The sequence below is a fragment of the Maridesulfovibrio sp. genome (genome assembly GCF_963676065.1).
In the GTDB taxonomy this organism is placed as follows: Bacteria; Desulfobacterota; Desulfovibrionia; order Desulfovibrionales; family Desulfovibrionaceae; genus Maridesulfovibrio.
Window position 1 is genome coordinate 1740001 of sequence record NZ_OY780933.1, and the last position, 57671, is coordinate 1797671.

At 47.5% G+C, this 57671-nt stretch carries 43 protein-coding genes, 1 tRNA gene and 2 rRNA genes (2 of these 46 only partly in view); 31 read left to right on the top strand and 15 right to left on the bottom strand.

The annotated features are described in order from the left end of the window. The 7 genes from ACKU35_RS07820 to ACKU35_RS07850 form a co-directional block, all read left to right on the top strand. Positions 1-2227 (top strand): 23S ribosomal RNA (locus ACKU35_RS07820) (it extends 709 nt beyond the left edge of the window). Positions 2228-2311: 84 nt separating this feature from the next. Further along, positions 2312-2426, top strand: a 5S ribosomal RNA gene (gene rrf, locus ACKU35_RS07825). A gap of 400 nt (positions 2427-2826) precedes the next feature. Continuing rightward, a complete protein-coding gene (locus ACKU35_RS07830) occupies positions 2827-4470 on the top strand; it encodes a glycosyltransferase (protein ID WP_319764735.1) in 1644 nt (547 codons plus the stop codon). A gap of 48 nt (positions 4471-4518) precedes the next feature. Then, the gene (locus tag ACKU35_RS07835) at positions 4519-4863 is read left to right on the top strand and encodes an Hpt domain-containing protein (protein ID WP_319764737.1); all 345 of its coding nucleotides are present in this window, start codon (positions 4519-4521) and stop codon (positions 4861-4863) included. 182 nt (positions 4864-5045) lie between these two features. Further along, the gene (locus ACKU35_RS07840) at positions 5046-7049 is read left to right on the top strand and encodes a methyl-accepting chemotaxis protein (protein WP_319764739.1); all 2004 of its coding nucleotides are present in this window, start codon (positions 5046-5048) and stop codon (positions 7047-7049) included. Between the two features lie 94 nt (positions 7050-7143). Continuing rightward, the gene (locus ACKU35_RS07845) at positions 7144-7692 is read left to right on the top strand and encodes a chemotaxis protein CheW (RefSeq protein WP_319764741.1); all 549 of its coding nucleotides are present in this window, start codon (positions 7144-7146) and stop codon (positions 7690-7692) included. A 169-nt stretch (positions 7693-7861) separates the two neighbouring features. Continuing rightward, positions 7862-9823 carry a response regulator gene (locus tag ACKU35_RS07850; RefSeq protein ID WP_319764743.1) on the top strand — a complete coding sequence of 654 codons (1962 nt, stop codon included), beginning with the start codon at positions 7862-7864 and terminating at the stop codon, positions 9821-9823. A gap of 33 nt (positions 9824-9856) precedes the next feature. Here ACKU35_RS07850 and ACKU35_RS07855 read toward each other — a convergent pair whose 3' ends face one another. The 3 genes from ACKU35_RS07855 to ACKU35_RS07865 are packed head-to-tail and all read right to left on the bottom strand — an operon-like array spanning position 9857 to position 12379. Next, the gene (locus ACKU35_RS07855; protein WP_319764745.1) at positions 9857-10468 is read right to left on the bottom strand and encodes a MarC family protein; all 612 of its coding nucleotides are present in this window, start codon (positions 10466-10468) and stop codon (positions 9857-9859) included. A gap of 2 nt (positions 10469-10470) precedes the next feature. Further along, positions 10471-11124: an L-fuculose-phosphate aldolase gene (locus ACKU35_RS07860; RefSeq protein WP_319764747.1), complete on the bottom strand. Its 654-nt coding sequence runs from the start codon at positions 11122-11124 to the stop codon at positions 10471-10473. A 19-nt stretch (positions 11125-11143) separates the two neighbouring features. Further along, complete coding sequence (locus ACKU35_RS07865) at positions 11144-12379, bottom strand: M48 family metallopeptidase (RefSeq protein WP_319764749.1); 1236 nt, start codon at positions 12377-12379, stop codon at positions 11144-11146. Between the two features lie 261 nt (positions 12380-12640). Here ACKU35_RS07865 and ACKU35_RS07870 point away from each other — a divergent pair, with 261 nt between their 5' ends. After that, on the top strand, positions 12641-13636 hold the full coding sequence (locus ACKU35_RS07870; RefSeq protein WP_319764751.1) for a hypothetical protein: 996 nt from the start codon (positions 12641-12643) through the stop codon (positions 13634-13636). Positions 13637-13734: 98 nt separating this feature from the next. On the opposite strand, the gene groL is transcribed toward ACKU35_RS07870, so the two are convergent. From groL to ACKU35_RS07885, 3 genes are all read right to left on the bottom strand, one after another. Then, entirely contained in the window at positions 13735-15408 is a 1674-nt protein-coding gene (groL, locus tag ACKU35_RS07875) for a chaperonin GroEL (protein WP_319764753.1), read from the bottom strand. 77 nt (positions 15409-15485) lie between these two features. After that, entirely contained in the window at positions 15486-15773 is a 288-nt protein-coding gene (gene groES, locus ACKU35_RS07880) for a co-chaperone GroES (protein ID WP_319764755.1), read from the bottom strand. Between the two features lie 181 nt (positions 15774-15954). Continuing rightward, on the bottom strand, positions 15955-16599 hold the full coding sequence (locus ACKU35_RS07885) for a S24 family peptidase (RefSeq protein WP_319764757.1): 645 nt from the start codon (positions 16597-16599) through the stop codon (positions 15955-15957). Between the two features lie 211 nt (positions 16600-16810). On the opposite strand from ACKU35_RS07885, the gene ACKU35_RS07890 reads away from it, so the two are divergent. Together ACKU35_RS07890 and ACKU35_RS07895 are read left to right on the top strand one after the other, a co-directional pair. Further along, the gene (locus tag ACKU35_RS07890; RefSeq protein WP_319764759.1) at positions 16811-17122 is read left to right on the top strand and encodes a helix-turn-helix domain-containing protein; all 312 of its coding nucleotides are present in this window, start codon (positions 16811-16813) and stop codon (positions 17120-17122) included. 87 nt (positions 17123-17209) lie between these two features. Continuing rightward, positions 17210-19546, top strand: a complete 2337-nt coding sequence (locus ACKU35_RS07895) for a diguanylate cyclase (protein WP_319764760.1) — start codon at positions 17210-17212, stop codon at positions 19544-19546. 58 nt (positions 19547-19604) lie between these two features. On the opposite strand, the gene ACKU35_RS07900 is transcribed toward ACKU35_RS07895, so the two are convergent. Beyond that, on the bottom strand, positions 19605-20063 hold the full coding sequence (locus ACKU35_RS07900) for a chemotaxis protein CheX (protein WP_319764762.1): 459 nt from the start codon (positions 20061-20063) through the stop codon (positions 19605-19607). Between the two features lie 387 nt (positions 20064-20450). Between ACKU35_RS07900 and ACKU35_RS07905 the strand changes: the two genes are divergently transcribed. The 5 genes from ACKU35_RS07905 to ACKU35_RS07925 all read left to right on the top strand — a co-directional run bounded on the left by ACKU35_RS07905 (position 20451) and on the right by ACKU35_RS07925 (position 27603). Beyond that, positions 20451-22145, top strand: coding sequence for a glutamine--tRNA ligase/YqeY domain fusion protein (locus tag ACKU35_RS07905; protein WP_319764764.1), 1695 nt, complete (start codon positions 20451-20453; stop codon positions 22143-22145). Positions 22146-22352: 207 nt separating this feature from the next. Beyond that, on the top strand, positions 22353-23861 hold the full coding sequence (hydF, locus tag ACKU35_RS07910; protein ID WP_319764766.1) for a [FeFe] hydrogenase H-cluster maturation GTPase HydF: 1509 nt from the start codon (positions 22353-22355) through the stop codon (positions 23859-23861). Positions 23862-23879: 18 nt separating this feature from the next. Then, a complete protein-coding gene (locus tag ACKU35_RS07915; RefSeq protein ID WP_319764768.1) occupies positions 23880-24875 on the top strand; it encodes a BMP family ABC transporter substrate-binding protein in 996 nt (331 codons plus the stop codon). Between the two features lie 31 nt (positions 24876-24906). Beyond that, positions 24907-27282 (top strand): response regulator, encoded by a 2376-nt coding sequence (locus tag ACKU35_RS07920; RefSeq protein ID WP_319764770.1) that lies wholly within the window; start codon positions 24907-24909, stop codon positions 27280-27282. 3 nt (positions 27283-27285) lie between these two features. Further along, the gene (locus ACKU35_RS07925; protein ID WP_319764772.1) at positions 27286-27603 is read left to right on the top strand and encodes an Hpt domain-containing protein; all 318 of its coding nucleotides are present in this window, start codon (positions 27286-27288) and stop codon (positions 27601-27603) included. 29 nt (positions 27604-27632) lie between these two features. Here the strand turns inward: ACKU35_RS07925 and ACKU35_RS07930 are convergent, their stop codons facing one another. Continuing rightward, positions 27633-28550 (bottom strand): DUF2156 domain-containing protein, encoded by a 918-nt coding sequence (locus tag ACKU35_RS07930; protein WP_319764774.1) that lies wholly within the window; start codon positions 28548-28550, stop codon positions 27633-27635. A gap of 254 nt (positions 28551-28804) precedes the next feature. Between ACKU35_RS07930 and ACKU35_RS07935 the strand changes: the two genes are divergently transcribed. Next, positions 28805-29749, top strand: coding sequence for a bile acid:sodium symporter family protein (locus tag ACKU35_RS07935; protein ID WP_319764775.1), 945 nt, complete (start codon positions 28805-28807; stop codon positions 29747-29749). Continuing rightward, positions 29733-30491: a YkgJ family cysteine cluster protein gene (locus ACKU35_RS07940; protein ID WP_319764777.1), complete on the top strand. Its 759-nt coding sequence runs from the start codon at positions 29733-29735 to the stop codon at positions 30489-30491. Before ACKU35_RS07935 ends, ACKU35_RS07940 begins: the two co-directional genes overlap by 17 nt. A gap of 233 nt (positions 30492-30724) precedes the next feature. Here the strand turns inward: ACKU35_RS07940 and trpB are convergent, their stop codons facing one another. Further along, positions 30725-31936, bottom strand: a complete 1212-nt coding sequence (gene trpB, locus ACKU35_RS07945) for a tryptophan synthase subunit beta (protein ID WP_319764779.1) — start codon at positions 31934-31936, stop codon at positions 30725-30727. A gap of 391 nt (positions 31937-32327) precedes the next feature. Here trpB and fsa point away from each other — a divergent pair, with 391 nt between their 5' ends. The 8 genes from fsa to ACKU35_RS07985 all read left to right on the top strand — a co-directional run bounded on the left by fsa (position 32328) and on the right by ACKU35_RS07985 (position 41141). Continuing rightward, positions 32328-32972 (top strand): fructose-6-phosphate aldolase, encoded by a 645-nt coding sequence (gene fsa, locus ACKU35_RS07950; protein WP_319764782.1) that lies wholly within the window; start codon positions 32328-32330, stop codon positions 32970-32972. A gap of 296 nt (positions 32973-33268) precedes the next feature. Next, entirely contained in the window at positions 33269-33490 is a 222-nt protein-coding gene (locus ACKU35_RS07955; RefSeq protein ID WP_319764784.1) for an addiction module protein, read from the top strand. Continuing rightward, on the top strand, positions 33490-33777 hold the full coding sequence (locus ACKU35_RS07960; RefSeq protein WP_319764785.1) for a type II toxin-antitoxin system RelE/ParE family toxin: 288 nt from the start codon (positions 33490-33492) through the stop codon (positions 33775-33777). The genes ACKU35_RS07955 and ACKU35_RS07960 overlap by 1 nt, the downstream gene beginning before the upstream one ends. Before the next feature lie 207 nt (positions 33778-33984). Then, positions 33985-35403: a glycosyltransferase family 9 protein gene (locus ACKU35_RS07965; RefSeq protein WP_319764787.1), complete on the top strand. Its 1419-nt coding sequence runs from the start codon at positions 33985-33987 to the stop codon at positions 35401-35403. Between the two features lie 130 nt (positions 35404-35533). Next, positions 35534-37264 (top strand): flagellar hook-length control protein FliK, encoded by a 1731-nt coding sequence (locus tag ACKU35_RS07970; protein ID WP_319764789.1) that lies wholly within the window; start codon positions 35534-35536, stop codon positions 37262-37264. A gap of 42 nt (positions 37265-37306) precedes the next feature. Beyond that, on the top strand, positions 37307-38047 hold the full coding sequence (locus ACKU35_RS07975) for a flagellar hook assembly protein FlgD (RefSeq protein WP_319764791.1): 741 nt from the start codon (positions 37307-37309) through the stop codon (positions 38045-38047). Between the two features lie 72 nt (positions 38048-38119). Continuing rightward, on the top strand, positions 38120-39790 hold the full coding sequence (locus tag ACKU35_RS07980; protein ID WP_319764793.1) for a flagellar hook protein FlgE: 1671 nt from the start codon (positions 38120-38122) through the stop codon (positions 39788-39790). Positions 39791-40268: 478 nt separating this feature from the next. Continuing rightward, entirely contained in the window at positions 40269-41141 is an 873-nt protein-coding gene (locus tag ACKU35_RS07985; protein WP_319764795.1) for a flagellin, read from the top strand. A gap of 96 nt (positions 41142-41237) precedes the next feature. On the opposite strand, the gene rnc is transcribed toward ACKU35_RS07985, so the two are convergent. After that, positions 41238-41936 carry a ribonuclease III gene (rnc, locus tag ACKU35_RS07990; protein ID WP_319764797.1) on the bottom strand — a complete coding sequence of 233 codons (699 nt, stop codon included), beginning with the start codon at positions 41934-41936 and terminating at the stop codon, positions 41238-41240. A 55-nt stretch (positions 41937-41991) separates the two neighbouring features. On the opposite strand from rnc, the gene ACKU35_RS07995 reads away from it, so the two are divergent. Both ACKU35_RS07995 and ACKU35_RS08000 read left to right on the top strand, forming a co-directional pair. Further along, entirely contained in the window at positions 41992-44073 is a 2082-nt protein-coding gene (locus ACKU35_RS07995) for an acetate--CoA ligase family protein (protein WP_319764799.1), read from the top strand. Between the two features lie 129 nt (positions 44074-44202). Then, positions 44203-45270, top strand: a complete 1068-nt coding sequence (locus ACKU35_RS08000) for a phosphotransacetylase family protein (protein WP_319764800.1) — start codon at positions 44203-44205, stop codon at positions 45268-45270. Positions 45271-45328: 58 nt separating this feature from the next. On the opposite strand, the gene ACKU35_RS08005 is transcribed toward ACKU35_RS08000, so the two are convergent. After that, positions 45329-45958, bottom strand: coding sequence for an MBL fold metallo-hydrolase (locus ACKU35_RS08005; RefSeq protein ID WP_319764802.1), 630 nt, complete (start codon positions 45956-45958; stop codon positions 45329-45331). 101 nt (positions 45959-46059) lie between these two features. On the opposite strand from ACKU35_RS08005, the gene ACKU35_RS08010 reads away from it, so the two are divergent. Together ACKU35_RS08010 and ACKU35_RS08015 are read left to right on the top strand one after the other, a co-directional pair. Then, positions 46060-47220, top strand: a complete 1161-nt coding sequence (locus ACKU35_RS08010) for an SGNH/GDSL hydrolase family protein (protein ID WP_319764804.1) — start codon at positions 46060-46062, stop codon at positions 47218-47220. 39 nt (positions 47221-47259) lie between these two features. Next, complete coding sequence (locus ACKU35_RS08015) at positions 47260-48564, top strand: amino acid permease (protein WP_319764806.1); 1305 nt, start codon at positions 47260-47262, stop codon at positions 48562-48564. 288 nt (positions 48565-48852) lie between these two features. Here ACKU35_RS08015 and ACKU35_RS08020 read toward each other — a convergent pair. Next, positions 48853-48939, bottom strand: a tRNA-Leu gene (locus tag ACKU35_RS08020). A 220-nt stretch (positions 48940-49159) separates the two neighbouring features. Here ACKU35_RS08020 and ACKU35_RS08025 point away from each other — a divergent pair. Both ACKU35_RS08025 and ACKU35_RS08030 read left to right on the top strand, forming a co-directional pair. Further along, a complete protein-coding gene (locus ACKU35_RS08025; RefSeq protein WP_319764808.1) occupies positions 49160-50200 on the top strand; it encodes a hypothetical protein in 1041 nt (346 codons plus the stop codon). Positions 50201-50202: 2 nt separating this feature from the next. Further along, a complete protein-coding gene (locus ACKU35_RS08030) occupies positions 50203-52665 on the top strand; it encodes a cytochrome ubiquinol oxidase subunit I (protein WP_319764810.1) in 2463 nt (820 codons plus the stop codon). A gap of 61 nt (positions 52666-52726) precedes the next feature. Here the strand turns inward: ACKU35_RS08030 and ACKU35_RS08035 are convergent, their stop codons facing one another. From ACKU35_RS08035 to gcvPB, 3 genes are all read right to left on the bottom strand, one after another. Beyond that, positions 52727-54292 carry a DEAD/DEAH box helicase gene (locus ACKU35_RS08035; RefSeq protein ID WP_319764812.1) on the bottom strand — a complete coding sequence of 522 codons (1566 nt, stop codon included), beginning with the start codon at positions 54290-54292 and terminating at the stop codon, positions 52727-52729. A 795-nt stretch (positions 54293-55087) separates the two neighbouring features. Next, on the bottom strand, positions 55088-56470 hold the full coding sequence (locus tag ACKU35_RS08040; protein WP_319764814.1) for an FAD-dependent oxidoreductase: 1383 nt from the start codon (positions 56468-56470) through the stop codon (positions 55088-55090). Continuing rightward, a protein-coding gene (gene gcvPB, locus ACKU35_RS08045; protein ID WP_319764816.1) for an aminomethyl-transferring glycine dehydrogenase subunit GcvPB crosses the window boundary here: on the bottom strand, positions 56457-57671 show its 3' portion. 231 nt of this gene lie beyond the right edge of the window; 1215 of the gene's 1446 nt are visible here — the last part of the coding sequence; the start codon falls outside the window, past its right edge; its stop codon occupies positions 56457-56459. The genes ACKU35_RS08040 and gcvPB overlap by 14 nt, the downstream gene beginning before the upstream one ends.

The following is a 57671-nucleotide window of genomic DNA, read 5'->3' on the forward strand; positions in this document are numbered from 1 at the left end:
ACCCGAAACCAGGTGATCTATCCATGGGCAGGCTGAAGCTTGAGTAAAATCAAGTGGAGGGCCGAACCGTTGTAAGTTGAAAATTACTCGGATGACCTGTGGATAGGGGTGAAAGGCCAATCAAACTTGGTGATAGCTGGTTCTCTCCGAAATATATTGAGGTATAGCCTCAGGAGTTTTCTTGCGGAGGTAGAGCACTGACAAGGCTAGGGGTCCCACCAGATTACCAAACCTTATCAAACTCCGAATGCCGTAAGATATATCCTGGGAGTCAGACTGCGGGTGCGAAGGTCCGTAGTCGAAAGGGAAACAGCCCAGACCGTCAGCTAAGGTCCCCAAATCCATACTCAGTGGAAAAGGTGGTGGAGTTGTATAGACAGCCAGGAGGTTGGCTTAGAAGCAGCCATCCTTTAAAGAAAGCGTAATAGCTCACTGGTCTAACGATTCTGCGCCGAAAATGTAACGGGGCTAAGTATGGTACCGAAGCTACGGGATGCGACTAGTTCGCATCGGTAGGAGAGCGTTCTCAGATGGGATGAAGGTGAATCGGAAGGTTTGCTGGACTAATGAGAAGTGATTATGCTGGCATGAGTAACGATAAAACAAGTGAGAAACTTGTTCGCCGTAAGACTAAGGTTTCCTGGGTAAAGCTAATCTTCCCAGGGTTAGTCGGTCCCTAAGGCGAGGCCGAAAGGCGTAGTCGATGGAAAACGGGTTAATATTCCCGTACCAGCAAATGTGTGCGATGGAGGGACGCAGTAGGATAGCTCAGCCGGCTGTTGGATATGCCGGTGTAAGCACGTAGGCTTGAGTCATAGGCAAATCCGTGACTCTTTAAGGCCGAGATGCGATGCCGTAACTTTACGTTTGAAGTGAGTGATTCCAGACTGCCTAGAAAATCTTCTAAGTTTAGCATTTGTTGACCGTACCGCAAACCAACACAGGTAGTCGGGTCGAGTAGACCAAGGCGCTTGAGAGAACTCTGGTTAAGGAACTCGGCAAAATGATCCCGTAAGTTAGCGAGAAGGGATGCTCCAGACGGTGAAGTTATTTACTTTCCGAGCTGTTTGGAGCCGCAGAGAATCGGGGGGGGCGACTGTTTACTAAAAACATAGGTCTCTGCTAAGTCGTAAGACGATGTATAGGGACTGACGCCTGCCCGGTGCTGGAAGGTTAAAAGGAGGTGTTAGACTTCGGTCGAAGCTCCGAATTGAAGCCCCAGTAAACGGCGGCCGTAACTATAACGGTCCTAAGGTAGCGAAATTCCTTGTCGGGTAAGTTCCGACCTGCACGAATGGCGTAACGATCTCCCCACTGTCTCAACCAGAGACTCAGTGAAATTGAATTACCGGTGAAAATGCCGGTTACCCGCGGTAAGACGGAAAGACCCTGTGCACCTTTACTATAGCTTGACATTGGGTTTAGGACTATCATGTGTAGGATAGGTGGGAGGCTTTGAAGCCGGCACGCTAGTGTCGGTGGAGCCAACCTTGAAATACCACCCTTGATAGTTTTGAATTCTAATCCAACGCCGTTATCCGGCTTGGAGACAGTGTCTGGTGGGTAGTTTGACTGGGGCGGTCGCCTCCCAAAAAGTAACGGAGGCTTGCAAAGGTTCCCTCAGGCTGATTGGAAACCAGCCGTTGAGTGCAAAGGCATAAGGGAGCTTGACTGTAAGAGAGACATCTCGAGCAGGAACGAAAGTTGGTCTTAGTGATCCGGTGGTCCCGCATGGAAGGGCCATCGCTCATAGGATAAAAGGTACGCCGGGGATAACAGGCTGATCGCGCCCAAGAGTTCACATCGACGGCGCGGTTTGGCACCTCGATGTCGGCTCATCACATCCTGGGGCTGAAGCAGGTCCCAAGGGTTCGGCTGTTCGCCGATTAAAGTGGTACGCGAGCTGGGTTTAAAACGTCGTGAGACAGTTTGGTCCCTATCTACCGTGGGCGTAGGATAATTGAAGAGGGTCTGTCCCTAGTACGAGAGGACCGGGGTGGACGAACCTATGGTGTTCCTGTTGTCACGCCAGTGGCATTGCAGGGTAGCTAAGTTCGGAAGGGATAACCGCTGAAAGCATCTAAGCGGGAAGCCTGCCTCAAGATAAGTTATCCCTATGCTTTAGCATCTAAAGATTCCAGGTAGACCACCTGGTTGATAGGCCGGAGGTGTAAGTGTGGCAACACATTCAGCTGACCGGTACTAATAAATCGTGCGACTTATTTTTCTTCTCTTCCCTTAACTTTAACTAAGTTAAGGTAATTCTTCTCTATTAAAACCATATATTTTGCTCATCGAAGCAAGCAAATTTGCTTGCGACCACTGAGGAGAGGTCACACCCGACCCCATTCCGAACTCGGAAGTTAAGCTCTCCATCGCCGATGATACTGCTAGGTAGCTAGTGGGAAAGTAGGTCGTCGCAAGCTTTTATTTCAAAGCCCCCTTGTTAACTCAAGGGGGCTTTTTTGCGTCTAATGATTAAAGGGAAAAGATACAAATCCTACCGCCGCATAGTTGAGCTGTCGCTTGTGGGACCTATTCTTTGAAATAGGCTCCGTTGACTACATCTTCTGTGCTGGGGATGACGATTTTTTTAATCATGAAAATATTGATTAATGTGTAAGATAAACACTTTTTAGCCTCAGCTCACATATGTTGTTTTGGCTATTGTTTGATGTTTAATTCAGTGTTTATGTTAATAATATAAGAATTAATATTTCATTGCGCACACTTTTAGTTATTATATTTATTTTCATTCTGGTGCTTTGCTCTGTCAGTGCATAATTTTGATTTTCATTTTGATTACGATTAGCGTATGTAAATTAAATGAATGAGCTGTTACTGATAAATTGTAGTTCAAATCTTGTACAAGCATTTCTGGATTTGGGATGTATTGTTGAGAGTCTCCATGTTCGGGACAGGGAAATTAATGTACCAGCGAAACTTGCAGAGTTGGAATTTGATCCAGATGTAATTATTCAGCAGGAATCTTTGGGCAGAAGAGTTCTCCTGCGCGGACTACATGAGTTGGATTGCATTAAAGTTTTCTGGTCAATAGATACCCATATGAATCTTTATTGGCATGGACACTATGGGGACTTATTTGATTGTGTCCTTACTACCCAGAAAAAATATGTTCCTAAATTAAAAAATATTTGTGGAGCGGTAGTGAAATGGGTGCCGTGGATGGCAAATACTCCTGCTGTGACAGGACGTTTCGAAGTTTTACCGCATACCCGCCGTGAATTTGATATGACCTTCGTGGGGAGAGTTACCGACCAGAGGCGTTCACGGGGCTGGTTTATCAATTTTTTGAAATTAAACTATAAGGTAAACTTAGTCGAAGGACTTACTTACCCCGAGATGATGGATATTTACGGTAAAACTTGCATTGTACCGAATGAAGCTCTTTTTGGAGAAGTCAATTTTCGTCTTTTTGAAGCTGCCGCTTGTGGATGTGCAGTTGTCACGCCTAATGTAAGTGATGAACTTGAAGAATTATTCGAGGTTGGCAGGGAAATAGAAGTTTACAACGATGCTCTGGAGTTGAAGGAAAATCTTGACCGCCTGTGGCAAAAACCGGCACTTTCAGGTGCAATGGGACTTGCAGCTTATGAGCGTGTTTTAAAAGATCATTTACCGCGATCTAGAGCCGAATCCATCTTGAGAATTGTAAAAGATATCAATAAACACCGTGTCGGTGCGGGGAGAGCAGAGCTTAAGCTTTGTCTGAGTGAATTTTTACTTGGTGAGGGTGGTGATCCTCATGTTAACTGGGATGTTCTTCTGAAAAGACTTTTGTCTCTCGTCAAAAGTGAGGAACGGGATGCTGCTCTGCTTAGAATTTTTGCCCGTTCAGAAGAAAAATATTTATTCATGGAAATGGTTCGGCCGTATCTTGAAAACAGATTATGTAGTACTGATTGTTATTTTAATATGACTGCATCTCTCTGTGCTCTCAAGCTAGACATGTGGGAAGTTGCAAAGCATTTTTGGTATGCATATAGGATCGATGACAGCCACGAATCTATTGCAAAACCGGAAGATAATGTTCATTTACTTTTGCTTTGGGGTGATTCGGCACTTAAATGCGGTATAGATATCCGACCCGGTGTCGCTTTTGATGAAATTAAAGGAATTCCTTCGTGTGCTTCGGATTGTTACTTTGCAGCTTTGCATCTTAATCCTTCCGATAATGATATTTATAGACGTCTTGACTCATTATTTCGCGGAGTAACAGGGGCAGAGCCAAATCGGCTGGGATTTTTGTCACATCTTTCATTGCATTTTCCTGATGACTGGCGTGTCAGTGCTGAAGTGGGGATAACCAGCCTTAAGGTTTTTCGGCTGCAGGAGGGCTTAACCGAATTGGCCAATGCCCGTGAGTCTGCAGTCCGGGCAGGGAAGGAACGTTTTTTTAAACGTAAAATGGAGATGGAAGTCCCTTCTTATCTTAATTATTTAAATTAGGTTACATCTTTGTGATAGGTCAATGCTTTAATCATGCGGAGGACGAATATGTCTGATGTCGTTTTCAATGAGCAGGCGTTTTATAGTCATCTCGGGGGAGATTCGGAACTCGGCAACGAGATTCTTAGCGTGTACATAGTTGATGCCCCTGCACGACTGAAAGGCTTGAAGAGCGCTCTTGCAGATGAAAAAGGGGACATGATCATTAAATATGCCCACGCCTTAAAAGGTATTTCTGCGACCATCAGGGCCGAATCGACAGCTTCTGTGTCCGAGCAGATTGAATTATCTGCCCGCAGTGGAGACCTTGAAACAGTAAGAAAACTTATGCCGCAGTTGGATTCTGAGTTGGAAAAGGTTCTCAAAGTTATCGGAGAACTTTTTAATAGCTGAGAAAAATTTATTTAAATTTTACGTAATTATTGCAGGATTGTTACTAAGAGCAACTTGTTTTGTTTCAACAATTCTTTGGTTTAGATTAAATATTCTACTTTCAGTTTTTTTGAAGGCTGAAAGACCGGTTAATTGTAAATGAGTAATGTGCAAATTAGTCCAGACTAACAGGAGAACATAAGATGTTCAAAAATTTGAAAATAGGGTGGAAGATCGGCGGAGGTTTTTTGGTGGTGCTGATGCTGACTGCTGTTGTAGGTGCAGTGGGTTGGTTAGGTCTTTCAAAGGTAGCGAATGAATCCACTAAGACCGAAGTCGTGAGTAATGCTCTTACTGATATGTATAATTCCAGACTGATGGTACTTTACTATACTTTACGCGGTGCTGATGAGTACAAGTCTAAATTTCTAAGCCACATTAATGAAATTAACAATAATCTATCCTCAAATAAAGCGGTCTTTTCAGGCAAAGGCCTTGAAGATGTGAATTCTATCGCTGATGGAGCCGCAGAATATAATAAAAGATTCACTACATATATAAAATGTGAAGAGGATAAAAATAAGGCCATCAGCAACTGCGTAGTTGCTGCCGGGGAATTGAATGCAGCAGTAACCGCCATTGCCGGCCATGTGCGTGATGCCATGGGAACGGCTATCAGCAGCTCTGCTATCGGTCAGGATAAGGAAAGTGTTTTTGCTGCATATACGCTTATTTCAGATTTGGAAAAAGAATTCCTAACTACACGTTTTACATTCTCAAACTATCTTCGCACTGGAAATAAGAAATACATAAACGAGATCCGTTCAATTTTGAATTCGGTGATTGATCAGTGCGAGGATCTTCGTCGCAATAGCTGGATAGAAAATAAATCCGGACTCGATGTGGCTGGGCTTGAAAGATCCGCTCGGAAATATCTTAAAGGATTTGAGCTTATAGTTGAAAAAACAGTTGCTCAAGATAAGGAACTTGCGGTGATGGCCAAGGTGGGAGTGGAGGCTCTGGATATTAGCCAGAATCTGCTGAAGGAACAGCAGCTGTCGGCTGAGAGTGTGATAAGTTCTTCTTTTACCGTTATTCTGATAGGTCTGGCTTTGGCGCTTTTGTTCGGGGCGGTGATTTCAGTCACGGTAACCAAAATTATTACTACTCCTATCCGCAAGGGAGTTTCGTTTGCAGAGAATATGGCACAGGGAGACTTCACCCAGACTCTCGAAATCAACCAGCGTGATGAAATCGGCATACTGGCAGCGGCGCTAAATGATATGGTCGGCAGACTTTCTTCTGTTGTCGCCGAGGTAGGTGCCTCATCGGAAAATGTAGCTTCCGGCAGTGAGGAACTTTCAGCTACGGCAGAAAGCCTTTCACAGGCCTCTACTGAACAGGCTGCAAATGTGGAAGAGGTTTCTTCTTCCATGGAAGAAATGACAGCAAATATCAGGCAGAATGCTGAGAACGCACATCAGACTGAACAGATTGCCCTTCAATCTTCGCAGCAGGCTGATGAAGGCGGGCAGGCGGTAATCAAGGCTGTCGATGCCATGAAAAATATTGCGGAAAAGATCTCCATTATTGAAGAAATTGCCCGCCAGACCAATCTTCTTGCTCTCAATGCCGCGATTGAGGCAGCCCGGGCCGGAGAACATGGTAAAGGATTTGCCGTTGTAGCTGCCGAAGTCCGTAAACTTGCCGAACGAAGCGGTGCTGCGGCAGGGGAGATAGGGGACCTTTCTTCCAGTACGGTTAATGTAGCGGAACGTGCAGGGGAAATGCTTAACCAGCTTGTCCCGGACATTAAAAGAACTGCCGAGCTGGTGCAGGAAATTGCCGCCGGCAGCAGCGAACAGCTTTCAGGTGCTGAACAGATTAATAAGGCTGTGCAGCAGCTGGATCATGTCACCCAGCAGAATGCCTCCGCTTCTGAGGAAATGGCATCAACTTCTGAAGAGCTTTCAAGCCAGGCAGAGCAGTTACAGCACGTTATGAGTTTTTTCAGGGTTAGCAATAATTCTGCTCCCAGAGTTAAGGCTCTGCCTACACCAAGACGAACAGTAAAATCTGAACCTGCATCTAAGGTTTCCGCGTCGGTTGCACCGGTCAGGGAAGTCCGCACCGGTGCAACCGGATCCGGAGGCGTGTCACTCGATATGGGAAACGAGTTTTCTGACAGCGATTTTGAAAAATTCTGATAAGCACTGGTTGTTTTAGCCCGCTTGATATATAGTTCAAAATATCAGGCTGTTTTATGTTTAAAAGGGATGATTAAATTGAGGCAGGTGTAAAATGAGTGCTGAGATAAATAGTACGACCAATCAATATCTGACTTTTACTTTGAATAAGGATATTTACGCGCTGGATATTGCCAGTGTGCGGGAAGTGCTGGAACTTACTCCTATAACCAGAATCCCCAGAACACCTAAGTTCATGCGTGGGGTTATCAACCTTAGAGGGCATGCGGTTCCTGTCGTTGATATGCGGCTTAAGTTCGGTATGAGCAGGACGGAAGATACAATTAATACCTGCATCATCATCGTCGAAGTCTCGTTTGACGGAGAGAGTACGGTTATGGGCGCTTTGGCCGATTCGGTCAGGGAAGTAATCGAGCTCACCGAAAATATGATTGAAGAGCCCCCCAGAATGGGCACTACGATTAAGACCGAGTTTATCCGTGGTATGGGAAAACAGGATGAAGACTTTGTTATTATTCTTGATATTAACAAAATTCTGTCCGTAGAAGAATTAGCCATGCTTAGAGGTGTGCATAACGACTCTTCGGCTTCAGAAGCTGTCCCCGAGGTTTCTCCTGATCAGGGAATGACCTTAAGTTTATAGATATTAAGCAGATTTGTAATGTCATTGCCCGTTTTCCTCCATGGAAAACGGGCTTTTTTTGATGCTCGGTTGTGGTGTCTAAAAAATATTAGTAACGTGCTGTCTGACTATTTCATGATGATGTTTTAAGGTATATATTTTGCCATATTTTGGAGGCTTGGAAAGACTGATGTCCATGAAGATCAAGTTTATGATCATGCTGTTTTTTATCGGGGTGGTCGTTGCGCTTAGTGCCGCAGCATTTGCCGGTGATAAATGGCTGCCTGTACTCTCCGTATCCAGCGGCGGACTTTTGCTGCTTGGGTATGCCGCATGGGAATTGCGGAAAGATATTTCGAATGAACGAGCTTACCGTGAAAGACAGCTTTATTCCGTTGTGGGCAATAGCGGCGCTGCATTTTATTTAACTGACGTGCAGGGTAAACTCATTTTCGCTGATGAGACCTGTCGCAGTCTGGACGAGAAAATTTCCGGAATTTCGTCTGAGGCTATTCTGCCGAATTTGCTTCCATTTTTGGCTGTTGAGGGGGAATTCAATGCCCTGCGGGATAAGCTCCGTTCCAGCGGCGGAGTTCTTCATTTTGAAACGAAACATAAAAGCTCTCATGGTAAAATTTTAGCTCTCAAATATACTTTGCAGGAAATTTATACTTCTGAGGAAAAACTCTGCGCTTTTGCCGGAACTGTGTGTGATATATCACCAATGCGGGAGACACAACGTACTCTGGCTAGGGAAAAACGCTATCTTGAAACAGTTCTCAACGGAGCCGATGAGGCTTTGTTTGTCATTGATTTTGATGGAAATTTTATAAGAACAAATCAGATATTGGCTGATTTTGCGGGCACCGGGTCTCCTGAACTGTGTGAGGGAGGTAATTTACGTAATTATCTTGCCCCGCATGTTTCTGAAAGGGTGATGAGAGAAATCCATATGATGATTGCGAACGGTATGGACCGTTTTATAGAGATTCCTGCAATTAATTCCGTGGGTGAGCAATTGCAGCTTGGTGTGCGGGGGCATCTTTGCTGTGATGAAGAAGGCAGGCCCGAGGCTATAGTAGGGTTTGCGAGCAGAGTGGATGAAAAGGAAATGTGTTCTGGAGCGGATTGTGATGATCCGGATTTGGTACGGACTCTTTGCCATGAAATGCGAACTCCGCTGGCGGGAATTATCGGAAGTCTGCATGTAGTGGATAGTATGACTCTCGCTCCCGAGGTAAAGGAGTATGTAGGTAAATGCATCGTCTCCGCTGAGCGTTTCAAGGATGTTGTTAATATTTTTTTGAACGGACTTTCCGGTAAGTTTAATCATGAAGCAAAGGAAGTGCTGTCCCCTGCAACTACTTTTGAAAAGGCAGTTGAACTATTTTTACCGGTAGCTTCCATGCAGAACCGCCGGATTTTCTTTTCTGCCGGTCCGGCATTGCCTGATGTTTTTCTGTGCAGTCGTAAGGGGCTTTCGCAGGCACTTTTTTGCCTTATCAACAACGGTCTGGAAGCCTTTCCTGATTCGGATATTTTCGCCGGAGTCAAGGTTCATGCAAGCGAAGGTTCTGATCAGAGCATTTCATTTTATGTCAGCGGTGAAGGTTTCAGGGGCGATGACGGTAAGGATTTTTACCTGGAATGCCTTGAGAAGACTTCCGGGCTAATTGGTGCGGAACTTTATGTTGAAACAGGGACAATTACTGAGTTTGGATTTACATTGCAATCTGTCCAGAGCATGGAAAATTCCGCTGATGTGGGAGCTGATGTTTTGCGTATTTTACTGGCTGAAGACGATGTCAGCAGTCAGGTTTTTATGCGTAAAAAGCTCGAACGGTGGGGGCATCTGGTACGCACAGCCAGTACGGGATTAGATGTACTGAGTTATATGAAAGAAGATGAGTATGACCTAGTGCTGATGGATCTGCAAATGCCGAAAATGAACGGTTTTGACGCCATAGCGGCTATCCGCGAAAAAGAATCTCCGGAAGGCAGAATCCCTATCATTGTGATGAGTGCATACAGCCGGGAGACGGATTTTGAAAGGATGTCCGAGCTGTTCGTGGACGACTACATTGCAAAGCCGGTAAGCACTGACAAGCTGGAAAAAGCTATTGAACGTCTTACCTCGTTGAACAGGTTGTAGTTTTTATTGAAATATTCTTTTTTTAGATGTTTTTTAATGGTTTATAACGTTGCTGATATAGTATGCTATCCCGTCTTCGAGCATCTGCACGGACAGCAATATGAGAATTAATCCCATAAGCCTTTCACAGGCGCGCAGTCCTCTTTTTCCCAGTACTCGGGACATTGTCGGCCCGGTCATCATAATGACAAAGCTCATACCCCAGGCAATAAGCACCCCGGAAAGAACATTCAATCCGGCATCTCCCTTGGAGCCGTAAACCATGACCGCCGCCAGCAGGGAAGGCCCGGCAAAAAGCGGGACGGCAATAGGCACAATGAACGGATCTTTTTCCGTTTCATCGGTAGCGCTCTCCGGTTTTGGGAAAATCATTTTCATGGAGATGATGAACAGGATTACACCACCCGCGATTCTTAAAGTGGACTGGTGAATGTTGAGGGCTTTCAATAATCCCGTCCCCAGATACATAAACATGATGGTGATAGCCAAAGCGAAGAAAAGTTCACGAAGCAGGATTTTGCGCTGGCGTGACGGGGAGTATTCCTGAAGCATGGACAGACAGACCGGAAGGTTGCCCAAAGGGTCCATGATCAGAAATAGGGGAAAAGCGATTTCAAAAGCTTTACTGAGCTGCGTAAGTTCCATGATTAGTCCTTTCCGCCTGCCTGTCCGTAGGTTGAGAATTTATCGATAACTTTTTCCATTTCTTCATCAGGAACAATGACAGGCTTACCCACGGAAAGGGCCTGAATGTAGATTCTGGCTACCATTTCCAGTTCTTCTGCCGCATCAAATGCATTTCCAATGCTCCGGCCCACAGTAATCAACCCATGGTTTGCAAGTAATACAGCATTATAATTTTCAATGGTGCTGCTTACATTTTCAGCAAGCTCCGGGGAACCGAAGGTGGCGTAAGGGGCGAGAGGGACTTTTTTCCCGGCAAAGCCTACCAGATAATGTACGGCCGGCAGTTCCATATTCAGGCAGGCCACAGTTGTGGCGTAGACCGAGTGAGTATGCACCACCGCGTTTACGTCCTTACGTTTCTTATAAAGAACTGTGTGAAAACCGTACTCGCTTGATGGCTTGCACTTGGAGTCTATTACGTTCCCGTCCAGATCGATGACAACTATATCTTCCGGGGTGGAAAGACGGTAATCAAGACCGCTGGGGCTGATAGCCAGCAGGCCCTGCTCGCGGTCAAAGATACTCAGGTTCCCGCCGGTTCCGGTTGTTAACCCTGATTCAAGCATCTTCATTCCATATTCGACTACAAGTTCACGTTCTTTTTTGAGCAGCATGTGTAATGTCCTGTAGGGATTAAGCTAAATTACGCAGTGCATCAATTCTCTGCAGCACCGGGGGATGGCTGTATTCCAGCCAGACGTAAAATGGATGCGGAGTGAGATTGGAAAGGTTGCTTACCGATAACTTTTTAAGGGCATTGACCAGAGCTTCCGGGGTTCCGGTGGTTTCCGCAGCAAAAGCATCAGCTTCAAATTCATGCTTGCGGGAGCGGATATTGCTGAAGATGGAAAGCAGAATTGATACGGGGGTGTAGAGCAGGGCGAAAAAGATCAGGCCTGCATGTACGGAAATATTCTGCATGCCGAACGCATCGAAAAGTTCCTTATTGCCGAGAAAAAAAGACATAAGTAGAAATACTACTCCGGTATTGATGATGCTCATGATCATCATTTTACGGATATGGCCGAGCTTGCTGTGTCCAATTTCATGGGCCAGCACGGCAACTATTTCGTCAGCTGAAAGATTATTGATCAAGGTATCGAACAGGGCGATGCGTTTTTTCTTGCCGAATCCTGTGAAGTAGGCATTTGCCTTGGTAGAACGTTTTGACCCGTCAATCATGAATATACCGGAAAGCTCGAAACCGTTTTCGGCGGCGAAATGTTCGATTTTATTACGCAGTTCTCCTTCTTCAAGGGGGGTGAACTTATTGAAAAGCGGCAGTATCCATGTGGGAGCGATGTATTGGATCCCCAGAGTGATTACTACAGTAAATATCCAGCACCACAGCCAAGCAAGCGATCCGGCGGCATTGAAGAAAAGCAATACGCCGCTGAGAATTGCTCCGCCAATGATTCCGCCCAGCAGATACCCTTTAAATTTATCCAAGAAAAATGTTTTGAGGGTGGTTTTGTTAAAGCCGAATTTCTCTTCAATAATAAAAGTGCTGTAGAGAGAAAAAGGCAGAGAGACGATATCACTCAGCAGCGCCAGTCCTGCGAAGAAAATCAGTCCGGTCAAAATCGGGCCGTAGCCGAATCCATTCGCCCATATATCAACTGAATTAAATCCTCCGCAAAGGATGAACAGTATGGTAATAAGTGAAGTGATGGAGCTTGAAATGTTTTCAAATCCCATTCCTGTTTTGGCGTATTCCTGAGACTTGCGGTATTCGTCCGCATCGAAGGTGCCTTCGAATTCCGCCGGGAGTTCGGGTGAAAGGGCTTTGCGGTTAAGCTGACGGGAAAAAATGCCCAGCAGACATGCACCTGCAAGCGAAAATATGATAATTAGAAGATAGATATTCATTAAAGTATGCTTGTTGCTGATTGCTTGATTTGATTAAATATTTGAATCCGGGGACCATAGACGTGCTACGCGTATAACTACCCTTTCGGGCCGTGTGCCGTCAATGTGGGTGTTTGTCTCGGAGGATGAATTTAAATACAGCTATCGACTTGACAAGAAGCGGCGTAGAGTCAACACTTATTTATTAATACATTTCAGTTTTTATGATAGTGGACCATAGTCTAGCGATGTTTGATGTATGGTTCGAAGGGAGTTTTTTTAATGAGTTCGCCGAAAAGCATAAAAGAAAATATAGCTCGAGCAAAGGCGTACGGGCAGCGGAAGGATTATATGCGTTGTCTACATGCGCTGAGCCTCTCTCTTGATGAGTTGGCTTCAAGTCAGGTTTTCGGCCGGGAAAAATTTGAGATCGGAATCCTTATAGATGAAGTTATCCGACAGCTTTTAGCTATGGATGAGCTTAAACGGGTCCTCCCTAGAGGTATTAAGTACGTGAAAGGGCAGGAGAAGAAACTTGCCGTTCTGCTGCGAAAGATTCACGACACCATAAAGAATGCCCTTGAAAAAGCGGCTGTTGAAAAAGTTCGTAAGCAAAAAAATCAGATCGATAAGTATGTGCTTGCCGGTCAGAAATTTCTTGTTGATAAAGACGTTAAGGAAGCCAAAAAATATTTCCGTAAAATAACCGAAGCCTTTCCGGGAGAACGGGGGTTGTTGCAGGATGTTGGAGGCAGACTGGTCAAATCCGGTTTTCCGGCTGACGGTGTGGAATACCTTGAACGGGCAATTGAAGAGGCCCCTTCGGATAGCAGGCCTTATATCTCCCTGCTTTTAGCCTATGAAATGATGAATGAGCAGGATAAGGCTCTTGAAGTGATAAAGGATATTGTCCGTCGGTTCGGGGCTAACGAGAGCATTTTTGTCCGACAGGCCAAGCTCTTTCTGGCTAAACGAATGTACACAGAAGCTTATGACGCTTCAGCCGCTGCTTTGAAAGCCAATCCTCTTAACCGTGAGGCCAAAAAGATTTCCGATAAACTCGGTCCCAAGGTTTTCGGCCGTGGATACAAGCCCGGAGCTACTTCCAAAGAGCTTAAGAAAGCACAGTCTTCCGCGACGGGAGCTGCTGGTAAGAAGGAGAGTATTTCTCTTGATCTTGGAGGAGGTTCCGGTAATACCACGAAAGCAAAAGCACCCAAAAAGAAAGCACCGGCTAAAAAGACCGCAGATTCAAAGTCTATCAAGCTTGATTTTTAACAGTTGTTTATTTCTGTAAGAAATTAAAAATCCCCGGCAACCTTATGGCTGCCGGGGATTCGCTTATCTGGCTTATGGAGCCGGATGGTAAGGCTGGCTTAGTACATGCCGCCCATTCCACCCATGCCGCCCATTCCACCCATGCCGGGCATACCGCCGCCCATGCCGCCGGGCATGGCAGGCATGTCGGAAGCTTTTTCGGGCTTTTCAGCGATAGCGCATTCGGTGGTGAGCAGGAGACCTGCAACGGAAGCAGCATTCTGAATAGCGATACGGGTAACCTTTTTGGGGTCGATAACACCGGCCTTAATGAGGTCTTCGTATTCGCCGATAGCAGCGTTGAAGCCGTTACCGTTTTTAGATTCTTTTACTTTTTCAACAACGATGGAACCTTCGAGGCCAGCGTTGCCTGCGATCTGGCGAAGGGGCTCTTCGATGGCGCGACGGATAATGTCGATACCTGCGGATTCGTCATCGTCGGAAGCAGCAACGTCGTCCAGAGCAGCGATGCAGCGGATAAGTGCGGTTCCGCCACCGGGAACGATGCCTTCTTCGACAGCTGCGCGGGTAGCGTTGAGTGCATCTTCCACGCGTGCTTTCTTTTCTTTCATTTCGGTTTCAGTTGCAGCACCAACATTGATAACTGCTACGCCGCCAACGATCTTGGCGAGGCGTTCCTGAAGTTTTTCACGGTCGTAGTCGGAGGTGGAAAGGTCAATTTCGTTACGGATCTGGCCTACGCGTGCTTTGATTACATCGCCTTCGCCTGCGCCGTCTACGAGAGTGGTATTTTCCTTGTCGATTACAACACGTTTTGCGGAACCGAGGTGTTCAACGGAAACAGCTTCAAGGTTGAGGCCGATATCGTCGGAAACAACAGCGCCGCCGGTAAGAGCTGCGATGTCGGCGAGCATTGCCTTGCGGCGGTCACCGAAACCGGGAGCCTTGACGGCAACAACGTTGAGTGTGCCACGCAGTTTGTTGACAACGAGGGTAGCCAGTGCTTCGCCTTCGATGTCTTCAGCGATGATCACCAGAGGTTTGCTCATTTTAGCAACCTGCTCGAGAACGGGCAGAAGCTCTTTCATGTTGGTGACTTTCTTTTCGCTGATCAGGATCAGGGGCTCATCCATTTCGCAGATCATTTTTTCTGCGTTGGATACGAAATAAGGAGAGAGGTAACCGCGGTCGAACTGCATACCTTCAACTACGTCGAGAGTAGTATCGAGGCCTTTAGCTTCTTCAACGGTGATAACGCCTTCTTTGCCGACTTTGTTCATGGCTTCCGCAATGATGTTACCGATGGTTACATCATTGTTGGCGGAGATGGTTCCGACCTGAGCAATTTCTTTCTGGTCGCGTGTGGGTTTGGCAAGAGTTTCGAGGTGGTCGATGATTGCTTCAACAGCTTTATCGATACCGCGTTTGATAGCCATGGGGTTACGGCCTGCTGCAACGAGTTTTACACCTTCGGTGAAAACAGCCTGAGCAAGGATTGTAGCAGTTGTTGTACCGTCACCAGCGATGTCGGAGGTTTTGGAAGCAACTTCCTTAACCATCTGAGCACCCATGTTTTCGAACTTGTCTTCCAGTTCGATTTCCTTGGCTACGGAAACACCGTCTTTGGTGATAACCGGAGAACCGAAGGATTTATCCATAACTACGTTACGGCCTTTGGGTCCGAGGGTTACTTTTACTGCATTGGCAAGTTTATCCACGCCGATTTTCAGCTTTTCGCGAGCTTTGGCGTCAAAAAGAATCTGTTTAGCCATTTGGTGTTATCTCCTTAAATAAAGAAATTTATAGTTCAGCCGGTGAGGGCTGTTCATAACTTGTGAGTGAAATCAGACTATTCGACAACTGCAAGAATGTCGTCTTCGCGCATGATCAGGTGGTCTACACCTTCAATGCTGATTTCTGTTCCTGCGTATTTAGCGAAAAGGACAGCGTCGCCTTCTTTCACTCCCAGAGTGATTCTGGAACCATCGTCATCCAGCTTGCCGGGGCCGGCTGCAATGACTTCACCTTTAAGAGGTTTTTCTTTTGCAGAGTCGGGGATAATGATTCCGCCAACTGTTTTTTCTTCCACTTCAAGGCGTCTGACCAGAACACGGTCTGCTAACGGCTTAAGTTTCATCTGTTTTCCTCCAATATTTCAAAACTATTTTATGCTTTCAGGCATAAGGCCTGTTAACCGCTGTGGCATTTCATGAGATTTACAGGAAAAATACTGCCGCACGGATTGAATCAAAGTAAGTCATTATTAAAAACTGTCAACAGCGTTGCCGTATTTTTTTTGAAAATCATAAAAACAGGACTTACAGAAGGTCCTTGGCAACGAATACCACCCTGCCGATGGCAGCCCAATTATGCGATGGGTTATTGCTCTCAAGGATTATCGGTCCGGTGGAGGAATTTGTATTATCGGAAAGGAGCAGGATTCTGCCCGGTTCTCTGGCCACACGGCGGATAAGGATTTCTTCGTCAATACGCACCGCATATATACGTCCTTCAAAAAAATCTTTCTGGGATTCATCAATAAGAACATGATTTCCATCTTCGATGCGCGGTGCCATGGCATTCCCGGTTACCGTGAGCAGCTTCATGGAATCGGGGTCTCCTTTTTCCGCCATCCACATCGAGTTGAAACCCAGTAACTCTTTCTGCGCGGGGTCAACTGTCAGCTCTTCGCTATCGCGCTCGGCACGGGCAAGTGCTCGCGGTGGGCATATTATGTCCTCCCTGTCCGTATCCTTTCCACTTGGAAAAATTATTTTTGCGCCCAGTTCATCAAGAATTCTGGCAAGAACCTGAATATGTTTTCCCCGTTCCTGTTTAATGTAGCGGATTATCTGATTGGGTGCGACTCCGCATGCTTTAGCCATTTGAGTGGGATTTGCGTATCTGCGTCCCTGCCCGATCATATTTTCCAGTCCCTTAACGATATCATTGTAGAAGCCCATATTTCCTCCTTGGCAAATTCGACTACACACTTTTTTATTAATTGTCCCTTTTGACTTTATAAATTTTGGTACTTTTTATGAATTGGTATTATAAATTTACTTAATGGCTTGCAAACATATATATTTGGTAATAAAGGTTTCCCGTTGTTTGTTAAATGACAGGGAGTTAATTCTTCTTGTGTATAATTAGATGATAGACGGGAGATAGCAGATGGAGTCGAATGTAAATTCGGGGGGAGTTGGTTTTCCGGATTCGGAAGGTAAGCGTGCCATGTCAGCGGAGGGGTTGATCAAGGTGCTGGGACAGGAAGCAGCGGAGCGGTTGATGTTCTTTTGGGGCGGGATAAGGGTTTCCGTGCCAGATCTGGAAGAATTGCAGAAAGTAAAGTTGCGCGAACGTATACACAAGGCTTATGCTCAGGGTGCGACTCCTGCTCAGGTTGCGGAAAGGTTCGGAATTTCTGTCCGCACAGCCCAAAGGATTCGTAATTTTCCAATATCATTGAATGGAAGTTTAAAATAATGTACTTTGCTAAGTAATACTTTTTGGATCGGAGAAGTTTATTAAACCTATCGACACGTGTTGAATTGAATTATGGCCGGGAATTTTATGGAAACCAAAAGTTCTAGCAAAGTTATTAGATCTTTCATTAAAAGGTTCTCAATTGTGGCCTTGCTCATCCTCGGTTTTTCCTCGTGGGTGGTGCTTACCCAGCGCAGTCAGTATCTGGATATTGTTGAGACTCATGAAATTGATCTGGTAAAAAGTAATATTTTGACCTTTAACACATGGCTTGAAAACAGAGTGGAATATACGTCCATTCTTTCCGGTATGATCGGTGATGAACTGGAGCAGGCTGGTAAAACTTCTTCAAAATATGACAGGGTAGCGGATATCTTTTCTTTGTTCGGCTCCCGTTTTACCGGATGCGTTCAGCTTCGGTATCTTTCACCTCAGGGCAGGGAATTGGTCCGTATTAATATTTCAGACGGGCATCCGGAAAGAGTGGAGGAGCGCTATCTTCAGGATAAGAGTGGTCGGGATTATATCAAAGAAGCACAAAAAATTGGCGATGATGTCTTTATTTCAAGCTTCAACCTGAACATGGAGTACGGCAAAATCGTCGTTCCCCATGACCCGGTGATCAGGACGGTAAAGAAAATTTTTTCAAAGACTGGGGCTAATCTAGGTCTTTTGGTACTCAATTTTTCAGGTGATCGTCTGCTAAAAATCATGAATGAAACCGAGCATGAATCATTCGGTAATATCTATTTCCTAAATGACAGAGGTGGCTGGATTTTAGGGCCGGATGATACTTACAACTGGAAGTTTCTGCTGGCGAATGATCGGGGACGCATGGAGTCTGAATTTCCTGAAGAATGGGCCAGGATAAAGGGTCGTGACAAAGGTCAGTTCAATATGAACGGAGGTGTCTATACCTTTAGCTCCTTGACTGGCAATCAGTCGAATAATCGTCTGCGGGAGAGAGTTGTTTTTCAAGAAGGCTGGACTGTTATCTCATGTGTACCTGATGAAGAGCTTACTGTGCCGCGTCGTAATCTGCTGCTGATACTGGTGGTTTTCCTCTTCGGCATGGTCAGTTACCTGTTCTGGCGGCAGACTTCGACTATTGTTGCCAGCGAAGAGGTTCGTACGGCGCTTGAGGAAAGTGAAAAGCGTTTCATGGATGTAGCGGGTGCCGCCGGAGAATTTATATGGGAAACCGGTCCGGACGGAAGTTTTGTCTTCGTTACCGGCAGGGCTGAAGATGTGCTTGGCTATAGTGCCGAAGAATTGATAGGCCGATCCCCTTTTGATTTTGTAGACGAGGAATCTTCATGGGATGTGCGAAAGGAATTTCTGGATGCAGCCCAGTTCGGCCATAGTTTCAGGGGCCTGGTCTTCAAGTTTGTGAATCGTGACGGACGTAAAGTCTGGCTGGAATTCAACGGAGTCCCTCTTTTCGACAGCGAAGGTGCTGTTACCGGATTTCGGGGAGCCTCTTCCGATATCACCGCGCAGAAGAAAGCGGTGCAGGATTTACAGGATCGTGAGGACATGCTCCAGAGCATAAGCGATTCAGTGCAGGACGCTTTGGTCTTGATGGATGAAAACGGACTGGTTCATTTCTGGAATCCGGCTGCGGAGAATATCTTCGGCTTTAGTGCTGAAGAAATGCTTGGTGAAAGTCTGGAGTGCTGTTTCTATGCAGAAGATAATATTTCTCCGGAGCTGGTCAGTGAAAGCGGCAACTACATTGAAGGTCTGCTTTCAAATTACGGCTCGTTTACCGTGAACGTGCGCCGCAAGGGTGGCGAAATTTTCCCTGCCGAAGTGCTTCTTTCCCCTTTGCGCAAGGATGAGCAGTGGTGGGTTGTAGGAACTTTCCGGGATGTAACCGAGCGCAGGGAAGCAGAGGATAAGCTCCGCAAACTGGCAACCACGGATTCCCTTACCGGTTTGTACAACCGCCGTTTTTTCATGGAAAGCGCTGAAGAGGCGTTGGAGCGTTGCCGCCGGTACAGCCACAAGCTTTCCCTGATGATGGTTGATATTGATTTTTTCAAGACCGTGAATGATCTCCATGGTCATGATGCCGGCGATGATGTCCTGAGAGGGCTGGCTGAAGTCGGTTTGAAAATATTACGCAATATTGATGTGTTCGGCAGGATCGGCGGAGAAGAATTTTCCGTCCTGCTGCCTGATACAGGGCTTGAAGGAGCTAAGCAGGTAGCTGAAAGACTGCGAAGCGGAATTGAGACGACAGCTATGAAAACCCGTTCCGGTGCTCTGAAGATAACCGTGAGCATCGGTGTTGCCACCTATAATAAGAATACCGCAACCTTGGAGGATTTGCTTAAGGCCGCTGATGTTGGATTGTATGCAGCGAAAGAGGCCGGTCGTAATCAGGTCAAGGTGCAGTTGTCTCCCGACTCAGGTGGCTGATAATTTTTTTAAAAACATGTTGGTGCTCTGACATCTGTCTGCTACCGGAACGGTCCTATTAATCAAAAGAGAATTCGATGGTGAATTTGCCGTGATCGGTAGTAAAAGGTATACCCATAACCGGACCGTTGCTTACGTGGGCTATGGTGTGGTTGTCACCCATAATGACGGTGGGGGTGGAGCCTTGAAGTTTATAGCCCATTTCAGTGAGTCCCGCTCTGGCCTGACCCGAAACCATATTTGTTATTTCCCCTACGGCATCTTTGACATCCTGTATAATGTCCTGAATGTCATCACCCAGCATATTCTTTACGATCTGAACTGCGCAGGTCTTTTCAAAAGATATTGAAATACTGCCGTTTACAGAACCTGTAAATCCTACGATGCCTGTTACATCTCCGTTGGCGACATTACCTTTTTTTACAAATGGCTTACCTGCCTTAGGCGTAATCATGGCCATCATTGTAAGGATGTCCGAGGTGGCCTTTATAAAAGGTTTAGCCAGTTCAACGTTCATTAAAAGACTCCTTAAAAAAGTTGGCGTATATCATTTGTCCGGCAGGCCGAAATTTACTTAGCGAGTACTCTCGTTAATGAAATTCAGTCTGCCACTGTGAGCTGTCCAGCATGTGTTGCGTTTCAAATACCTAGCAGAAAAATAAATCATGAACAATTTTTTTGAGGCGTGGTTTTTAGATTTTGGCTTGTCTTTTTGGGGGTGTACCTGTTTTATGACGTATCAGGTTTAGGGAGAATATTGTAAGATGTTTTCATTTCAGAGTGTTTGACCGCCCGGATAAATTTTCGTATTTGAATAAGATTCTTTGTGAATGATGCTTTTCCACCATAGCCGCGCAAGCGGGATAGCTTCCGGTAACGAAAAAAGTTGTAAGGATATAGATACATGTCAGATAATACCGAGTCCAATGTAGGTAAAAATTTTATTACCGCGATTATTGATAAAGATAATGAAACAGGCAAATACGAAGGAAGAGTGGCCACCCGTTTTCCTCCTGAACCGAACGGGTACCTTCATATCGGCCATGCAAAGTCGATCTGCCTGAATTTCGGGCTCGCCAAAGAGTACGGCGGAACCTGCAACTTGCGTTTTGACGATACCAACCCGGTTAAGGAAGATACCGAGTATGTTGAATCAATTGAGACAGATGTTCGCTGGCTCGGTTTCGACTGGGAAGGCCGGTTGCACTATTCTTCCGATTATTTTGATCAGCTTTATAATTTTGCCGTTCAATTGATTAAGGATGGTAAAGCTTATGTCGACAGCCTGAGTGCCGAAGAAATCCGTGAATATCGCGGCACCCTCAAGGAACCGGGTAAAAACAGTCCCTACCGTGACCGTTCCATCGAAGAAAATCTCGATCTCTTTGAGCGTATGAAAAATGGAGAATTCGCGGACGGTGAACATGTTCTGCGTGCTAAGATTGATATGGCTGCCGCCAATATCATTATGCGCGATCCTACTCTTTACCGGATAAGAAAGGCCGAACACCATCGTACAGGTGATAAATGGTGCATCTATCCCATGTATGACTTTACACATTGTATCTCTGATTCACTGGAAAAGATCACCCACTCCATTTGTACTCTTGAATTTGAAAATAACCGTGCGGTCTACGACTGGACCCTTGAAACTCTTGGAGTCTACCGCCCGCAGCAGATTGAATTCGCAAGACTCAATCTCAGCTACACCGTAATGAGCAAACGCCGTTTGATCCAGTTGGTGGAAGACGGCCATGTTACCGGCTGGGATGATCCTCGGATGCCAACAATTTCCGGCATGCGCAGACGTGGCTATTCTCCCGCTTCCATCCGTAACTTTTGTGAGCGTATCGGGGTGGCTAAAGCTGCTAATATGGTTGATTTCGCCCTTCTTGAATTCTCCGTGCGCGAAGATCTGAATGCTAAATCAAACCGGGTAATGGGCGTGATTAATCCGATTAAGATGGTTATTGATAATTATCCTGACGATCTGGTTGAGGAATTTGAGTGCCAGAATAACCCTGAAGATGAGAGCGCCGGCAGCCGTATGGTGCCTTTTTCCAAGACTCTTTACATTGAACGTGATGATTTTATGGAAGACGCTCCCAAGAAATTTTTCAGGCTTTCCGTTGGCCGCGAGGTCCGTCTGCGTGCGGCGTACTATGTTACCTGTACGGATGTGGTCAAGGATGAAGCCGGTGAGGTAGTGGAGCTGCATTGCACTTATGATCCTCAAACCCGCGGCGGCTGGTCAAATGATGGTCGCAAGGTCAAGGGAACCATTCACTGGGTTTCCGTAGATCACGCTGTCGAAGCTGAAGTACGGCTCTACAATCATCTTTTCACCAAAGAAAATCCCATGGACAACAAAGACGGTTCCGACTTCAAGGATCATATTAATCCTGAATCCCTTGAAGTCCGCCCTCATTGTTATGTGGAACGTTCCCTTGCTGATGTTGAGCCCGGTTACCGCTGTCAGTTTGAAAGAATCGGTTATTTTTGCGCAGACCCGGATTCAACTCCGGAGAAGCCTGTTTTCAACAGAACAGTGACCCTGCGTGACACATGGAAGAAAATTGCAAAGAATCAGAAAAAGTAATACCATATCTTTACGGGTGTAGGTGTTTATCGATGCGGGGTCCTTTGGGGTCCCGCATTTTTGTGCGATATGTCTATCAGAAAATATTCCGGTGTTTTATTGGGGATGAAATGTTTTGCGGATAGTGCTATTTATTTATAAATTTATATTACTGATTCTCGTTGAAGTAGCTTTAAATATATCCAGTTATGAACCGGAGGTAGCAGGATGAGTACTGAAATTGAAAGCGGCTCCAAACTTGCCATTGCCATAGCCGGAAGGAGCAATGTCGGTAAATCTTCCCTTATCAGAGCCCTTTCCGGTGTTGAAGGGGACGAGGTCAGCCCCGTAGCCAGTGAGGATGAAATGTATCCTCTGACCAAGGCGGAAATTCATCCGCTCGGCCCTGTTACAATATACGATACAGATGCCCACGGGGCCGGTGATGACCGGGCAAGGGTGATTAAAGAAGGCCTGTACAGCGTTGATGTGGCAGTCATCGTGACCGATGATTCCGGTATCCTTGATGAAGAGCGGGAATTGACCTCCCTGTTGCTCGACCGGGGTATACCGTGCGTGATGGTTTTTAATAAGGCGGATATCAGACGCCCCAGCCTTGCAGATATGGAATTCTGCGGTTCGCGCGGGATTCGTTTTGTGGCCACTTCAACTGAGGATGGTCGCGGCATTGAGCGACTCAAAAAATCCATTATGGCCCTCGCGCCGGAAGAAAATATGCTCGATCCTGTGCTGGCCCGGGATCTCATGGGACGTGGTGATTTTGTGGTCTGCGTTGTTTCCGAGGACCCTGTTTCACCGAAGGGGCGGTTGGGGCTGCCGAAATCTCAGGTATTGCGCGAGATTCTTGATGCCGGCGGTATTGCGGTTATCGTCAAAGAAGGCGAGCTTTTTCAGACCATTTCCGGGCATAAGCGGAGACCGGCTCTTGTTATTGCCGATTCTGAACCGATTAAAAAGGTAATGGATATTATTCCCCGCGATGTTTCACTGACCACTTTTCCCATTCTTTTTGCCCGGCATAAGGGCAACCTTGAACAGCTTGTGCAGGGAGCTAACGCCATTGACCGGCTTAAGGACGGCGACAAGGTCCTGATTGTTGAAGCCTGTCCCCATCACCCTAAAGCCGAAGATCTTGGAAATGAAATGATTCCGGCACGGATAGCCGGGTATGTCGGGCGCAATGTTATCTTTGAATCCAAGACCGGATGCGGACTGCCTCTTGATCTTTCTGAATATAAGCTTGTGGTTCACTGCGGGGCCTGTATGCAGGAAAGGGCGGATATGCTGCGGAGGATCAGGGATTGCGACCGCCAACAGGTTCCCATTACCAATTACGGGCTGGCCGTAGCCAAAGTAGATGGAACACTGCAACGTCTGATCGAACCGTTTTTTAAAAATGAAATAGAAGAACGCAACGAGCTGGCAGGGAAAATCAACGTATTTCGAGGTAGCCACTCGCAGGCAATGCATCTGGTGGTTCCTGCTGATATTCATCCTGAAAAGGCTGTTCCGTTTAATCTGATGTATCTTTTCGGCGATATTGAGTTGACCAAGCAGCATATTGGTTTTTCGTCGTTGCCTTTTGCCCGTGGGGGGCAGCAGAAGATCAGGAAGTTTGTGGATGAGCACGGTTACTGCTTTTATAAATGGCCCGGAAGGGTTTTGGGAGCTGATATAGGCGGCTTGCTTGAGCAGGAAGATAATGACGAAGCGTAGGCGGAAGGTTGATATAAAATGAGCCATGCAGGATTAAACTTCAGGATTGGGGTTTTTCTGATCTTATTTTGCTTTGTTTTTGGGGTGGCACAGGTTTGCCATGCAAAAACAGTAAAAATAGGGTTCGTATATTCCGGAGTGACCATTAACGACAGCTCCTTCAATGAAATGGCTGCTGCCGGTTTGCATAAACTGCAGAAGTCCCGACAGGTTGAGGTATTGGCCCGCAGAGGCGGATTTACTGTTGCTGAAACCATGAAAGCCATCAATTCACTGCTGTCCGAAGGGATTAAAATTATCGTGATCAACAGCTCCACATACGGGAAACGTTTTGGAGCTGTTGCCTTGGATCATCCTGATGTTGTCTTCGTCTTTGTTGATACAAAAATCGAGGGTTATCCCAATATTATTTCCATTGACTATGCACAGGGGATGGGGTCATGTCTGGTCGGTGCCCTTTGCGCATGGCAAACCAAAACAGGCCGGATCGGTTTTCTCGGCGGCAATGAATCTCCTGTGATTATGGATTTCTTACAGGGCTTCCGCAAAGGGGTAGAGTATTCCGGCAGGGATGTGCGTATCGATGTGCAATTCGTGCGTAAGGGAATGTCGGACAAAGGATTTGAGGACCCGCAGCAGGCTAATTACCTTGCTGGCCGTATGTACGGTGCCGGAGCTGACATAATCTTTGCGGTAGCCGGTTTGTCCGGAAACGGTGTTATTCATGCGGCGCGCAAATCCGGCAATCTGGTCGTCGGGGTGGATTCAAATCAGGATTACATGGCCAAAGGTACGGTGTTGACCAGCATGATGAAGCGGTTTGATGTGGCCGTTTATAAAGAAGTTCTGGCCGTTCTGGACGGAAATTATGTGTCGGGGAATAAAAGGTATGACCTTGCTAATGGCGGGGTTGGTCTGACCGATATGAAATATACCAAACACCTGCTTGCCCCCGGTGTACTGGAAAAGCTGAATGAACTGAAATTGAAACTTGTTGAAGGAAAATTGAAGTAAAGTCTTTAGAAGAACATGGGATGTCTTGCAGATGATGAATTCTTCCGGGATCAGACGCAGAATAACATTGGGACTTGTTGCCATACTGGCTACGGTTCTGTTGCCTCTGGGGTTTATTTTTAATGAACTGCATCATTCTGAAATTCATGAAAATGTTATTTCTAAAGGGAATAATGTGGCGGCCTTGGTTGCTTTTTCCAGCAGTGATGCCATTTTGAATTTTCAGAATTACAGGCTTGATGAACTGGTTCAAAAAGCCTGTACTGTTAATGGTGTGGTTTCCTGCGCTGTATTCAGCGAATCGGGAAGGCTGCTCAGTAAGTTTGAAAAACTGGGTGAGAATGGCGGGGACGGTGTTTCCCATGTTGAAAGACGGGTTCTGAAGGATGGCGAATGTCTGGGGTTTGTCAGACTCGGAATCTCGGATGCGTATATTGTGGACAGCACCCGTTTTACATTAACTAATGTTTTGATCGTGATTTTTGCCGCTGTTCTGATTTGTGGATTCTGGCTGCGTATTTTTATTGGCAAAACAGTAATTTCTCCTGTAGTCGGTCTTGCCGGACAGGCCAAACAGGCCGAGAATGGCGAGCCTGTGGCTTTTGAAGGTGTCGACAGAAATGATGAAATAGGGAGGCTTGCCGGTTCTCTTGAACGTCTTTCTTTCAGACTGGTGAGTCTTCAGGCTGAGATAGAACAGATGGTCGCAGCGCAGACGGAATCATTAAATGAGAAGAATAGCATTCTTAAGGATGAAGTTTGCGCTCTTCGTAAAACTGAAATGGATCTGAATACGACTGTGGATGAATTGTCCTTCGCTGTACGAGAGCTTGAAAAAGCCAAGGCAAAAGCCGAAGTCGGCAGCAGATTCAAGAGTCAGTTTCTGGCCATGATCAGCCATGAAATAAGGACACCCATGAATGCCATTCTCGGAATGGGGGATCTTCTTCTGAATACTGATCTTGATCCTGAACAAATGGGCTATGTTGAAATTTTTCGTGGTTCCGGCGAGTTGTTGCTGAGAATCATCAATGATATCCTTGATTTTGTGCAGATAGAGTCCGGACAGATTGAATTAGTTCCGGTCCCTTTTGATCCTTCAGGAGATGTGCAGAGTGTATGCAAAAGTGTGGCTCACTCGGCCCATGCCCGCGATATTGAAGTTATCTGCAATGTGGAATCGGATATTCCCTCACAGGTTGTGGGCGATCCGGTGCGGGTCCGTCAGATTCTGCTGAATATAGTTTCTAATGCTGTTAAGTTCACTTCCAGCGGTGAAGTTGAAGTCCGGCTGAGTATAGAAAACAGCGGTGAAGATTTTGACCGGTTATTATATACAGTGAGAGATACAGGCATAGGTATTCCTGAAGGGCAAAAAGAAAGTATTTTCGATATGTTCGTTCGGGAGGACGAAACAGCTCCCCGTGAGTTCGGAGGAGTAGGACTCGGGCTTGCAACAGCTTCCCGGCTGGCGGCATTGATGGACGGCGATATCCGCTTTGAAAGTGAAAGCGGCAAGGGGACCATTTTTTATTTTTCCATTCCGTTTAAAAAATCCGTATATGCACCGGTGCAAAGTGTTGTTGACTTTTCCGGCACACGTGTTCTGCTGGTGGACGGAAACCATACTGTGCGTGAGGTACTGTCCCGCAGGATGCAGTTTTTCGGTGTCGATGTAGTCGTTGCAGTAGACGGTCCTGAAGGACTGGAGTATCTTGAAGTTGCTCGGGAGCAAGGTCCTCTCTATGACCTGCTGGTTGTGGACAGTGAAATGCCCTCCATGACAGGCAGTTCTTTTCTGGCGAAAGCACAGCAGGGTAAACTGCTCCCTGAACGGGTGGCAATGATGTTTTCTACCGGATGTACAGAAGAAGACAGGGAAAATGCGCGGTTTTCCGGGGCTGACCATACTTTGATAAAGCCTGTCTTTGATGCTGATCTTCTCCGCTGTCTTGCTTCAGTGGCTGAGCCCGGCAAAGAGAAGTTAAAACCGGGTAAGGGACTAAGTGTCCTGCTGGTAGAAGATAACGGCGACCATAACAAGATGCTGGAACTTTTCATTCTTAATACCGGGGCAGAAATAACTGTTGCGGTTGACGGAAAACAGGCCGTGGAGCTTTTCTGCGGCAATCATTTCGATCTTGTGTTCATTGATCTGGAGCTTCCGGGCATAGATGGAATTGAGACGGTGAAAAGCATGCGTGAATTTGAGCAGATCAATGAACGTGATAAGTCGGTTATCATAACTCTGGCGGCCAGTTCCGATAGCTTGAACAGGCAGGATTTAGCCTTGTACGGGTATGACGGCTTTATATCCAAACCGGTAAAAGGGGAGATCATAAGGTCCGCTGTTTCGGCTGTGGCCGGAAAATCAGGTCTCCCTGACGATATAATTATTCTGGAGTAAAAAATGGTGTCTGAAGTAAATTCAGAACAAGAGTTGTTCGTAATTAATGAAGAACTCAGAGAATTGATTCCGCATTTTGTAATGCATCAATTCGACGAGTTGCAGCAGATGGAATCCTGTCTCAGGTCCGGGGATCTGATTGAGGTTGGTCGATTGGGTCATAGCCTGAAGGGCGCTGCTGCGAATTTTTGTCTTGATCCGCTTTCTCGGCTGGGTATGGCCATACAGGATGTATCCAAGCTGGGTATGAATGAAGCTTTGGTTCCATTGGTAAAAAAATATCGTTTCTATCTTGATGAGCTGAAAATTCAGGTTAGCTGAACTATGGGGTAGAACCTGAACTCGGCTTTTTATAATTCCAAACCGCACGCAGTTGCAGCCGCTATCATTGTTTTGAACCACATCGCGTTGCTCGCTACGAATACTTTTTTCTTATTTCCACGGAATTTTGATTTGTGCCCGGCGTTTCCCTTGAAGGGATATACTTTTTCTCCGTATGCGTAAAAAAGATGTGTCAGTCTTTGCAGCGCTCCAGTCATATTATATCCTTTTTCTATGTCTAGAAGCGGTGAAAGACCTAGATTCAAAACTTTCCTTCCTTCGTTGCGGAATTTATCCATGGCCTGCAACAGGGTGAAGGCTGAGGTCCCGTTTACCGCGCTTGAAGAGAGGCGGTCGAAATTGTGATAGTATCCTATAATACCACCATTTGAATATATTGGGTCAAAACCGGTAAAACCTAACAACTCATCCCTTCTCCGGACCCAGAAAAAACGCACTCCCTCTTCATCTCCGGCTGGCAACGGCCGGGTAAGAAATGATAATTCTTTTCCCCCTCTGCTTTTAAGCCAGTCTTGGCACAGTCCTTCCACTTCCTGTCTGTCGGCGCAGGAGAGCGGAGCCTCCTCCACGGTCAAACCCGATCTCAATGCTTTATTACGCCATTGGCGCAGAGATGATTTATATTTACCGTCCAGACTATAGTTCTGGATATCCAGCTCACTTTCCACGCCGATCTGGTAAACTCTGTAACCTTCATTGAATAGAGTCCGGGCCAGATCTTCTCCTATCTGGACAAGAGTTATCTCTCCTAAGTGCGATGCAATTTTTTTAATGAGCATAAGCTTGTGCTCAGCAGAAGAGACCGGTTCGGAGAGAATTACAGCATGTTTTCCCATGCGCAGGGGATTGATTTCAAGCCATGAAACATACCCTGCCGGCTCCAACAGGGCGTGATGCAGTCCCGGTTGCAGGGTTGAATGTGACATGCACCTGTTCCCGTACATCTTCAGATAAGGCAGCAGTGCCGGTACACATTTAGGATCCTCACTGCGTAAGAAATTTATTTGTGTAGATATATTAAGATTCATAAGTCTAAATGAGTAATGAGTATAGTTTAAATCTAATTATATACTAAGAATAGATTAATATTCAAGTGGAAAAGCATGTACTTGCTTGCAGAGCGGGTGATTATGCTCTACAGCAACGTGAGATTTGTTAGCCTTTTTTTGCAGGAGTGATAATGATTGGTCTTTTATGCCGCTTTATTGAGAGGCATTTTCTTTTGCTGGCAGTCTCGTTGAGTCTGGTTGCTTTTATGGAGCCGTCCCTGTTTACGTGGATGAAGCCGCACATCGCCTTCAGTCTTGGCATTATCATGTTTGGTATGGGGCTGACTCTTGAATTCAGTGATTTTGCTGAGGCGATAAGGAATTACAAGACTGTCGGTCTGGGGGTGCTGCTGCAATTTACAGTCATGCCTGTTCTTGCTGTGGGGCTGTCTGTACTCTTCGGGCTGCCGCAGGACGTTCTGATCGGCATGGTCGTGGTCGGGTCCTGTCCGGGAGGAACGGCTTCAAATGTCATCGCCCATCTTGCAAAGGCGAATGTGGCTCTTTCCGTAACCATGACCCTTGTTTCCACCTGTCTCGCCCCTTTACTTACTCCTTTGATCATCTACATCATTCTCAATCAGCAGATTGAAATACCTTTTCTACCCATGATTCAATCCGTGTTCTGGATAGTTATTTTCCCTCTGGTAGACGGGCTGGTACTGCGTAAATTGCTTAGGAAAAGGGTCGATGGGTTGCTGCATATTTTCCCTTCCATATCAATCATAGTAATTGCCATGCTCATAGCCTGTATCATCGGGTTGAACCGTGATCTTCTGGGATCATTCCCGCTGCTGGTTTTTCTGGCAGTCGCGCTTCATAATCTGGGCGGACTGGGAGCCGGGTACGGAGCGGGCAGGCTGGCCGGATTTAATCACCGCGATAGTGTGACTCTGGCCATTGAGGTGGGCATGCAGAATTCCGGTCTTGGAGTTGCATTAGCAACTAAATATTTTAGTGCTGCCAGCGCCTTGCCCGGAGCGCTTTTCAGCCTGTGGCACAATATTTCTGGGGTATTGCTTGCCAACCGTAACCGGGAAATCTTTTCAGGAGGAGATAATGAAAAACAGTCTTGATGCAATAATTGATGCCGGTCTTGCCCCTGTTTATCCTATGTTTGAGGCTCATCCGGATATGATAAAGCTCTTGCGGGATATGTGCATGGCCGTGTGTGTTGACTGTGGAAATATCACTCCCGATATGCAGCAATTCCCTGTTATGCTGGCTAAAAAAAGTATCAGCCTTTTCGGTGCTAATTTTGCTGCTGTGCTCGGGCAGGTGGAAAGTCTGGATTCAAATTTCAAGGTGGCTTGTGATGCAGGTTGCTCCTACTGTTGCTCCTCGCATATCACGCTTACCCCGCAGGAAGCTTTTCATATTGTATTGTATCTGGCCGCTAATAGGTCAGAAGATGAATTTATCCGTATAACCGAGGATTGTCTGTCCGCTGCCGCTGATTATATCCCCGGTCAGCTCAATGAATTTGTGAAAAATTATTTCCGTCCGTGCCCGTTTCTAACCGATAACCGGTGCTCCATTTACGAGGTGCGTCCCATAGCTTGCCGCAACTGGATTTCCACTGACCTTGAAGCCTGTATCAAAAGTTACAATACCGGAAATAAGGTTCCTGTTCCTCAGAATGCTCTCATCATGGTTCAGAAAGAGCTGGTATTTACCGGGCAACAGGCTTATCTCGCCGGTCTCGGTATTGAAGGTGGCATAGGGCCTTTCATGCCCATGTTGTCTCAGATATTGATCGACTTTGAAGGCTGTTATGCCAAATGGCTGGGCGGAGAAAAATTAAACGGTCAGATTTAGTGATGCCTCCGGTCCCCATTAACTCAAAAATGTTCAGTAAGGCTTAGCCGCTTTGTCTTTTAAGTTTGTAGCAAAACAAAGCCCCTAATATCTCACGAGATATTAGGGGCTTTGTTTATATGATGTCTTGTTATGCGCAGCAGCGAAGCCCTATAAAAGTTTTTGAAGAGTCCAGAGAAACTTTTCCCAAAAAGTTTCTTTGGTCCCCGAAGGGCCGCCGGAGGCATACTTGTTTATGGTAAAGTCAACTCACCTTTGCTGATCATATCTTCTATCTGGGCCACGTCCTTGTCGCCGCGACCGGAGAGGTTGACCACGATGATTTTATCTTTGTCCAGCTGCGGTGCCAGTTTAAGTGCATAAGCAAGCGCGTGCGATGACTCAAGGGCGGGAATAATACCTTCAGTCTGGGAAAGTTTGAAAAATGCGTCCACAGCTTCCTTATCAGATGCGTGTTCATATGAAGCCCGTCCCAGATCTTTGAGATGGGAATGCTCGGGGCCTACACTGGGGTAATCAAGACCTGCGGAAATAGAGTAAACCGGAGCTGGTTCGCCTTTTTCGTCTTTGAGCATGTAGGAATTAAAACCGTGCATGATTCCCGGTTCACCAAGGCAGAGTGTTGCTGCATGGTCGCCCGGTTCAAGGCTGCGTCCGGAAGGTTCAACACCGATTAGTTTGACGGATTTTTCCTCGATAAAGTCCGCGAACAAGCCGATGGCATTGGAACCGCCTCCGACACAAGCGATACAGTAGTCCGGCATGCGTCCTTCGTCTTCAAGGCACTGCTGTTTTGCTTCCCGGCCGATCACGGACTGGAAGTCGCGGACCATAGCCGGATACGGATGCGGACCGACTGCGGAGCCAAGCAGGTAAAAAGTGTTTTCAGCATCGCCGATCCATGCGGCAAGGGCTTCGTCCACGGCTTCTTTCAGAGTTTTCTGGCCGGACTTGGCGGCCACGACCTTCGCACCCATCATACGCATGCGGAAGACATTCAGTTTCTGGCGTTCTATGTCCACTTCACCCATGACGATGGTGCATTCCATGCCCATGAGCGCGCAGGTGGCGGCGGTGGCTACGCCGTGCTGTCCGGCGCCTGTTTCAGCGATAATTTTTTTCTTGCCCATGCGTTTTGCCAGCAGAATCTGACCGATGGTGTTGTTTACTTTGTGTGCGCCAAGATGGTTAAGATCTTCACGCTTGAGATAAATTTTAGCACCGCCAAGCTCTTCAGTAAGATTGGAGCAGAGATACAAAGGAGTGGGGCGGCCTGAATATTTTTCCAGATAATATTTGAATTCTTTTAAAAATTCCGGGTCATTTCTGTACTTTTCGTATGTTTCGGCCAGCTTGTTCAGGATAGGAAGAAGCTGTTCGGGAACGTATTGCCCGCCGTATTCACCGAAAAAACCGTCTGCATTGATAGTTGCGTTGTCAGTCATTTTTTCTCTCCTGAATTTTTCTTCGACAGTGCTGATCAGGCATAAAAAAACCGCGATCAGTTTTCACTGTCGCGGTTCTATGAATTCTTTTATTCGTTACCTGTTTTTAGAACGTAACCAACCGCGACGCATCAGCTGCGCCACCACCAAGAATAAAGTGTAAAGTTGGAGTAAGAAACGTTCATATGGATAAGTCTCTACCCCGGTATGGGGCAGTTGTCAATATGCTATGGGTGGTATGAATTTAGCCGGGTAACTCATAGTTATTTTTATATATAGTTCTTTTGCTCATTTTGAAAATGAGCTATACATAATAAAGTGGAAGTTGGATTCAAAATCGTTTTGTGAAGAAAAAAACAATTGATGCCGATAATTAAGGAGAGAGTATTTTATGGAGTTCTTTCTGGATACCGCAAATTTGGATGAGATCAGGAAGGCCAAAGCGCAGGGGCTCATGGACGGGGTGACAACCAACCCAACCCTGCTTTCTCGTGAGGGCGGGGACTGGCGTAAACAGGCTGAGGCCATCTGCGCTGAAGTCGATGGCCCGGTCAGTCTTGAGGTTGTCGGTGAGAGTTCAGCGGAAATGGTCCGTGAGGCTGAGGATTTGGCAGCTTTCGGAGATAACGTAGTAATCAAGATTCCCATGACAACCGAGGGACTGGTGGCCACGGAAAGTTTGTATCGCAAGGGCGTCAAAACCAACGTGACCCTCGTTTTTTCTCCTTTGCAGGCTCTGCTTGCCGCTAAGGCCGGTGCTACCTATGTAAGCCCGTTTGTCGGGCGTCTAGATGGGATATCACATGACGGCATGGAGGTTATTCGGCAGATTCGCACTATCTTCGATAATTATGATTTTCCTACCAAGGTGCTGGTGGCCTCTATCCGCCATCCCATGCATGTGCTGGATTCCGCGCTCATCGGCGCGGATGTGGCGACCATTCCATATAATGTAATCAGCCAGCTGGCCGCTCATCCGCTGACCGATAAGGGACTTGCCGCGTTTAACGCGGACTGGGAAAAGCTGACCGGCTGATTTTTGCTTTTTATTGTGATCATGAACCCCGGTTCTGTGTATACAGGGCCGGGTTTTAATTTTTGTTATGAAAATCTTTACGTTTCTTGATCATACGTGAATGTTTCTATAACGTGCGATATCAGTATTATTACTGTTATTCAAAATTCACAAAAGAATGCTACAATATTTCTGAGGCCAACCGGGAAACTTTAGGGATTCCGGCGGGCCTTTTTGTTTTGGTGGGGGCTATAGCGAATAGGATTGAAAGCCCCCCAGTCTTTTGCTATATTTAACATGTAAGAAGGAGCTGTATAATGATTGATATCAACACCATCACAGACCAGGCCTTGCAACTGGCACCAGTGCAGCGGGCGGAACTTATTGAATCTTTGCTTGCCAGCTTCGATTCAAGGCGCAAATCAATAGACAGCAAATGGGCCGTTGAAGCCGAAAGCAGGATTGATGCCTATGAACAAGGAAAAGTGGACTCAGTTCCTGCTGATGAAGTTTTTGACCGGCTTGGAAGGCAGGACTAATGATCAGATTTCTTTCCTGCGCGCAGCAGGAATTAAACGATGCAGTCGCTTGGTACAATGAGCAAAGTGCAGGACTAGGTTTTGATTTTGCTGCGGAAGTTAAACGTGCACTTTCCCGTATAGAGGAGCACCCGGAAGCCTGGACCTTGATTTCCAGAAGGACAAGGCGGATACGGATTTCAAGATTTCCATACGGTGTTATTTACCAAATCCGGCAGGATTGTTTGCTTGTCGTAGCAATCATGCATATGAGCAGAAACCCTGAACATTGGAAAAGTCGCATTTAGTAAAATAGGTTGCTGCCCCAGCTCCGGCTCTACGCGAATTTCGATCATATCAATATCTACTTAATAAATGCTTACGCAGAAAGTATGAGCATGTGGCATTGCTTTGTCAATCCTAGCGCACGATTCTTCAATATAAGGTTTTCCCTCCCCGGTCTTCCCCCCTATCAACTCATGGAACTTTTCAAAATATTCCTGTAAGCTACGCTTATGTCCAAACGTCCGATACTCATTCTTCAAATGCAGCGTATGGGGGATCTGATCCTTTCATTTCCGCTTATCCTTTGGCTGGAAAGGGCTTATCCCGGTCACCCTATCTGGGTTGTGGCCGAGGAGAAGTTTTTCCGTCCGCTCATGCCGGTCAGCCCGAGGGTCACCTACCTGCCTTGGGAAGGGCTGGGAGAACTGCGTAAGAATAAGTATGAGCTGCTGATTAATCTGAGTATTCGCGAACGGGCGGCTTCGCTTGCCGGGGAACTTGAGGCCGAAGAAAAGTTCGGGCCGGTGGCATCAAATGACGGTACGATCCATATCCTTGGTGACTGGCAGCTATACCGGGCCAGTGTGGTGGAAAATAACCGTCACAATCTTTTTCACTGGGCGGATCTGAACGCTTTGGACTGCATCCCGCTAAGCAGCATTGCATCCACCAGTTGGCCGCAGCCGCGCACGCTGCATCGTGAATCCAATCGAATAGGCCTTTTTCTGGGAGCCAGTGAGGAGGCTAAACGTCCTTCTATCCGCTTCTGGGCTGATTTATGTGCTGAACTTTTGAAGCGGGGCTTGCGTCCTGTGCTTTTCGGCGGTCCCATGGAGCAGGGAATTGGACAGGAAGTTGCTCGTTTGTCCAAAGGTCCGGTGCTGGATATGTCCGGCAAGCTGAATCTTGGTGAACTAATAGCCGTGGGACAATCCCTGCAACTTTTTATCACTCCCGATACCGGGCCGATGCATCTTGCGGCATGGTCGGGGATGAAGGTACTCAACCTTTCCATGGGGAATGTGAATCCTTGGGAAACCGGACCTTATCAGACGGACCATTATGTGCTGCGTTCTACCATGAGCTGCGCACTTGGCTGCTGGTCATGCTCCCGGGATCAACTTTACTGCCATAATCCATTCACCCCTTCCCGTATTGCCGTGGCCGCAAAGCGTATGATCGTTGAAGACCGGGACGGATTGCGAAAAATTAACATGCCGGGCCTGCGGCTTTCTCTTTCTTCCAGAAGCAGCCGGGGTCTTTATTCTCTGGAGCAGGTAAACGGAAGCAGAGCGCAGGCCGGAGATTTTCTGGGCCGTTTCTGGCAGCAGTATTTCGGTGCGGTTTTCGGGCTCTGGAGTTTTGAAGGGGCAGAGGGCTTGTGGAAAGAATTTACGGAACAAAATCCGAATCTTGCCTCCAAGATGGCAGGTCAGTTGCCGCGCTTGGGCAGGGAATTCAGCCGTGGTCTGGCCCGCCGTGCTCCGCTTGCGGATTCTTTTTGGAACTCTTGTCCTGTTGTTCTACGTCAATTTACCGGATTCATACATCTTTTTTTGCAAAATAACAGCTATAGCCATCAGGCATGGATCAAAGTCCTTTCCTTTTATGAACAGCTGGTCTTTATCGTCAGCCGAAATCTATCCTAACGGACTATTTTTCCTGAACAGGAAGAATGTTCCACATTTTACTCTTCTGTTTTACCATATAATCAACTGAATTAATTGATTCTATTTTTTGGCACGCCTCGTGAATACAAAAAGGTCGAGGAGCTAGAAAATGAAAATACTTCCACATCAAGAAAAAAGTAATCAGGATTTGAGCAATCTTCTGGATAGAACTTCTCTGTCAGAGGATTCCTTTCGCTCATCAATGTTTGATAACTTTCTTTATTCCAGTCAGTCCGAAGCTGAATCCATTTATAATCAGGTGCAGGATTTTGCCAGCAATTCCAAGCCTGCTTATGAGGAAGTTGTCTCCTATGCAAAAGAGGAGACTGCTCCCGATTATATCAATGAAGCTGCGGAAAATATGGCCGTGCAGTCTGTGGCGGAGCAGCCGCAGGAAATGAAGGTCAGCCGTGAGGACTGGAATGATATCAAGGAAGAACTCGAAGAGTACGGCATCGATAAGAAAGATATCGCCGAACTCGAAGAGAAGGTTATGAGCGAAAACGGCATGACCTACGGGCAGCTCGTAACTGAGCTTTCTTCTATGATGAAGGACCTCAAGGGAATTACGCTCACTCCTGTTCAGGAGCAGAACCTGAATTCCATTTTTACTCAGCTGGGATTTACTCCGGCTGAGTCCAAGGGACTGTTGGCCTCCATCCGTCAGGGCAAGCTTGGTGATGTAGTTGAAAAGATGCAGGCCAAGCTAGCAAACATGGCTGATTCCGAAAAGCTCCAGCTTTCCAAGGACGAGGCGAAGACACTCACCGATATTCTGAAGTTGAGTGGTGGGGCGGCTAATAAGATAGCCGGGCTGCTGACCGCTGAGGGGGCGACTGCAGGCGATTTCAAAAAAGGATTTTCTATTCTCAAAACCGCTTTGGCTAAGCAGCAAGCTTCGCAAGATGCCAAGGATCTTCATCTGGTCAAGAGCGTTGCCGAATCTTTGCATTCAGCGATGGAAAAGGCTTCCGATCAGTCCCCCAGCACCGTGCGCATGGCATCTGCAGATGTAATCAGTGATTCTATGGGAGCGGCTAAGGACGTCAGTGAAAGAGTTAATAATGAAGCCCGGAACGGTGCGGAAAGCAACAGCAATCCATCCCAAAACGGTGATGATCTGAAGGGCAATCCCAATGGCAGACAGCATACCGGACAGAATGAAGAGAGTAGTTCCAACCGTCATTGGCTGGAGCAGCTCTTGAGTGACTCTGACGATGTGGATGGCTGGGATGAATTCTTCGGTAAGTTGTCCGATGGTTCTCTTGGGAAGGGTGAGGGAAAGCTGGACGGTAATATTTTTGGTCACGGCTTTGGAACCCTGCAGAATGCCGTTAAGTCGGCACAGGCAGGCAAGACCAATACCATGTGGGAAAAAACTGCCCGGTCCAATATTCTCGAGCAGGTTCAGGAAGGAATCTTCAAGAATCTAGGTCAAGGCCGTAAGCAGCTTACATTACAGCTTAATCCCAATAATCTGGGCACAGTTAATGTTATACTGCAGGTCAGGAATAAGGAAGTGCAGGCCACTATCAGGGCCGAAAATCACGATACAGCTAAAGTTATTGCCGAGCAGCTTGAAACAGTGAAGCAGGCTCTGGAAGATCAGGGACTGAAAGTGGAAAAACTTGAGGTCCAAACCGGTCTCGCAGATGGTCAGACTGACACTTCATGGAAAAACGCTGAAGACCATAACTCTGCGCAATATCAGGATATGGTGTCCCAGATGCGTAGGCGTTGGCATACTTTGAGACAGGAAGGCACCTCTTTGGCCCGGGAAATGCAAAATATGAATCATAAGGAAACAATTTCCCAGAGCGGACTTTACATAGTGGCTTAACAAAAGCCTAAGCCTGCTCAGTATAAATAAAGAGGTGTAGTCATGGGATACGTAGGATTCAGCAATATTCTCGGTAGGGCGGAGGCCGATATGGCGGCCAGCAATCAGCCCGAGCATAAAAGTCAGCTCGATCAGGATGATTTCCTGAAGCTTCTTCTTACCCAGATGCAGAATCAGGACCCGGCCAATCCCATGGAAGATAAAGAGTATATGGCGCAGATGACACAGTTCTCCAGTCTGGAACAGCTCACCAAGATGAATACCAGCATGGAAGCCATGCTTAATAAAGGTACTCAGGAACAGATGGTTTCCGCGGTGAGCTTCATAGGCAAAGAAGTCAAGGCTGAAGGTTACAATATCAGTCGTGACAACGGAGAGATCAGTAAGATCTTTTACGGTCTGGGAGAACCGGTGGCAAATGCTTTCATCAATATTTACGACAAAAATCAAAACCTTATGCGTACAGTCCAGCTCGGATCAAAGGCTAAAGGAACCTATGAGTTCGAATGGGACGGGAAGGACTGGGCCGGTAAGGATGTTCCGGATGGTGTTTACACTATAGCCATGGCGGCGGAAGACGCTAGCGGCAGTCCGGTAATGGTTAAGACGGAAGTCAGTGGCGAAGTGTCCGGAGTTGTTTCCGAAGGCGGCAAGCAGTTTTTGCACCTTAAAGACGGTCGCTACATCAACTTCCTCAACATCAAGGAAGTAGTAAGTCCAACGGAAGTGGCAGATTCTTCAAACAAAGATGATTCTTCAAGCAAAGATGATTCTTCAAGCTAACAGGTCTACGGCAAGACCCTGCATGAAGAAAAAAGCTGAATTCGTGAGTCAACAGGACTTCAGGAGGTTCTAATGGGTTTATCAGCATCATTATTCTCAGGTATCACAGGCTTACAGGCACATGGCGATAAGATGTCCGTGCTTGGTAACAACATTGCAAACGTAAACACAATCGGTTTCAAGAGTGCCAAGATGCACTTTGAAGATGCCATCAGTCAGGACATGTCCACCGCCACAGGTATCGCTCAGGTTGGTCGCGGTGTACAGGTCGGGGCAATTTATGCCGACTACGCTCAGGGGTCGTTTGAAACAACTTCTGAGTCCACCGACCTCGCAATCGGTGGTGACGGATTTTTCATAGTATCTCCCAAGGATGAAGATACTTCTTATTACACAAGGGCCGGTAACTTCCGCTTTGATAAAGACGGTTACCTCACAGACCCTCACGGTTACGTGCTTCAGGGCTGGCAAGTTCAGGACGAAAGCAGCTCTCAGGTTGCCACCGGAACCAGCGTGAATACTAGCTCCGCCGTGCGTACTATCGGTGTTCCTACCAATATCAGGTTGGAAAATTTTCAGTCCGCGCCTAAGGAAACCACTACCATTAATGTTATCACCAACCTTGATTCCAGTGAGGCAAGCCGGGCCGGTGGTGCCAACCCTTATCACGCACTTTTTGATTCATGGGACGGCAGTCAGGATCCCGCTCTCGGTGACTCTCTTTACGCTTATCAGTCCACAATCAAGGTGTATGATGCCAACGGATCCGCGCACAACGTAACAACCTATTTCGACCAGGTGGATTTGACAGACGAAGGCGGTAAGAAGGTTTGGGAATTTGTTGTAACCTGTGACCCCGCAGAAGACGGTCGCAAGTTTCCTGATGGAACCTCTGTTTTGGGTAACTCCGCTGCCGGTATGCTTATGACCGGAACCATGACCTTCAACGCCGCCGGCGACATGACTGGAATTTCAGCTTATACTTTGAAGAGTAATGCTGCGCCAGCACCAGCTCCTGCCCTTGACGGAACTACATCCAAGAACCCTCTTGAGTGGACCCTTGCCGAGTTTTCACAGGATGGTCTGCCGGTTCTAACCGCAAACTTTCTTTCAAGGTCTAATGCTAACTTTACGGATTCCGATAATAAGCCTGTGACAATTGAAATGAACTTCGGTTTGAACAACCAGGATCTTTCCGGAGCCGGTCTCAATAAAGGCTGGAATAACCCCGATCCAACTAATTCTTCTTTGGCTGCTTTGTCGGGTGCGGCTACAACAGTAGCTGATGTCCCCAACTTCGGCGATGGTGAAAAGAGCGCACTGTCCACAACCAGTTATGACTCCGGCTCCACAACTCTGTTTCAGTCTCAGGACGGTTATACCGCAGGTTTTCTGCAGAGTACTTCCGTAAGCAGAGACGGTGTTCTGACCGGACGTTACTCCAATGGACAGATTCAGGAGCTCTACGTATTGACCCTCGCCTCATTCAATAACGATTGGGGACTGCGGCGTGAAGGCGGTAACCTCTTCACCGAGACCAGAGAATCCGGTGATGCGCTGACCGGCCTGCCAAACAGCAGCGGTAAAGGCTCCATCGCTTCCAACTCTCTTGAAATGTCCAACGTGGACCTTGCCGTGGAATTTGTGAACATGATCACCACCCAGCGTGGTTTTCAGGCTAACTCCAAGGTCATCACCACCACAGACACCATGATGGGCGAGCTTATCCAGCTCAAGCGTTAATGTGAACGAAGTATCCTGATTGATGCTGAATATATAGGAAAACTCCTTCTACAACCTCCGCAGACGGGATTGACTCCCCCGACTGCACAGGTACCCGGGAACCCCACATCCGAATATGCCGTTTCGGATGTGGGGTTCTCTTTTTTTTTATTTAGAATCTCTTTTTGGGGAGCTTGATGGTTTTTTGACTTGCAATGAATCTTCTACAGCGGAATAAATTACCTATTTCTTTTTTTAATGTTGAATATAAGTATTTAAAAACAGCTATTTATCCATGGTTTAGGACAGCTTTGCCGCTTGTGCCGTGATAGGTATTTGAGAGTGGGAAAAAATTGACTATTAAACCTGACAAAAATAAGTCTAGACTTTATTTACATATTTAAATGTCTGACATATTTGAATTTAGTAAAGTTGGCACGTGAGGTGCTTTGCTTGGGTAACAAAAACGGAATTTTGTGAACTACAAGGAGGTTCAGATATGTCCTTAGTCATTAACCATAACTTGATGGCAATGCACGCCTCACGCAACTTAGAACATGCGTATGGCAACCTTGGTACTTCTACCCGCCGCCTCTCCTCTGGTTTGAGAGTCGGTACCGCAGCAGACGATGCAGCGGGACTCGCAATTCGCGAACTCATGCGTGCTGACATCAAATCCCTTAACCAGGGTATGAGAAACGCAAACGACGCGATTTCCATGATCCAGACCGCAGACGGTGCGCTGCAGGTCATTGATGAAAAACTCATTCGTATGAAAGAGCTTGCAACTCAGGCTTCCACCGGTACTTATAACTCTGACCAGCGTCTCATCATCGACTCAGAGTTTCAGGCCATGGCTTCGGAAATTACTCGTATCGCAATGGCTACCGACTTCAACGGCATCCATCTGCTTAACGGTAACCTTTCCGGTGAGACCTCTACTCACGATGGTTCCGGGCTCCACTCTACCGGCCCGCTGAAGGTTCACTTCGGAACAGGTAACGACTGCGCGGAAGACTACTATTACATTGCTATCGGAAGTTCTACAGCTTCTTCCCTCGGTGTTGCTACTTCTGTATCAACTCAGGAACTGGCCCAGCAGACTCTGGATAAGCTCCAGCAGGCAATTATTTCTAAAGATAAGATTCGTGCGAATCTCGGTGCCATGCAGAACAGATTGGAAAATACCATTACCAACCTTTCTATACAGGCAGAAAATGTTCAGGCGGCTGAATCCCGCATCTCTGATGTGGACGTAGCAACTGAAATGACCGAGTTTGTACGTAACCAGATTCTCACTCAGTCCGCGGTAGCTATGCTCTCGCAGGCTAACTCACTGCCTAAGATGGCAATGCAGCTCATCGGCGGTTAATCCGCTTGAGATAATCGGGTTAAGATTAAGGACTGTGGAGGCGATTGATCACCGCCTCCCAGTCCTTGAATTTTTTGGGGCAGGTAAAATTCAGGATTACTCTTCTTCGTCAGCGAGATAACCCAAAGCCTTGGCAGCAGCGGTCTGCTCTGCTTTTTTTAAACTGGAACCTTCCGAATTAAATGATTTCCCGTCCGGGAGATTCAGGTCTACAATAAATATTTTTTCATGTTCCGGTCCTTTGGTACCGGTCAGTACGTATGTCGGACGTTCTTTGAACTTGGCCTGTGTCACTTCCTGCAATTTGCTTTTGAAGTCTTTGGAGCTTTCAATTTTAAAGGTCTCAGGCCATTTGTCCTCAAATATCTGCATGATGAATTTTTTTGCTTCGGCATAGCCCCCATCCAGAAATACAGCCCCGATAACCGCTTCCATGGCATCGGCCAGAAGAGAGGAGCGGGTTCTTCCTCCTTGAGCCTCTTCGCCTTTACCAAGCTTAAGGAACAAATTTATTTCCAGTTCGCGGGCGATGGCGGCAAGGCTTTTTTCTTTTACAAGCTTGGATCTGATTTTGGTAAGCTGTCCTTCATGCGCACCCTCGAAGCGTTTAAACAGCTCCTCGGTTACGCAAAGTTCCAACACCGCGTCCCCCAAAAATTCCAGCCGTTCATTGTCCTCAGTAGGTTCGGTCTGCTCATTTGCCCATGAACTATGGGTAAGTGCCGTGGCTAAATGCTTGACTTGAGAAAATCGATAGTGGATACCTTGCTGGAGGCGAGAAAAATTTTCTACCATACAAACCTGCTTGAATTTATATTAACGAATGTACTCATATTCATGTTTAAAGGCCTTGTTTGAGCCTGAATCAATTGCCGTAGTAGGAGCATCTCCTGATCCTGTGGATAAGGCCAGCATAATAATCGCCAACCTTCTCTCCTCTGGATATAAGGGAAAAATATTCCCCGTCAATGGGGAAGAAGCTAAAGTTCACGGTCTCACCGCTGTTTCTTCCGTAAGTAAACTGCCTCGAAGCACCGATCTGGCTTTGATCTGTCTGCCGCCGGCTGAGGCTATTAAGGCTGTAGAAGAACTGGCAGATGTTCCGGTACGAGCCGCAGTTGTAACCAGCGGAGGATACGGTGAAACAGGACGCGAAGGTTACCGTCTGGAAAAGCAATTGGCAAGGACGGCAAAAGAGCATGATATGATAATTCTTGGTCCCAATTGTATGGGACTGATGAATTCCTCCCTTTCCATGAATGCCAGCCTTGATCCTGATTTTACCTTAAAGGGCAATATCGCGTTTTTTTCACAGTCCGGTGCCATGTGCACCACCGCTCTTGATTGGGCCAACAGTGAAGGCGTCGGTTTCTCCAAGTTCATAAGCCTCGGCAACAAGGCGGTGCTAGGTGAAGCCACCATGCTAAATTATCTCGCCGGTGATGAGGACACAAAAGTCATTGTCGGCTATTGCGAGACCCTCAAAGACGGGCATGATTTTTTGCGGACAGCCTACGACACCACGTTTAAAAAGCCCCTTATACTCCTGCGGGCAGGGGAGACTTCTGCCGGTGCGCGTGCCGCATCTGCCCATTCCGGAGCTTTGACCGGGGCCACTTCCGCTTACAATGCCGCTTTTCGGCAGACCGGAGTGATGCAGGCCGTGGATGTGGAGGATATGTTTAATCTGGCGCACGCTTTTTCCTGTCAGCCGCTGCCTGAAGGGGCCAACGTGGCCATTGTCACCAATTCAGGAGGACCGGGTATCCTTGCTGCCGATATGTGCGAAAAGGGCACACTGAATATATCCCGGCCTTCCAACGTGACTCTGGAAATGATGAAGGAAGTGCTGCCTCCTTATGCGTCCCTGTACAATCCTATCGATATGCTGGGTGATGCCAAGGCGGATACCTATCATCACGTTCTCCGGGCCGTCGCGCAGGATGATATTTTTCATTCTATTATGGTAATTCTTACCCCCGCAGCCAACATTCTTGATGATGTGGAAAAGGTGGCCGAGGATATTATCGAACTGGAAAAGGAATGCGATAAGCCCATAATAACTTGTTTTATGGGTGATTATTCGACCAGAAAAGCCCGCAGGATGCTCCGCGCCGCCGGGATTCCCTGCTACGAATTTCCAGAGGCCGCGGTCCGTTCCCTCGACGCTATGACCCGCTGCTACCGCTGGCAGAAAAAGGACTGGCCCATTGATGTCTGTTTCCGGCGGGATTATTCCAAAGCCAAGTCCATTGTTGATAACTGCCGCAAGACCGGGTTGACCGAGCTGGTTGAGCTGGATGCCCAGCAGATGGCTTCGGCTTATGAGCTTCCTGTGCCGGAAACTGTGCTGGCCCGGACTTCCAATCAGGCGGCCAAGGCTGCTAAAAGAATAGGCTATCCCGTTGCCTTGAAAGTTGCTTCGCCCCAGATTTACCGTAAACAGGAGCTTGGGCTGGTTGTTATCGATATCCAGACTCCGCAGGCACTGCGCAAGGCATTTCTTGAAATAACCACCCGCGCGGCCAGAAGATGTAAGGATGCCTACATAACCGGTTGTCTGGTGCAGGCCATGGGTCCGAAGGAATCCCACGAGATAGTGATCAGTTTTAAGCGTGACCCCCAGTTCGGGGCTCTTATTAATTTTTCTCTGGCCGGTCTTCATGTGGATCTGCTCGGTGATGTCTCATCCCGACTGGCTCCACTGGCACTTAATGACGCACAGGAAATGATTCGCGAAATCAAGGCCTATCCTATTTTACGGGGAGTGCGCTCCGGTGCGGCAGTTGATCTCGGCGCGCTGGAAGATGTTCTGCTCATGGTTTCGCAGATGGCTTCCGATCTGCCGGAAATTCAGGAAGCTGAATTCAACCCGGTAATTGTTGGCCCTGACGGAGCTGTTGTCGCCAATATGCGCATGACAGTAAGTTAAGAAGAGTGTTTTTTCCGGTGATTTAATTTTTTGCAGCAGGGTTTGAGAATCGTGAAATCTTTTATTAGGCTTCGCCGAAGTTGTATGAGATAATCCTGTTGATTCAGCTTTGATTACAAGGAGGACTTTATGTCCGGTTTATATATAGGTTCTACCAGTGGTTATTCCGGTAAGAACATGATTGTTATGGGGTTGGGCTTGTATTTCCAGAAGCAGGGTGTAAGCCTCGGTTACATGAAACCCGTGGGAGCTATACCTGCTGAAGTTGACGGCAGGCTCGGTGATGAGGACGCCTTTTTTATTCAGAAAGTCCTCGGTGTCTCCAACCCTTCACACGTAGTTACCCCGGTGGTTGTTACCCATGATTTTAAAGTCCATGCCTTTAACGGTAAGGTTGAAGATCATGTGCAGCCGATTATCGATGGCTATGCCAAGATCAGTGCAGGTAAGGACCTTACTCTGGTTGCCGGGTCCGGTTCTATGTATTCCGGTAAATATTGCGGAGTGGATGGAATTCATCTGGTCAAAAAACTCGGGATCAAGTGCGTAGTCATTGACCGCTTTCAGAAGGAACTTAATTACGATTATCTGGTGGTGCTTAAGGAAGCGCTGGGCGACAGTCTGGTCGGAGTTGTGCTCAATGACATCCCGCCTACTTTCATGGACGAGATTACCACCCTTATCAAACCTTTTCTGGAACGTAAGGGCGTTAAAGTCCTGGGTATAATTCCCAAGGACCCGCTTATGGGTACTATTAAGGTCGGGGATCTTGCCGACCGTTTGGGCGGAAAGATCATCACCGCGCATAACCGTACCGATCAGCCTGTGGAAAGTTTCCTTATCGGGACCATGCAGGTGGAAAATTTTATGACTCATTTCCGCAAGCACCGCAATTCCGCGGTTATCGTCGGCGGGGACCGTTCAGACGTTCAGCTTGTGGCTCTTGAAGGGGAGTGTCCCTGTCTGGTGCTGACCGGTAATCTTTACCCCAATGATATTATCCTTACCCGTTCTGAAGTGCTGGAAACTCCGATTATAGTGGTTCGTGACGATACTTTCAGTGTTGCCAAAAAGATGGAAGATATTCTTTCCCGCCATAAACTGCGTGAGTCGGCCAAGATCAGGCATGGAGTCGAACTTGTAGAGCAGCATATAGATTTTGGATACTTGAAAAAGAAGCTTGGCCTGAATTATTAATCCAGGCCGGATTTAAGAATTTGATAAAGGGGTGCTCGCGGTCGGGCACTCTTTTTTTTTATAATCTTGCAAAGTGAGGATTGTTGTTCATTTCGTGTTTGATGGTGGTTTTGGGGCCGTGGCCGGAGAAAATCTGAGTCGATCCGGGAAGGATGAAGATTCTATTTTTTATGGAGCTGATGAGTTCGTTGCTATCACCGCCGGGCAGATCGGTGCGTCCCACGGAAATCATGAACAGCAGGTCGCCGACAAAGGCGGAGCCCAATGTAGGAAAAAAAAATGAAAGGCTTCCGGGTGTGTGTCCCGGAGTCTCAAGGATCATTACCGGATTATCGAGGATGGTCTGGCGACCTTGACGCAAATCCTTGATTTCAAAATTCAGCTTTTTTTTGAATTCAAGGAATCCTCCTTCATTGATAGGAATGTCACTAAGGTAAAGGTCCTTATGGTTACCGTAAACTTCGGCTCCGGTCATTTCCTGCAACGCGGAAACCCCGCCGATATGGTCAAAATGCATGTGGGTCAGGTAAATTGATTGCACGGTCAACCGGCGTTCCCTAATTGCCTGCAGCATGGGGGCCGGGTTTAAGCCGCAGTCTATTACCACAGCTTCATTTCCGGAACTGAGCAGGTATGAGTTGGTTTGCATGGGATCTAGAACAAATGTTTCTACCTGTATTTCTTTCATTATTTACGGGCTTGACTGAAAGTCGGCAATAGAGTGAAATCTCATAGTTCAACAATAACCATTAAGGAATAAGAATGCTTTACTTTTTGGGAAACTGTCAAATGGATTTTCTAAGCAGGGCAGTTAAAGAAGCAGGGCTTCCATCTACCTATCGGGTACTGGCTTCCCCGCTTACTTATAACAGCTCGCCCGGAATTATTCCTCATGAACTTGTTGTAATGGATGATAAGTTTGAGCTGGATAAATTTTATCATGACCGCAAGCTAGCACATCAATTTCAGCTGATAACGCCTCATGATACCGCTCCACAGCTTATCGTACTTAACCTTTTTCACGAGAACAGTCCGCTCTTTGTGAATAACGCATTGAAGTATATCTTTTTCATCAATCCCGAATCATGGAAGGAACATCCTGAACTGGAACAGTGGATGAAAAATGATTTCGGTATGATACAGCCAAATCCCAATGCTTACTTGAAGCGCTACCGGGAAATGCTCGGCAATCTGCGTGAACGCTTCCCCCAGGTTCCCATCATTGTTGTTTCCCGTTTATCCCACTATCCGGCATTCGGTCCGGACCCTTATTCTTATCTTGATGGTTGGTCCGCCCTGTGGCAGGCAGCCGGGGCTGTGATTAAAAATTGGGAAAGTGAACTTGCGAATCTGACTGTAGTTGAAATGGACCGCATATTCGGCGGCATATGGGCCGGTTCGGAGAAGCATATCGAAGCTCATTGTCCATTCCTCAAGTTCCAATTGACCGAGAATAACAACACGATCACCGGATTGCATGCCAGTCGCGATGTGGAGCATATCGGCTCCATGTGGCCTGTTCTGGCAGGGAAAATTGTGCAGTTTATGAATGAGAAACGCGTAACCTATTCCGAGGCGGAAACTGTTCCCGACGAGTGGCTTGAGCCGTGGCAACCGGAAAAATTTCCAGAGGATAAACTTATGGAAATGCTCTCTTCAGGAGCTAATTACCGCTGCGCACGGGCTGTCGGTTCTTTTTTTCTGGATCTAGGCAGGGATTACACTGATTTATTGGCCCGGACTGCGGAATTTACCCCGGTTTGTCACAACACATTACATATGATCAAAACGTATTCCCGTATCTGGCCCAACCCCGTCTTGGCGCATTGGTGTCAGGTACATAGAAATAACGCAGCCGCGTTTACAGCCAACGGGCCGCTTTACACTCAGGACTATCTTAATAGAATCGATGAAATAGAAAGGTTTGTTCTGTCAGATTTACAAATATAACATAGTTTCAGTCATCATAAGAAAAAGGAGAGTCAAGGATTGTTTTATTCCAATCTCATTGTTGTTCTTACCGTCATCATCGTGGGCGTTTTTTTACTTTTCTATCGCCCATTGACCAATTCCTCAGCATGGCGGGCCACAATCACACCACTGGCTTCGATCATGGGGTCCGGGTTTCTGGTTTGTGTTCCTCTGCTTTATACAAACGTGGGTAACTACGCAGTCTTGGCGATAACCGGTCTGCTTGTTCTGGCTTACGGGGTAGGGTCTGTCATACGCTTCAATATCCGCTATAGTGAGCCTTTGCTATCAGGCAACAGTTGCGCCTTACCGGTGAATGGGAACCATCATTCACGGCACGTAGCTCATTGCCAGAGCGCGCGAAAGGTTCAATCAGTTGGTCTTGCCAGCACGTTGGAACAGACATCGCACATCGTGCTGTCTGTTGCGTACTGCATTTCCGTGTCCTATTACCTGCAGCTCATGGCTGAATTCGGACTAAGCTTTTTGTCCTTGGATTCGGCCATGTTCGGTAAATGGGTGGTAACCATAACCCTTGTGTCTATCGGTGCGGTGGGTACAGCTCGAGGCCTTAAAGGCATCGAAAAGGTCGAGCGTGTCGTGGTAGGAGTCAATCTGGCTATGATAGCGGCCTTGGTGGCCGGTCTGATCTATTACAATGTACAGGCGAGCCTCGACGGAACATGGAAACTTCATCCCATCCCTTTTCCTGAAGATTCCTGGCATACTATACGGTTGGTAATGGGGATGCTCATCGTGGTTCAGGGGTTTGAGATATCCCGATTCCTCGGGGACGAACATCCGGCCGGAGAGCGTATCCGGACCATGCGGATAGCACAGCTCGTGTCTGCCGGGATTTACGTCGTATTCATTGGACTCATGGGCATAGTCATCAGCAAAAACGGGCTGAACAGTAACGCAGGAGTTACAGCGATTGTCGACTATTCATCAGCGGTTGCTCCAATACTTCCTTTTCTATTGACCATGACGGCGCTGGGTAGCCAGTTTTCTGCGGCTACGGCAGATGATGCAGGCTGTTCCGGCTTGCTCGAATCGATCTTCAAAGGCTTGATACCTATAAAATATAACTATGTGGTGGTGAGCACTTCTGCCATAATCATAACTTGGCTGACCGACGTGTACCAGATTATCAGCTATGCCTCACGTGCCTTCGCGCTTTTCTATGTACTGCAATGCGCTGTGGCAATACTGACTCTTCGCAAACTCAAATCCTCCCCTTTTCCCCTGGCTAGAGGCATATTGTTCGGCTTAATCGGCATACTCTGTCTGGGAGTGACGATCTTCGGTATCCCGGCTGGATAGTCAAACCGGAAAGTGGCGGGGTGCATACAACGTCACGAACTAAATTTAAAATTCCTGTCTGTGGTGCTGCGATTAGAGATGGGCTGAAAAAAGTGCCGATGGTTAATTCAGAGGGGAGTGCATTAAAATTTGCCTCCCCTTTTTTTTGTGTGGGTATCTTTTTACCCTGCGCCTTGGGATTTATGTAGTAAATATGGGTGATTATATTGTTGGCGAAATGATCTGATATTGTGCACAGGACAAAAAAAATAGGTGTCACAGCCATTTAGCTGTGACACCTGAGAAATATGGTGCCGAAGAGAAGACTCGAACTTCCACGGAGAAACCTCCACTAGACCCTGAACCTAGCGTGTCTACCAATTCCACCACTTCGGCACTCGGTAGAGAGGTTTGTATTTACTTAAGCGTAGTTTGGCAAGAACTTTTTTTGTTAAATCGTAAATAAGTCGTAAAAATAAAGTGCGATATTCCCCTCAGCGGTCTTTTGGTATGGGGAAAAGTGTATCAATTCGCAGATAAGGAGTTTATTATTGTGTCGACTGTTTTCTCCTGTTAAATATCTTTAAACCTGAAATCCAATTAGGGGGATTACTCAATGGACCCGTCTGCACTTGTGCCTGCAGCAATCGGAATTTCCGTTCATCCTGTCTGGCCTGTCGCTTTTTCAATCGTTGCGTTTTCTGCTCACCTGCTGCTAATGAATGCGGTTTTCGGTGGATCGGCAATCGTTTTTATTCACTCCCTTGCCGGGGGAACACCTGTATCGCGGAATATTTCCCGCAAATTACCGACTCTGCTGGCACTGGCCATTAATGCCGGAGTGCCTCCTCTTTTGTTTTTACAGGCTGTTTACGGGCAGTTCAGTTATGTCTCTTCTATCCTGATGGCTGTGTTCTGGCTGGCGGTCATAGCGGTTCTGATAAGTGGATATTACGCCATGTACATTCACAACTACCGCTATGAGAAACTGGGCGATTCCGGGCGCAAGCTGCTTATGTTCGGGGTTCTGTGCTCAATTCTCTACATTGCTTTTATGCTTTCCAATAAAATGACCCTGATGTTGCGGCCTGAGGTTTGGTCTGAATATTTCAGCGATCAGCATGGTTTTATTCTTAATCTGGGCGATCCTGTTCTTTACCCGCGTTTCCTTCATTTTGTTGTCTCCGCGCTGGCTGTGGGAGGGCTTTTCGTGGCCCTTGTAGGCAAACGTAAAGGTGAACTCCAGTTTATCGATACCGGCATGAAATGGTTCTCCCGCGCGACTCTGGTCAATGTGCTTATGGGAGTCTGGTTCCTGATGGCTCTGCCGAAGGATGTGATGCTTATCTTCATGGGGCAGGATTTGGCCGCCTCCATACTTCTCTGTGCAGGGATTATCGCTGTTCTGGCCATGCTCCATTCAGGATTCACTAAGAATGTGTACGCTGCAACGGCCGCAACTGTGTTCATTGTCCCGGTTATGGCAACCATGCGTCACCTCGTCCGTCAGAAATATCTGGAACCGTATTTTTCTCTGGATACCGCACCTGTCTCAGGTGATTGGAGTCCTGTCATATTATTCATTGTCTCGTTGATAGCTGGAGGGTTCTGCATCGTCTACATGCTGAAACTTATGGCTAAGGCTGAAAGGGGTTAATGATGGAATATCCGATTTGGCATTTGACTACTTTCGGCGGTGGGTTCTGGATCGCGTTAATTGCGACCATTCATGTATTCGTAGCTCAGTTTGCCGTTGGCGGAGGACTTTTTCTGGTGGTTACTGAGAAGCTGGCATACAAAACCGGCTCTGATGAACTGCTTGATTACGTAAAAAAACATTCAAAATTCTTTTTGCTGCTGACAATGGTTTTCGGCGGCGGCACAGGGGTTGCGCTCTGGTTCATCATGGCGTTGCTCAGTCCGCAGGGAACCCTCGTACTGGTCCGCGAATTCCTTTTCGCATGGGCTACGGAATGGGTCTGGTTTGTAGGTGAGATAATTGCGCTGCTCATTTATTATTACTACTGGGAGAAAATGAACCGGCGGGATCATCTAATTCTGGGCTGGTTTTATTTTATTTTCGCTTTTCTCTCTCTCCTGACCATCAACGGGGTTGTCTCTTTTATGCTTACACCCGGTCATTGGCAGGAAACCCGCAGTTTTTGGGACGCGATATTCAACCCTACATTCTGGCCGGCACTTTTTTTCCGCACCGCACTTTGCGCGATGTTGGCAGGGGCGTTCGGTTTTGTGACTGCCGCACGGATTAAGAGCAAGGATGTGCGCTGCATGCTGGTTCGTTTTTGCGGAATTTGGACCCTCACCGGATTGGTTCTCACAATTATTTCCGGTTACTGGTATATCGGTTATCTGCCTGCTGAACAGGCTTTACAGGTTGTCCATAAATCGCACCGAGTGGCTTTTTTCCTGCAGGTATTCAAATATACAGCCCCGATACTTCTTTTCGGTGGATTGTTCATGGCAATCTGTGCGCCGCGCAGGGTTAATTTCAGCTCGGCCATGGTTATGCTGATTGTGGCCCTGATTTTTTATGGTTCATTTGAATTTATCCGTGAGGCCGGCCGCAAGCCTTATGTTGTATGGGGCGAAGTCTATTCCACGAATATAACTGTGGAGCAGGCCGTTAAGCTGAAGGGTAAATCTATCCTGAAAAATGCCAAATGGGTTCCACAGGATCTGCGCGAAATCAATGAAGGGAATCGGCTCAGGGCCGGTGAATGGCTATATCAGATGGAATGCGCTCCGTGTCATGCCATTGATGGCCCTATGAATGACATCGTGCCCCGCACATCTACCTATACCACCGCCGGACTGGATGCGTTCATTTCCGGCATGGGCCGTATAAACAAGTATATGCCAGAATTCATGGGTATCGATGAGGAACGCACGGTCCTTGCGGAATATATCCACTCTCTCGGCTCCGGCTACGACCCCAAACTGATGGTCCCGGAAGAGTCTAAGATAGACCCCGCTCCTTTTAAAGCTGATCAGGAATATGTGCTGATGGCATGGCCTTTGGAAGGTTTGCGTCTGATCATCGATAAGGACCGGACCATGTCCATCTCTGACAAGGGAAGCATCGTCCGTGCCCAGCTTCTGATGCGTGGTGATCCGCCGGAGGTTGTGAGTGAGGACGTGAAGATTGTCTGCAAGCCTCAGGGAATGGAAAAATCGTTTGAGCTGAGCGCTGAAGACGGCTACTTCCAATCAGCTCCCATTGATGTATTGCCGTATACCAAGGAAGCCTACCGGCCCTTGCCTCCGGTTGATGTTCAGGCTTTTGATGCTGATGGAAAGCTTCTCGCAACCACCACTATAGTGCTTCCGGTATCAACCCGTCCGGGATGTAACAATTGCCATGGAGGCGGTTGGAATTTTCCGGGGCAGGGTGGATTTTCGGCCCAGACTGCGGCAAATATAGTTGCCGTTCATGACCGGGACAACAACACCGATTTTAAAGAAAGGTTTAAAAATAGTGAAGTAATTGACTGTCGATCCTGTCATGACGGTGAAATACAGCTGAAACTCTCCACGGCTTTGCACGGTTTTCACGCCGTTTATCTGTCCGGCAAATCAAATGACGCCTGCATGAATTGCCATCCGCAGGAAAGTCTGCGCGGAATTCATCTTGATGCGGGTATGGAATGCGTAAACTGTCATGGAAGCATGGAAGATCATGCTCTGGCCCTGCTCAAGGGAGAGCAGGAAAAAACCGGGGCGAAGGTTCTCATGAAACTGATATCACCGGTTGATTATGATCTGGAAGAGATCAATGCCCGCCAGCCTTGGGAACAGCAGCCGGATTGCTTGAACTGCCATGTTGAATATGCTGCTCCTGACTCGGATTCAGCTTTTAATAAATGGACCGAGGACAGTTCCGGGCTTTTCCGCAATCGCAAGGATGAAATGGAGGCCGTGATGTGCGCAGCCTGCCATAATGCCCCGCATGCGATCTTCCCCGCAGCTGATGAGCGCGACAATCTGCGCCCGCTGCAATACATGGGTGAAGCCCAGCCCATCGGAGCGGCCGGTACGTGTACTGTCTGCCATGAAGAAGATATGGACTATCCTGCCCACCACCCCGGAATGGGATTGGAATAGTAAACAAAAAAAAGGCCCGGCTCGAAGGTGATTCGAGCCGGGCCTTTTAAATTATTTAATACTAGCCTCTTCTCAACAAGGGTCTTTCTGACTGGGAAGCCCTGTTGACTGCGCGCATTACGTTGTCGGAATCGCCAGCGGGTACGGTGAAGGTGGACTGGCGTCCCTGAATCTTCACATGCTGGATGCGTACAGGGTTGATCCGTGCGCGACGGCAGATCATATCCACCAGTTTGCGAGGAGTCATGCCATGTGAGCGGCCTACATGAGCGGTGAAGCGAACACGTCCGCGGTTGGCAGCGGGGCCACCGCATTCTTCGATCTTGCGGTAACTGCGTTTATCGAGAACTCCACCCTGAGAATGTTTGAGCAGCGCGGCCACAGCCTCAACCGGATCAACATCTTCAAGCAGTTCATGAGCGAGGTCGAGATATGAAAGATGTTTGCCTGCTTCAACGATTTCACTGAGTTCTGCGCCCATGAGGGATTTTTTAACATCAATGACCTGATCGATGGTCGGCAGGGGTTTTTTCTCGACTTTGAGCTTGGTTATTTTAGTGATGTAACGCAGCTTGCCGAATTCGCGGGGGGAAATCAGGGTAACGGCGATACCTTTTTTACCTGCTCTACCGGTACGGCCTACGCGGTGGACAAAGCTCTGCGGGTCCTGCGGAAGCGCAAAGTTAACAACGTGGGAAAGATCCGGAACGTCGATACCGCGCGCGGCGACATCGGTAGCCACGAGAATCTTACAGCGGCGTTTGCGGAAACGCATAAGAATGTCTTCACGGCGGGCCTGTGAAAGATCTCCGTGAATGGGTTCTGCGGGGTAACCTCGTTCACCGAGGGCTCCGGCTACACGGTCGGCATCGGCACGGGTGCGGCAGAAAACCAGACCGTAAAAACCGGGCTGGGCATCAACTACGCGGCAGAGAGCTTCAAAGCGGTCACGCTCGTTTACTTCGTGGAAAATAAGTTCGGTAAGAGGTGCTTCGTCCTTTTCGCGTTTCACGGCAACTACATCGTAATCGCCCATAAACTTTTTAGCGATGCGCATGACTTCAGGAGGCATGGTCGCAGAGAAGAGCAGGGTGCGGTGTTCGTCACCAGCATTTTCCATAATCTCGGAAACTTCATCGAGGAAGCCCATGTTGCACATTTCATCAGCTTCATCGAGAACGAAGTTGTTGATCTGGGAAAGATTAAGAGTCTTGCGACGGATGTGATCCAGCACGCGTCCGGGGGTACCGACAACAATGTCGACGCCGCGTTTGAGGGCTTTCAGCTGCGGAAGCATGGGCTGTCCACCGTAGACTGTGGCTACAAAAATTTTGCGTTTACCACGGAAGGACATGATCTCATCTGCAACCTGCATCGCAAGTTCGCGGGTCGGAGTCAGGACAATGGCCTGAACGTGTCCCGCGCCTTCGCGTATATTTTCAATGATGGGCAGGCCGAAAGCTGCGGTTTTACCTGTTCCGGTCTGAGCCTGACCCACAATGTCTTTCTCGCCGGAAAGAAGCATGGGAATGGTTTTTTCCTGAATGGGGGTAGGAGCGGTAAAACCTTTTTTTTCAAGGGCTTCAATAGTAGCGTCGGAAAGGCCTAAATTTTTGAATTTTTCCATGATGTTATATCTCTCTAAATATATTAAATATAAAAGTTTTATTAAAAAGGGCAAAAAACATAGCACCGCGCCCCAGTTCTCAGCCGGGCGCGTGTTAGATTCCCATTTCAGCTATTCCGGATTTGTAAAATTCGGTCTGTATATTTTAAATCGCTGGCAAAAGTACAGCAATGCAAAGCAGAACGCATAATCAGCGTCTGGTTCGGGTATTCCAGTCTTGCGGAAAAGGGGTGAAAAAATAAAGCAATACCTGCCCCTTAAAAGCAGGGGCGGTTTGTAGCTACCGTAATTAATGTCCGGTATTTTTGGAGGGACCGTCCGGTTATCTCGATCTACAAAAGGTGGGTAAAAAACTCACAAAGGGCAGATCGTACTTTCTCCTGAAACAGCACGGCGAATTGCCTGCATAACTGGTCCCAATCTTCTAATTAGGTCTCAGGGGAATCGTCACATAAGGACGATGTACGAAACAGGTACACTGCCCTTGCAATAAAAACTTGGGTCTCTTTGGACCCAAAACAACCGGATATGGACGGACGTGAGAAGGATTAAGCATCGAAAGTGGATTGGGTCAAGTTTTTTCTTTGCAGCGGGATTTGTATTGTTTGTAAATAATTTTAGTCGGTACGGGTGCGGAATGGACTTTCTCGATGTCTTTCGTCCTGCCTGAATCAGGTGTAGCATACTTAAAAGGCCGTAATATCATGGAAGATATTACGGCCTGATTTATAATGTGACCATAGCTCTGAAAATGTAAGCGATCCCGTCAGAGACTACTCACAGTCTTACGCGGATTTATTTTTGCTCAGCTTTCAGGGCGCCTAAAAGTGCTTCGTCCAGTGAAGGATGCGGGAAAACAACTTTGTGGATATCGTCTTTGGTCCAGCCTTCCTGAACAATCATAGCCGCCGCGGTGGTGAAGCCGGCAACATGGTGTCCTACAGCGGTAATCCCGGCAACTTTACCATCAAGCCAGACCACTTTTACAAAGCCCTGCGTAGATGCATAGGCCTGTGCAATCGGGTTGGCGACCAGCGGGAAGGAGGAGGTCTTTACCTCGCCTTTTCCTTCGAGGTCTGTTGGCATGAGGCCAACGCGCATGGTTTCCGGGGAACCGTAAAGAATTGATGGGATGGGGCCGTGCTCATAGGGGCCGTTATCTTTACCGGAAATGCGGCGAACCACGTATCCGGCCTGATGGCTGGCGGCATGAGCAAGGAGAATCCTGCCGTTCAGATCACCGATAGCATAAACGTTTTCAGCGGCTTCAAGGTTTTCATTAACCTTGACGAAGCCGGGTCCGGCTGTCTCCGCGCCCAGAACTTCAAGGCCGAGGTCCGCAGAGTTGGGACGGCGTCCGATGGCGATAAGAGCCTTATCGGCTGAAAATTCTTCGCCGTCTTCCGTACGCAGAACCGCTTTGCCGTCTTCCGCTGTTACGGATTTGACCTTTACGCCGAGCTTGATGTTCCACTTGTGGCGTTTGAATACACCCTGCAAAGCTTTTGAGACTTCCGGATCTTCATAAACCGCAATGCGGTCAAGGGCATCCACAACGGTGATTTTGCAACCGGTGCGATGGGCGATCTGGGCCATCTCAAGACCGATAAATCCTGCTCCGATGACCAACAGCGAAGTGGGCATTTCGGTAAGAGCGAGGAATCCGGTGTTATCGAGGATGGTTTCGTTATCCGGTTCAAGTCCGGGGAAAACTGTGGGGTGGGAACCAGTCGCGAGAATCAGGTTTTTGTACTCCAGTACAGCCTGTTCTTCGGGGTGGGAAACTTCCACTTTACCCGGTTCAATCACCTTGGCCACAGCGGGGTAGATATCAATTCCAAGCTTCTTCGCTTTTTGCGCCATAGCCTTGCGGGTGGCTGCGATAAAGCGGTCTTTCTTGGTGCACAGGGCATTGAAATCAATCTCGATTTCACCCTTCGCAACGCGGGCTTTGGACTGGGCGGCAAGTTCTTCTACCGGAGAGGTTGCACCTAGATACATTTTGGTGGGAATGCAGCCCACATTCAGGCATGTACCACCGAGCAGGTCTTTTTCCACCAGCGCTACTTTGATGCCTTCCTCCGCAGCTTCAAGCGCCGCGTCGAACCCGCCCGGACCGGCTCCTACGACCACGAGGTCGTAGGAGCGTGATTCTTTGGGGAAACTATTTGATGTCATCAGTAATCACCATGGAACGTGCGGCCTTGGTTTCATCAAGCCTTTTTACGGACATGAGAACCGGTGCAGCCTGTAGCTGTTCGGGATTATTCTCCGCCATTTCCGCAATCTCAATGAGATCGTCAATGAAGCGGTCGATGGTTTCTTTATTCTCAGTTTCGGTCGGTTCGATCATCATGCATTCCTTCACGATAAGCGGGAAGTAGATGGTCGGGGCGTGATGACCTTTATCGAGCAGGGCCTTGGCTACGTCGAGAGCACGTACACCATTTTTAGCCTGTTCAACCACAGATGCGACGAACTCATGCATGCAGATACGGTTGTAAGGGATATTGTAATGCTCTTCCAGGCGCTTGCGCATGTAGTTTGCGTTAAGAACCGCTCCTTCCGTTGCACGGGTGAGACCTTCACGTCCAAGGCGGAGCATGTATGCGTATGCCTTTAGGTACACTCCGAAGTTACCGTAGAAGGGAGCTACATAACCAATGGATTTGGGGGCATCATAATCAAGGCAGTACTGGCCGTCTTCCAGCTTTTTAACGCGGGAAACAGGCAGAAAAGGCTTGAGTCTTTCGCTGACGCCGACAGGACCGGAACCGGGGCCGCCGCCCCCGTGAGGTGTTGCAAAAGTTTTGTGCAGATTAAGGTGTACAACATCAAAGCCTGCATCGCCGACTCTCATCTTACCCATGATGGCGTTCATGTTAGCACCGTCATAGTAGAGCAGGGCGTCTTTCTCATGGATCATTTTCACCAGTTCCGGCAGGTGCGTCTCAAAAAGTCCAAGGGTGTTGGGGCAGGTCATCATTACGCCTGCAACTTCATCATCCAGAACTTCAGCCAGTGCATCGGGAGTGATGATGCCGTCCTTGGATTCAACGGAAACAACCTCGTATCCGGCAACCGCAGCGGAGGCCGGGTTGGTACCGTGCGCAGAGTCGGGGCAGATGATCTTGGTCTTCTTGTTACCCTTGTCGCGATGGTATGCAGCTATGAGCATAACCCCGGTAAGTTCGCCATGGGCACCGGCCATGGGATGCAGGGTGAACGCGGCCATACCGGTAAGTTCGCTGAGCATGGACTCGGTTTCGTGGATAACTTCAAGAGCACCCTGACAATGGCGTCCGGCCCCTTTGAGCTGGGAAATGACCGGATGCAGATTTGCAAATCCGGGCAAGGCGGCTACCTGTTCGGTGAACTT

Excerpts from the sequence above, each read along its gene's own strand:
- ACKU35_RS07830 (WP_319764735.1), top strand. The coding sequence starts at position 2,827 with ATGAATGAGCTGTTACTGATAAATTGTAGTTCAAATCTTGTACAAGCA.
- ACKU35_RS07835 (WP_319764737.1), top strand. The coding sequence starts at position 4,519 with ATGTCTGATGTCGTTTTCAATGAGCAGGCGTTTTATAGTCATCTCGGG.
- ACKU35_RS07840 (WP_319764739.1), top strand. The coding sequence starts at position 5,046 with ATGTTCAAAAATTTGAAAATAGGGTGGAAGATCGGCGGAGGTTTTTTG.
- ACKU35_RS07845 (WP_319764741.1), top strand. The coding sequence starts at position 7,144 with ATGAGTGCTGAGATAAATAGTACGACCAATCAATATCTGACTTTTACT.
- ACKU35_RS07850 (WP_319764743.1), top strand. The coding sequence starts at position 7,862 with ATGTCCATGAAGATCAAGTTTATGATCATGCTGTTTTTTATCGGGGTG.
- ACKU35_RS07855 (WP_319764745.1), bottom strand. The coding sequence starts at position 10,468 with ATGGAACTTACGCAGCTCAGTAAAGCTTTTGAAATCGCTTTTCCCCTA.
- ACKU35_RS07860 (WP_319764747.1), bottom strand. The coding sequence starts at position 11,124 with ATGCTGCTCAAAAAAGAACGTGAACTTGTAGTCGAATATGGAATGAAG.
- ACKU35_RS07865 (WP_319764749.1), bottom strand. The coding sequence starts at position 12,379 with ATGAATATCTATCTTCTAATTATCATATTTTCGCTTGCAGGTGCATGT.
- ACKU35_RS07870 (WP_319764751.1), top strand. The coding sequence starts at position 12,641 with ATGAGTTCGCCGAAAAGCATAAAAGAAAATATAGCTCGAGCAAAGGCG.
- groL (WP_319764753.1), bottom strand. The coding sequence starts at position 15,408 with ATGGCTAAACAGATTCTTTTTGACGCCAAAGCTCGCGAAAAGCTGAAA.
- groES (WP_319764755.1), bottom strand. The coding sequence starts at position 15,773 with ATGAAACTTAAGCCGTTAGCAGACCGTGTTCTGGTCAGACGCCTTGAA.
- ACKU35_RS07885 (WP_319764757.1), bottom strand. The coding sequence starts at position 16,599 with ATGGGCTTCTACAATGATATCGTTAAGGGACTGGAAAATATGATCGGG.
- ACKU35_RS07890 (WP_319764759.1), top strand. The coding sequence starts at position 16,811 with ATGGAGTCGAATGTAAATTCGGGGGGAGTTGGTTTTCCGGATTCGGAA.
- ACKU35_RS07895 (WP_319764760.1), top strand. The coding sequence starts at position 17,210 with ATGGAAACCAAAAGTTCTAGCAAAGTTATTAGATCTTTCATTAAAAGG.
- ACKU35_RS07900 (WP_319764762.1), bottom strand. The coding sequence starts at position 20,063 with ATGAACGTTGAACTGGCTAAACCTTTTATAAAGGCCACCTCGGACATC.
- ACKU35_RS07905 (WP_319764764.1), top strand. The coding sequence starts at position 20,451 with ATGTCAGATAATACCGAGTCCAATGTAGGTAAAAATTTTATTACCGCG.
- hydF (WP_319764766.1), top strand. The coding sequence starts at position 22,353 with ATGAGTACTGAAATTGAAAGCGGCTCCAAACTTGCCATTGCCATAGCC.
- ACKU35_RS07915 (WP_319764768.1), top strand. The coding sequence starts at position 23,880 with ATGAGCCATGCAGGATTAAACTTCAGGATTGGGGTTTTTCTGATCTTA.
- ACKU35_RS07920 (WP_319764770.1), top strand. The coding sequence starts at position 24,907 with ATGATGAATTCTTCCGGGATCAGACGCAGAATAACATTGGGACTTGTT.
- ACKU35_RS07925 (WP_319764772.1), top strand. The coding sequence starts at position 27,286 with ATGGTGTCTGAAGTAAATTCAGAACAAGAGTTGTTCGTAATTAATGAA.
- ACKU35_RS07930 (WP_319764774.1), bottom strand. The coding sequence starts at position 28,550 with ATGTCACATTCAACCCTGCAACCGGGACTGCATCACGCCCTGTTGGAG.
- ACKU35_RS07935 (WP_319764775.1), top strand. The coding sequence starts at position 28,805 with ATGATTGGTCTTTTATGCCGCTTTATTGAGAGGCATTTTCTTTTGCTG.
- ACKU35_RS07940 (WP_319764777.1), top strand. The coding sequence starts at position 29,733 with ATGAAAAACAGTCTTGATGCAATAATTGATGCCGGTCTTGCCCCTGTT.
- trpB (WP_319764779.1), bottom strand. The coding sequence starts at position 31,936 with ATGACTGACAACGCAACTATCAATGCAGACGGTTTTTTCGGTGAATAC.
- fsa (WP_319764782.1), top strand. The coding sequence starts at position 32,328 with ATGGAGTTCTTTCTGGATACCGCAAATTTGGATGAGATCAGGAAGGCC.
- ACKU35_RS07955 (WP_319764784.1), top strand. The coding sequence starts at position 33,269 with ATGATTGATATCAACACCATCACAGACCAGGCCTTGCAACTGGCACCA.
- ACKU35_RS07960 (WP_319764785.1), top strand. The coding sequence starts at position 33,490 with ATGATCAGATTTCTTTCCTGCGCGCAGCAGGAATTAAACGATGCAGTC.
- ACKU35_RS07965 (WP_319764787.1), top strand. The coding sequence starts at position 33,985 with ATGTCCAAACGTCCGATACTCATTCTTCAAATGCAGCGTATGGGGGAT.
- ACKU35_RS07970 (WP_319764789.1), top strand. The coding sequence starts at position 35,534 with ATGAAAATACTTCCACATCAAGAAAAAAGTAATCAGGATTTGAGCAAT.
- ACKU35_RS07975 (WP_319764791.1), top strand. The coding sequence starts at position 37,307 with ATGGGATACGTAGGATTCAGCAATATTCTCGGTAGGGCGGAGGCCGAT.
- ACKU35_RS07980 (WP_319764793.1), top strand. The coding sequence starts at position 38,120 with ATGGGTTTATCAGCATCATTATTCTCAGGTATCACAGGCTTACAGGCA.
- ACKU35_RS07985 (WP_319764795.1), top strand. The coding sequence starts at position 40,269 with ATGTCCTTAGTCATTAACCATAACTTGATGGCAATGCACGCCTCACGC.
- rnc (WP_319764797.1), bottom strand. The coding sequence starts at position 41,936 with ATGGTAGAAAATTTTTCTCGCCTCCAGCAAGGTATCCACTATCGATTT.
- ACKU35_RS08000 (WP_319764800.1), top strand. The coding sequence starts at position 44,203 with ATGTCCGGTTTATATATAGGTTCTACCAGTGGTTATTCCGGTAAGAAC.
- ACKU35_RS08005 (WP_319764802.1), bottom strand. The coding sequence starts at position 45,958 with ATGAAAGAAATACAGGTAGAAACATTTGTTCTAGATCCCATGCAAACC.
- ACKU35_RS08010 (WP_319764804.1), top strand. The coding sequence starts at position 46,060 with ATGGATTTTCTAAGCAGGGCAGTTAAAGAAGCAGGGCTTCCATCTACC.
- ACKU35_RS08025 (WP_319764808.1), top strand. The coding sequence starts at position 49,160 with ATGGACCCGTCTGCACTTGTGCCTGCAGCAATCGGAATTTCCGTTCAT.
- ACKU35_RS08030 (WP_319764810.1), top strand. The coding sequence starts at position 50,203 with ATGGAATATCCGATTTGGCATTTGACTACTTTCGGCGGTGGGTTCTGG.
- ACKU35_RS08035 (WP_319764812.1), bottom strand. The coding sequence starts at position 54,292 with ATGGAAAAATTCAAAAATTTAGGCCTTTCCGACGCTACTATTGAAGCC.
- ACKU35_RS08040 (WP_319764814.1), bottom strand. The coding sequence starts at position 56,470 with ATGACATCAAATAGTTTCCCCAAAGAATCACGCTCCTACGACCTCGTG.